Origin of the sequence: Streptomyces lusitanus (assembly GCF_042647945.1) — a bacterium.
Lineage (GTDB): Bacteria > Actinomycetota > Actinomycetes > Streptomycetales > Streptomycetaceae > Streptomyces > Streptomyces pseudogriseolus.
Window position 1 is genome coordinate 670184 of record NZ_JBHRWL010000007.1, and the last position, 55710, is coordinate 725893.

Genomic DNA, 55710 nt, shown 5'->3' on the forward strand with positions numbered 1-55710 from the left:
GGGCTGCGCGGATGGACGTGGACCGGCTCGTCCTCCTCCAGCCACTCGTCGAGCGCGTCCCAGCGGAACCGGACCGTGCCCCGCACGGCTTCCGGCGCGCCGTCCTGCCACACCCAGGCCGCGCCCTCCCGCACCCCGTCGCGGACCCGCAGCGAGTGGCGGCGCGCGGGGCCCGCGCCGAGCCGCTCCGTCCGGTCGTCGTCGATCAGCGACGCCTCGACCAGGTCGTCGCGGGGCACGCAGTACTGCGGATAGGCCGGCCACTCCCACACGTACAGGGCGCGGCGGGTGTCGAACACGACGTGCCCGTCCACGAACCCGCGCAGCCGGCGCGGCACGGGCTCGACGTGCCCCACGGGGACGATCAGGCCCGGATGCAGGACGCTCTCGACGCCCATCGGCGGCCACCTCGATTCACTGGCCCGCGCGGCTCGGGGCCCGCAGGTCACGACGCCTCGGTTCGTGCCGCACGCTACCGCGTACACGGGGCGGGACGTGACAAGCCGGGCGTCCGTGTCACGGTGACACGGACGCCCGGCCTCGGGTGGGGGGGTACCCGAGCGTGAGGGCGTTACCCGAGCGTCAGGGCGTAGATCTGCACCCGCGGGTCGTTCCGCAGCCCGAGTGAGCGCACCGTCTTCGACGCGTCGAGCGCCACGGACGCGGCGAACAGACGCACCGGCGGCCCGTCCACACCCTGTCCCCGCTTGATCCGGTGCGGCATCTCCAGCGCCACGGAGCCGCCCGCGGGCGTGGAGCCCGCCCAGTCGCCCACGGTGACCGGGAGTTCGGCGGTGGTGCCGTCGGTGTAACGGACGGTGAGGTCCGTCGTCACCGGCCCGTGGTGGGACGCGCCGACCAGCCGCAGCGTGCCGTACGAACCGGCCGGCAGCAGCATGGCCTGGCCGCGCGCCTCGACGAAGTTCGCGGCCGTGCCGGACGGGTCGGGCGCCTGGTAGGTCACGCCGTCCCACACGACCGGACCCGCCGCGGGCAGCAGGTCACCGTCGTAGCTCCAGCCGCCGCCGTCGAAGTCGCCCTCGTCGGACGCCGCGACGGTCGCGGCGCCGTCGTGGTTCAGCTCCTTGCCGAGGTCGACGGCGCACATGTCACCGCCGTCCCCGGCGCAGCGCGCGGCCTCGCGCACCTCGACGGTGGCGACCCGCTCCACCGTCTTCACCCCGCCGGCGGACGCCGCGATCCGCATGGTGTACGTGCCCGGCGCGGTCCCGGCCGGCACGCGCACGTCCACCGTCGCGGTCCGCTGCACCGGCAGCCGGTGCGAGGCCAGCGTGAACGGACCGGACGACGTCACCGTCCAGCCGCGGGGCGCCTCGGCGGCGACCTTCACCCGCAGCGCGCCGGGCGCCTGGCCGAGCACGTCCAGCCGCAGCCGCACGTCCTGCGCGCTGTCCGAGGTCGGCACCACGTCGGCGGAGGTGCGCAGCGACGCGTCGAGGTGACGGCGGGAGTCGGCCGCCGCGCGGTTCACGGACGGCGGCTCGGCGCCCCTGCCGGTGCCCCACGCCGACGGCTTGTCGCCCATCTCGAAGGCGAGCTTGCCGCCCTTGGCGACCGCGTCCCAGTCCAGCCAGGTGGCGCGCAGGTTCTTCCCGCCGAACGTGGCCCGCTGGACGTACCGCCGGGTGTCGCTCGCCCCGGGCGCCGTCACGGTCAGGGTGCCGCCCTGCCGCTTCCCGTAGGCGCCGATGCGGATCTGCGCCGAGGGGAACTGCGGGGAGGACACGGCGAGGAAGTCACCGCCGTTCGTCGTCGGGTACAGACCCAGCGAGGAGAAGACGTACCAGGCAGACATGGTGCCCAGGTCGTCGTTGCCGGTCATCCCGTCAGGACCGTCCGTGAACAGGGTCATCGCCGCACGGGTCACGGTCGCCGTCTTCGCCGGCGCGCCCGCCCACAGATACATGTACGGCGCGTGCAGATCGGGCTCGTTGTTCGGGTTGTACGTCGGCTTGCCGTAGTAGTCGTACGGCGCGGAGATCCAGTCCTCACGGGCCGTCCTCGCCGGGTCCTTCAGCAGCTTGTCGTAGGCGAAGAAGGCGTCGAGCCGCTGCTCCGTCCTCTTCCGGCCGCCCATCAGCGACACCAGGCCGGCCGGGTCCTGGGGGACCAGCCACTGGTACTGGTAGGCGCCGCCCTCGTGGAACTGGTGCCCCGCCTCGACCGGGTCGTACGGCGTCACCCAGGTGCCCTCGGTGGTGCGGGGACGGAACTGCTGGATGGAGGAGTCCCACAGGTTCCGGTACCACTGCCCGCGCTCCGCGAACATCCGCGCGTCCGCCGAGCGGCCCAGCCCCTTCGCCATCAGGGCCAGCGACGCGTCCGCCGCCGCGTACTCCAGGGTCGCCGACGCCGGGTGCACGCAGTCGTTGTCACCGCCCTTGTCCGGGCAGTCCTCGCCCAGCTTCAGCCCGCTGGGCACATACCCGCGCTCCAGGTACTGCTCGATGCCGGCCCGCCCGTTGTAGGGCGAGTCGTCCGGCGGCGTCGACAGGGCGTTCTTGCGCAGCAGCGCGTACGCCTCCTGCTCATGACCGGCGAGCAGCCCCTTGGACCACGCCTCGACCAGGAACGGGGTCACCGGGTCACCCGTCATGATGTTGGTCTCGCTGTTGGCGAGCGACCAGCGCGGCAGCCAGCCGCCGTCCCGCCCGATCGCGACGACCGACAGCGCCACGTCCCGCGCGACCTTCGGCTCCAGCATCTGCAACAGCTGGTTCTGCGGCCGGTGCGTGTCCCACAACGACAGGTTCTGGTACGGCGTGAACCCGTCCGCCGTGTGCACCTTCCCGTCGAAGCCCGAGTACCGGCCGTCGACGTCACCGGCGAGGTTCGGGTGCAACTGCGCGTGGTACAGCGCCGAGTAGAACGCCCGCCGCCGCTCGGCGGACCCGCCGTCGATCTTCACCGTGGCCAGCTGCCGCTCCCAGGTGGCCTGCAACGCCTCCCGCGTGGCGTCGAAGTCGTACGAGTCCGCCGTCTCCGCCGCCAGGTTCTTCCGGGCGCCCTCGAGGCCCGTGTACGACAGCCCCACCTTGACGACCACGTCACGGTCGTCCTCGGCGTCGAACGTCACCCAGGCGCCGTTGCCGCCCTCACCGGCCGCGTCCCGCCCGCCCGGACTCCGCGTGGAGCCCCGCCAGGTGCCGTGCGAGGCGAAGGGACGGTCGAAGGCGGCGGTGAAGTACACCGTGTGCCGGTCCTTGCCGGCGCAGAAGTTGCCCGCCTCGACCCGGCCCTCGACGGTCCGGTCACCGACGACGTGCACCTCCGAGCTGTACACGCGCTGATTGGCCTTGCCCGTGTTGAACAGCACGTTGGCGCGGTCGGTCGCGGGGAAGGTGTAGCGCTGCCACCCGGTGCGCGCGGTGGCCGTCAGCTCGGCGTCGATGTCGTACGTCTTCAGCCCGACGCGGTAGTAGCCGGGTTCGGCCTTCTCGTCGTCGTGCGAGTACGTCGACCGGTACGCGTCGGGGTCCACGGTGTCGACCGCGCCGGTGGTGGGCATCAGCGGCAGCTCGCCCATGACGGAGCAGCCGACGCCGGAGAGATGGGTCTGGCTGAACCCGTGGATCTTGTTCTGCTGGTAGTCGTAACCGCCCTGGCCGCCGGTGTCCGGGCTGACCTGCACCATCCCGAAGGGGGCGCTGGCGCCGGGGAAGGTGTTGCCGAAGTTCTGCGTGCCGATGAACGGGTTGACCAGGGAGGTCAGTTGCCCGTCGGACGCGGACGCGGACGCCGACGACGGCTGGGCGAGGGCCGGCACGGGCGCGAGACCGGCCCCGGTGACGACCAGTGCGGCGAGGACGGTCGACGCTCGGTGGCGCCATCTGTGGAAGGGTGAATTCATGGGCAGCGGCTCCTGTTGCTCACCTGTCGCACCGGGCTGGACGGAAGCGGACTAGATCACGGGCCTGACATCGTTGTCAATACCCCTGACGCAAGGGGCAGCGCGGCGGTACGACGGGCCGCGGGACGGTGACACACGGGGGCCGCGGCGCGGCGACACGAAGGGGCCGCGGCGCGGCGACCACGGCGGGACGTCAGGCCGAGGGCGGGTCGACCAGGGTGACCTGCCGGAGCACCATCAGCGAGTCCTTCACGGTGGCGGCCATCGCGAAGGGGAACCGGTCCAACTCCAGGCAGAGCGCGACGTCCTCCGGGGTGGAGCCCTCACGCACACCCGTCCTCAGCTCGGCGACGGACCGGGACGCGCCGGCCCGCCGCAGGTACGGGGCAGCGTCGACCGCGTCCCCGCGGGCCCGCCCGGCGATGTACTCCGCACACGCCAGATCCTCCTCGGCGCGACCGCCCCCGCCGGTCACGACGAACGTCACCTCGCGCGGCGCACGCTCCCGCAACAGCCGGGCCGTCGCCCCCGCCACCACGAAGCTCGCGCACAGCACCAGCGAGGCGTCCTTCACCGCGAGGGCGCCGACGGTCCCCGCCGTGGTCTTCTGCACGACGGTGCGCCCGGCGAGGTCCGTGTCCCGCAGCAGGGCGGGGGAGTTGACCAGGTCGAAGCCGGGCGCGGGCGACCCGTCCTTGAGCGTGACCCAGCCGGGTTGCCGCGCCTTGAGCGCCAGGGCGTCCTCCAACGACTCGGCGAGGACGACCCGTTCGGCGCCTCGGGCGAACGCCCAGGCGGCCACGGTGTACGCCCGCATGACGTCCACCACCACGGCCACGTCCGGTACGTCGGTCAACTCGGGGATGCCGAGGAAGCGAGCTCGCATCCGGTCATGATGCGGCACGGTGAAAGCCGGACGCACGCGACTTTTCCGCCGACGGTGGACGGGGTCGACCGGTGTGCGACACACGGGTGTTCGCAGTATGAGGGACGGTGGCGGCAAGACGGCATGTCGGCGCCCGCCCGCGTGCGAGGATGCCGTGTGTGACCGGATTGTCTGCCTCGCCCGTCGCCGAGGACACCGCCCACCGCCCCGGTCTGGGGCCCCGCCTCGCCGCCGTCCTGGTGTTCGGAGCCTCGGCGGCGGTGCTGGTCGTCGAGATCGTCGCCCTGCGTCTGCTGGCCCCGTACCTGGGCCTCACCCTGGAGACCAGCACCCTGGTGATCGGCATCGCCCTCACGGCGATCGCGCTCGGCTCCTGGCTGGGCGGGCGCGTCGCCGACCAGGTCGACCCGCTGCGGCTCCTCGCGCCCGCCCTCGGCATCCCGGGCGTGGTCGTGGCCCTCACCCCGGCCGTGCTGCGCGGCGTCGGGGAGTGGGCGCGGCCGGCGCTGATCCTGGTCGCGGCGCTGACCATCCTGGTGCCGGGCGCGCTGCTGTCCGCGGTCACGCCCCTGGTGACCAAGGTGCGGCTCACCAGCCTCGCCGAGACCGGCACGGTCGTCGGCCGGCTGTCGGGCGTCGGCACCGTGGGCTCCATCGTCGGCACGGTCCTCACCGGCTTCGTGCTCCTGTCGCGGCTGCCGGTCAGCGGCATCCTGTTCGGCCTCGGCGCGCTGCTGGTGATCGCCTCGGTGGCGGTCGGCCTGCGGATGCGCGGCCGGAGCGGCGCCGCGCCCGCCCTGGCCCTCGCCCTGGCGGCGGGCGGTCTGGCCGCCTCGGTCGCGCCGGGCGGCTGCGACGTCGAGACCCGGTACCACTGCGCCGACGTCGTCGCCGACCCCGACCGCGCCGGCGGCCGTACGCTCGTGCTGGACGGCGTCCGGCACTCCTACGTCGACGCCGGCGACCCGGCCCACCTGGAGTTCACCTACGTCAAGGCCGTCGCGTCGGTCGCCGACGCCGCGTTCCCGAAGGGCAGCCCGCTCACCGCCCACCACCTGGGCGGCGGCGGCCTCACCCTGCCCCGCTACCTCGCGGCCACCCGCCCCGGCACGCGCAGCACGGTGTCCGAGATCGACGACGGCGTCGTACGCATCGACCGCGAACGGCTCGGCCTGCGCCCGCGGGCCGGCGTCGACGTACGCACCGAGGACGGCAGGCTGGGGCTGCGACGCCTGGACACCGGCTCGCTCGACCTCGTCGTGGGCGACGCCTTCGGCGGTGTCAGCGTGCCCTGGCACCTCACCACCGTGGAGGCGCTGACCGAGGTACGGCGCGTGCTCGCCCGTGACGGCCTCTACGTCGTCAACCTCATCGACCACGGCGAACAGGCCTTCGCGAAGGCCGAACTGGCCACGCTTCGCGAGGTCTTCGGCCACGTCGCCCTTCTCGGCGAACCCGTCGACATCGGCCTCGCCCGCTCCGGCGCCCCCGCGGGCGGCAACGTCGTGGCCGTCGCCTCGGACCGCCCCGTCGACCTGACCGCGGTCCGGATGGCCCTCGACGCCCGCCGCACCGGCTGGACGACCGCCACCGGCGACACCCTCGCCGCCTGGACCGCCGGCGCCCCCGTCCTCACCGACGACTACGCCCCCGTCGACCAGCTCCTCCAGCCCTACGCCTCCCCGAGCCGCCGCTGACCGGCGCGTGTCGTTTCCGTCCAAGACGGCCGCCCGCGCGCCCTCTACGGTGAAGGCGTCAATCCGGCGGTCCTGAGGAGGAGGCGCGGCATGCGGAAACTGGTGTACACGGGGTTCATGTCCCTGGACGGCGTCGTGGACTCGCCCGGCGGAGGGCCGGGGGAGGAGCACCGCAGCGGCGGCTGGGTGTTCAAGGACCTGGAGTTCGTCGAGGAGGCCTGGTCGCTGAAGGGCGAGGAGCTGGCCGACACGACGGCGCTGATGTTCGGGCGCCGGAGCTACGAGGCGTTCGCGCCGGTCTGGCCCGGCTCCGAGGACCACGCCGCCTACCGCGACCTGCCGAAGTACGTGGTGTCGTCCACGCTCTCCGAGGACGCCCTGACCGACGGCTGGGGCCCGACGACGATCCTGCGCTCCACCGACGACGTCGCCGCGCTGAAGGAGGGCGAGGGCGGAGCGGTCTACCTCCACGGCAGTGCGGAACTGGCCCGGCGGCTGTCGGACGCCGGCCTGATCGACCAGTACAACCTGCTGATGTTCCCCGTGCTGCTCGGCGCCGGGAAGAGCCTGTTCGGGCGCGCCGACCGGGACAAGCAGATGCTCGCCCTGAGGGAGTCGGAGACCTACTCCAACGGCATCGTCAAGCTCGTCTACGACGTCAGGCGCTGATCCACGTCGAGCGCGATCGCCCCTCCGGCGCCCGCGCGCAGCTCACCCGCCGTGCGCCCGACGTACGTCCGCAGCGCCCGGGCCAGATGCGGCTCGTCGAAGTAGTCCAGCTTCGCGACGACATCGGCCGCCGGTTCGCCGGCGGCCAGCATCCGCGCCGCCGTGCGTGCCCGCTCGATCTGCCGTACGGCACCCTGCGTGAGCCCCGTCGCGGACCGGAAGCGCCGTTCGACGGTCCGCGGCGAGACGGCGGGACGATGGCCGCGGAGCACGTCGGCGACAAGGGGATCACGGCCGATCACCCCGGCCCGCACCAGCCGGTCGACCAGCGCCTCCGCGTCGTCGGGACCCGGGGTCTCCCAGCGTGCCCCGTCCAGCCGGAACGTCCGGCGCGAGGTGTCGGGGAGCGCGACCCCGCCGTCGAGCAGCTCCGCCGTCGGCGCCATCCGCAGCGAGGCGCCCACGGCGAAGTCGATCCCCGTGAACACGGCCCCCTCCGGCACGGGCGCCCGGCCGGTCCGCGTCTCCGGTCCCGTGACCGCCGCGTACGCCGTCCCGTCCTGCCGCCAGAAGACCAGCCCCAGCCGCGCCGCGGCGACGGACGTCATGGTGGTGACGCGCTCGCTGGTGCACGTCCACACGGAGTCGACCCACGGCGAGTCGGACCCGCGCGTCTCGAACTGCAGTCCCACGCCGTCAGAATACGCGCGACCAGCCACCACGACCCCGGTGGCCGCCCCTCAGGCAAGCCCCTCCGCCACCAGCCCCTTCAGTACCGCCTCCCCCAGCGTCTCCACCGCGGAGCGAGGCCGCACCATCACGGTGACCTCCGTGATCCGCCCGTCCTCGTCGAAGTGCAGCAGATCGATCCCGTGGATCTCCTTCCCGCCCACGGTCGCCCGGAAGACCAGCACCGCCGACGGCAGCGTCACCCCCTCCGCGCTGGTCTGCGCCGCCCCGCTGTACTCGCCGACGTACCGGAAGTCCTCGAACGTCCGCAGCAGCACGCCGAACAGGCCCTTGACCATCGCCTTGCCCTCGAACGGCGTGAACTTCACCGGGCTGTAGAGACGGATGTCCTCGGTGAACAGATCGTCCAGCGCCGCCAGATCACGAGCGTCGACGGCTGCACGGAAACGGTCCACGGTGTCCACGGACGCCACCACCTTCGTAGTCATGGATGTGAGTAGTCAGAATGATGACTATCATGGGTGGTGCGCAAGCCGACAGAGGCGGGACAGCCGCAGGCGGAAAGGGATCGCATGGCACTCAAGCACGCCGTACTGGCCGCTTTGCTCGACGGCGAGCTCAGCGGCTACCAGCTGGCCAAGGCGTTCGACGTCGGCGTGGCCAACTTCTGGTACGCCCAGCCGCAGCAGCTGTACGCCGAGCTGACCCGGCTGGAGCAGCAGGGCCTCGTCGCGGGCCGGGAGGTCGTGCAGGAGAGCCGTCCCAACAAGCGGCTGTTCCATGTCACCGACGCCGGCCTGGCCGAGCTGGAGGCCTTCACCGCCGCCTCCACCAAGCCCGTCTTCGTCCGCGACGACCTCATGGTCAAGGTCCAGGCGGCCGACAGCGTCCACACCGCCACCCTCGTCGACCAGCTCACCGAGCGCGCCGAGATCGCCCGCGCCCGGGTCGAGCTGTTCGAGGCGCTGCTCCGGCGCCTGCGCGGCGACCGCAGCGAGGAGGACTTCCTCCGCCACGGTGACCGCATCGGCCCCTATCTGACGTGTCTGCGCGGCGTGGCCTTCGAGCAGGAGAACCGCGACTGGTGCCTGCGGACCGTCGCCGTACTGGAAGAGAGGCGGCGCACCCGTGCCCGGAACTGAGACGGCCTACCTCCGCTACGTCGCCCTCGGCGACAGTCAGACCGAGGGCGTCGGCGACGGCGACGACGTCACCGGCCTGCGCGGCTTCGCCGACCGCCTCGCCGAGCACCTGGCCCGGCACGAACCGGCCCTCCAGTACGCCAACCTGGCCGTACGCGGCCGCCTCGCCGCCCAGATCCACACCGAGCAGCTCGCCCCCGCCCTCGCGCTGCGGCCCGACCTCGCCACCGTCGTCGCCGGTGTCAACGACCTGCTGAGACCCGGCTTCGACGCCGACGAGGTCTGCGCTCACCTGGACGCCATGTTCGGGGCGCTCACCGAACAGGGCGCCCAGGTCGCCACGATCACCGTCCCGGACCTCTCCCGCGTCTGCCCCGTCGCACGCCCCCTGGTCCCGCGCGTCACCGCCCTCAACGAGGGCATACGCCGTACCGCGCGCCGCCACGGGGTGATCGTCGCGGAGACGGCCCTTCACCCGGTCGCGGGCGACCCCCGCCTGTGGAGCCCCGACCGTCTCCACGCCGGCCCGCTGGGCCACGAACGCATCGCCGCTGCCCTCGCCCACGCCCTGCGGCTGCCGGGCAGCGACGATGCCTGGACCCACCCCCTTCCGCCGCAGGCCCTGCCCACCGGCCTGCGCGCCGTCGGCGCCGAACTCCGCTGGCTGGCGGGGTTCCTGGGCCCCTGGCTGCTCCGCCGCCTGAGGGGCAGGTCGTCCGGCGACGGCCGCACCGCCAAACGCCCGCTGCTCCGCCCGGTACTGGACGACCGCCGCCCCGTGACGGACGGCTGACGCGCGGCACACCCGACCTCATGTCCGCGCGGCGGGTTCCGCCGTGCCGACCAGTGCCCGGGTGAACGGATGCCGGGGACTGTCCAGAACCGCCGGCGCAGGCCCCTCCTCGACGACCTCGCCCCCGTCGAGGACGGCGATTCGGTGCGCGAGGCCGGCGGTGGCGAGGTCGTGGGTGATCAGGACCAGCGCCAGGTCGCCCTGCTCACGCACCAGTTGAGTCAGGGTCCCCAGGATGTCCCCGCGCGTGACCGTGTCGAGGCCCGACGTGATCTCGTCGCACAGCAGTACACGGGGGCGGGCCAGCAGGGCGCGGGCGAGCGCGGCACGCTGGAGTTCGCCCCCGGACAGCTCGCCGGGCCGGCCCCGCACCAGATCCTCCGGCAGGCCAAGGCGGGCCAGGACGCTCAGCGCCTCCCGCCGCGCCGCCTCCGCGTCGATTCCGCGCAGACGTACGGCGGTGCGGGCCACCTGCTCCACCACCTGCCGATGCGCGTCGAACGCGGGGTGCGCGTCCTGGAACACGTACTGCACGGACGCCAGTTGCGCACGGGTGCGCCGGCGCACGCTGCGGGGCAGCACCGTGTCGTCGAGGCGGACCTCGCCGTCGTGATCGCGGTGCAGTCCGGCGAGACACCGCGCGAGGGTCGTCTTGCCGCTGCCGGACCGGCCGACCACGGCCAGACACTCCCCGGCGCGCAGATCGAGCGCGGGAACACGCAGCACGACCGCCTCCGACCGGGAACCGGCCCCGTGCCGAGCCACCAGGTCGCGCACCCGCACCACCGGACGCCGTGACCGCGCGACATCGTCGAACGGCACCACCTTCCGCTCCGAGCCGAGCAGTTCCCGTGTCCACGGATGGCTTGGCGCGGCCCACAGCCGCTCCACGGGTCCCGACTCGACCACCCGCCCCGCCCGCATCACCACCACCTCGTCGGCGAGCTCCCGCACGACGTCCAGGTCATGGCTGAGCAGCACCACGGCGATCCCACGCGCCGTGAGAGCCGCGAACTGCTCGACCACCCGGCGTTTGGTCAGGCCGTCCTGCCCCGTCGTCGGCTCGTCGGCCACCACGACCCGGGAGCCGAGCAGCAACGCCTGGGCGAGCACGACACGTTGCTGCTGGCCTCCCGACAACTGGTGCGGATACCGCCGCAACAGACCTTCCGCGCCCTCCAGGCGCGCGTCCTCCAGCGCCCGCACCACCAGCGCACGCGCCGCCGCTCGCCGCTTGCCACGCGGCAGATGCCGCACCTTCGGCCGGGCGACGTCGGTCAGCAGGGCGTCGATCCGGCGAGCCGGCGCCAGCACGCCCGCCGGATGCTGAGGGACGTACCCCACCGGCCCTCCGGTGGTCACCCGCACCCGTCCGCCCACCCGCGCGCCGTACGGATACTCCCCGAGCAGCGCGAGCCCCGTCGTCGTCTTGCCGCTTCCGGACGCCCCCACCAGCGCCGTGACCCGGCCCGGCAGCACCCGGAAGGAGACCCCGTCCACGATCGCCCGCCCTTCGATCTCCACCCGCAGATCGCGCACCTCGACCACGGGCCCTCCACCCGTGCCGTTCTCACCCTCCTCGACCACGGGCCCCTCACCCAGGACGTTCTCACCTTCCACGGACACGCCCCTTCTCCCTTACAGCCCGGGCCCGGACACGGCCCCGCCCCTCCAGCACCGCGTCGAACAGCAGGTTGGTGCCCGTGGTGAGGGCGACGATCAGCAGGGCGGGCACGACCACGGCCCACGGCTGCACGAACAGGCCGGTGCGGTTCCGGTCGACCATCACCGCCCAGTCGGCGGCGTCGGGCGCCACCCCCACACCGAGGAACGCCGCCGTGGCGACCAGATACAGCACCCCGGTCAGCCGGGTGCCGGCATCGGCGGCCAGGGTGCGCAGCATCGAGCGCACGACGTGCCCGACCGCGATCCGCCACCACGTCTCGCCCTGCATCCGCAGGGCCTCCACGGCAGGGCGCGCCGCGATCTCCGTGGCCGCGGCGCGCACCAGCCGGGCCGCGTCGGGCACGTTGACCACCGCGACCAGCAGAGCCAGCCCGACGGCCCCCGGCGCGAACACGGTGGCCGCCAGCAGGATCATCAGCAGCGACGGCACGGCGAGCAGCACGTCCAGCGGCCGCATCAGCGCCTCCTCCACCAGGCGCCGGCGGGTGAGCGCGGCGGCCAGTCCCAGCGGCAGCGCCACCAGATAGGCCAGGGCGGTGGCCGCGAGCGCCGTCAGCACCACCGGCCGCCCGCCGTGCAGCACCTGGTACCAGACGTCCCGCCCCACGAAGTCCCTGCCGAACCCAAACGTCCCGCCCTCGGCGAACGAGCCGTCCCGCGACGGCGCTTCACCCGCGACAACCGGTCCGAGCAGCGCGATCACCACCGGCACGGCCACCACCGTGACCCCCAGGACGAACCGGCCCGTGCGTGCCCTCACGCCGCCACCCCCGCCCGCGGGGCGAGCCGGTGCGCCACCACGTCCGCCCCCAAATTCAGTACGACCGTGACCACGCCGAACACCACCGCGAGCCCCTGCACCACCGGCACGTCACGCTCGCCCACCGCCCCGAGCAGCACGGTGCCGAGCCCCGGGACCACGAACAGCGTCTCCACCACCACGACCCCGCACAGCAGCCAGTCGATCGTCCGCGCCAGCTGCTGCACGGCGGGCGCGAGAGCATGCGGCAGCGCGTGCAGCCGGCGCACCCGGGCGCCGGGGACCCCGCACCGCAAAGCGTGCGCCACGTACGGGGACGCCAGCGCGTCGATCATGCCCGCGCGCACCAGGCGGACCAGCGAGCACACGGGCCGGGCCAGCAGGACCAGGACGGGCAGGACGAGCACGCCCGGATGCGCGAGCAGGTCGGTGCCGTGACCGACCGCCGTCGGCGGCAGCCAGCCCAGCCGCAGCGCGAACACCGTGACCAGCAGCACCCCCAGGGCGAACTCGGGCACCGCGTACACCGCGAGCGTCACCGAGCTGATCAGCCGGTCCACGAGGCGCCCCTCGTACCGAGCGGCCAGCACGCCCAGTCCGACGCCCGCCGGCACCAGCAGCACCACCGTGAGCGCGGCCAGCAGCAGGGTGGGGCCGAAGCCGTCGGCGAGGTACCCCGCCACCGGACGCCCGGACGTCAGCGAGGTGCCCAGGTCACCGTGGAGCAGGCCCGCCGCCCAGTCCGCCAGCCGCTCCCACGCCGGCCGGTCCAGCTCCATCGCCGTGCGGATCGCCTCGACACGCGCCGGGTCCGGCTGGTCACCGGCGAGGGCGACGGCCGCGTCACCCGGCAGCGCCTCGGTGAGCGCGAAGACCAGCAGCACCACGGCCACGATCTGCACGGCCCCGAGCAGCAGCCGCCGGGCGACGAACGAGCGCAGTCCGCTCACGCGAGCCACACCTTGTCGAAGCGCGCCCAGTCCAGGGTGTTGGCGGGCGCGTCCGCCTCGACACCTCGTACCCTGCGGGCCGTTCCGATGATCCAGTCGGCGAACCCCCACACCAGGAACCCGCCCTCCGCGTACAGCCGGCGCTGCATCCGCCCGTACACGGAGGCGCGGTCGGCCTTGTCGGGAGTGGACTGCGCCTGCCGGTACAGCGCGTCGAAGTCCCGGTGCCGCCAGTGGGTGGCGTTGGTCGTGGAGTCGGTGAGCAGCCGCTGCGAGATGTGCGCCTCGATCGGCATGGCCCCGGAGCGGTAGCAGCACAGGGCGCCGCCGTCGAGGATGTCGCTCCAGTACGAGTCCTTGCTGCCCATCCGCACGTCCACCGTGACGCCCGCCTTCCGCGCCTGGTCACGGAAGACGCTCGCCGCCTCGGTGAACCCGGCGGCGACGGCCGAGGTGTCCAGCGTGACGCGCAGATCCTCGGCGCCGGCCCGCTTGAGCAGGAACCGCGCCTGCTCCACGTCCTGCGCACGCTGCGGCAGCCCGTCGGCGTAGTACTCGTACCCCTTGCCGAACAGGTCGTTGCCCGTCTCACCCGCGCCGGCCAGCGCGGCGTCGACCAGCTCCTCCCGGTCGGCGATCAGGAAGAACGCCCGCCGCACCCGCACGTCGTCGAAGGGAGGCCGGTCGGTCTTCATGCAGAACGCCTGCATGGCGCTGTTCCGCAGCCGCACGATGCCGATCTGCCCCTTGCCCTCATGGGCGCGGGCCGTCGTCGGGTTCAGCTCGTGCGCGTACTCGACCTGCCCGCCGAGCAGCGCGTTGACGCGCGCCGACTCCTCGTTGGCGACGACGAACTCGAGCTCGTCCAGGTACGGCGCGCCGTCCCAGTGGTCGTCGTAGCGGCGGAAGACCGCCGAGCGGCCCGGCGCGAACGACACGAACCGGAACGGGCCGGAGCCCACGGGGTTCGCGTCGAAGTCGTCGGCGTGCGCGGGCACGACGTACGCGCCGAACGCGGCCAGCACATTGGGGAACTCGGCGGTGGGCCGCTTGAGCACGAACTCGACCGACCGCCGGCCCGTGGCCCGGCTCGCGCCCAGGTCGACGGGCTCCAGCGAGGCCTTGGCGCGGAACGCCTCCCTCGGATCGGCGATACGGCGGTAACTGTGCAGCACGTCCTCGGCGGTGACCGGACGGCCGTCGTGGAAGGTCGCCTCCCGCAGCGTCACCTGCCAGCGGTCCAGCGTCCGGTTCGGCTCCCAGCGTTCCGCGAGGCGCGGGCGGGCGGCCAGGTCGGGGCCGTGGTCGGCGAGCTTGTCGAACAGCGCCTTCGCGCGGGCGGCGTCGGCGAACAGGTTGGCCCGGTGCGGGTCGAGCGTCTCGCTCGCACCGCCGCCCGCGAACGCGGCACGCAGCCGTCCGCCGCGCTGCGGCGTGCCGCCCGCCTTGGGATCACCGCCGTCACCGGAGTCGCCGCACCCGGCCAGCGACAACGCCCCGAGCGAGGCGGCGCCGGTGGCGGCGAGGAAGCCGCGGCGGCGCAGTCCCGCGAAGCGACCGTCGGAGGGCAGGGGAGGAACGGAGTCGTCGTGCATGAGGGAGTCCTTCTGTCGGTAGGAAAGCGAGACACGGATGTCAGGGCCGGGCGAGCCGGGCCACGACGTGCAGCCGGTCGGCATCGGCGGTGCGGCCGGGCGGAAGCCCTTCGCGCCAGGGCGGTTCGGTGCGCGGTCCGGGCCCGTCGTGCAGCTCCAGCACCTCGAACCCGTGCGTCGTCAGGAAGTGGCGCAACTCCTGCGGGAACAACAGCCGCCAGGCGGACCGCTCCTCGACCGGCGGGGCACCGTCGCCCGCGCTCCACACCCGCACCCGGCGCAGAAGCTGCGCCGTACGGTCCACCGTGAGCGTGGTGACGGACCGGTGCACGACGCCCTGCCGGACGAACTCGGCGTGGACGGGAGCGTCGAGAAGGTCCGTGCGGCCCAGGAAGTACGCGCCGTTGCGCATCTCCGCCACCAGCAGACCGCCGGGGCTCAGCGCGCGCCGGCAGCTGGACAGGAAGCGGTCGAGCTGCTCGTTGGTGTGGCAGTACAGCAGCGCGCTGTCCAGGCACACGACGGCGTCGAACGCCTCCGTACCGACGTCATATCCGTGCAGGTCGGCCCGTATGTACTCCGGCCCCGGATGGTGGGTGCGGGCGTACGCGAGCATCGGCTCGGACAGGTCGGCCGCGGTCACCCGGCGGCCCGCCGTGTGCAGATGGGCGGCGTCGCGGCCGGTGCCGCAGCCCATGTCCAGCACACGCGGTCCGGCGCCGTGCCGGCGCAGACAGTCCTCCGCCCACCGCCCGGCGAGCCGCCCGGGATCGGGGAAGCGGGCCTCGTACAGCTCGGGACGGTCCGTGAGAAGAGTGCCGGCAGGCGGACTCGCTTCACGGGCAGGCGGCCCGGCTTCGGCACTCATGCGGCTGTCCCCTCGCCCCGTACGATCGCCCGCACGGCCCGCGGCCCCGACGTCGCCGGCAGCGACCCCAGCCGCCGCAGCCACGCCACGCCGAGCGCCGACACCAGCCCGAACAGGGCGCAGCACGCCCACGGCAGCCACGCCGTCCCGCCCCGTCCACCGGCGTCCATGGCCCACCCGACGACGGTGTTGCCCACCGCCGCCGCGACACCCGACACGACGTAGAACACCCCGAAGTAGCTGCCGGTGAGCCCGGCCCGGCCGTAGGCGGGGATCAACTCCATCACGAACGGCTGCGCCACCATCACCCCCACGCTCAGCAGCAGCGCGCCGGCCAGCACGGGCAGCACACGCAGCACCCCGTCCACCACGCCGTCCGGTCCACCCGAGCCGCCCGCCGTCAGCGCCGGCGGCAGGAACGCCACCGCCGTCAGACCGAGCCCGGTGACGATCCAGCGCCCTCGCTGCCCGCGCCTCTTCAGGGCGCGGGTGACCCGTAGTTGCAGGGTCAGATGGGCGAGCGTGCCGACGAGCAGCACGAGACCCGCGGCGCCGTCCCAGCCGGTGGCCTGCCGCGCGCCGTCGGGCAGCAGCAGATACAGCTGGCTCTCCAGGGTGAACATGCCGACCATGGCGAGCGAGAACGCCAGGAACGGCCGGTTCCCCGCCACCTCCCGCCAGTCGGCCGGCACCGAACCGCCGGCGCGCCGCCGCGTCCCGCGGGCGGGCAGCACCAGCACCTGGGCGACGGTGAGAACGGCGAAGATCCCGGCGGCCGTCAGCGCCGACGTGCGGAAGTCCACCAGCAGCAGTGCGCTGCCCAGCAGCGGCCCGGCCAGCGCGCCGGCCGCCGCGAACATGCCGAACAGGGCGAACGCCTCCGCCGTGCGCCCGTCCGCCTCCTCGGCGAGGTAGGCGCGCACGGCGGGGTTGAACAACGCCCCCGCGAAGCCGCTGAGCACGGAGGCGGCCACCAGCACCACCAGGTCGTCCCCGAACGCGAACAGCGCGAACCCCAGGGTGCGCAGCGCGCATCCGGCGATGATGACGCCCCGCGCGCCGAGCCGGTCCGCGGCGGACCCCCCGACCACGAACAGGCCCTGCTGACTGAGGGTGCGCGCCCCCAGAACCGCGCCGACGACGGCGGCCGACATGCCGAGGTCCTCGGTGAGGTGGGTGGCGAGGTAGGGGATGAGCAGGTAGAAGCCGGTGTTCACACCGAACTGGTTGACCAGCAGCAGCTGGACGGCCGGCGGGAAGCGGCGTATCTCGTGCCAGGCCGTCACCGTGCCCCCACCGCCGTCCGGCGCTTCCCGCGCACGACGCGCGGCTCGACTCCCAGCCCGGGCAGCCCGCTCGTCGTCACGTACCCGTCCTCGCCGCCGATGCCGGTCCAGGGGTCGTGGGCGAGCAGCAGATGGCCGTCGAGGTCCCTCCAGCGGGCCGTCCCGGCCAGATGCACCGCGGGCGCGAGACCGAGGCTGCTGGCGGTCAGACAGCCCAGCATCAGCGCGGTGCCGCTGCCCGCGACCGTCTCCGCGATACGCAGCGCGGCCTGCACACCGCCGCACTTGGCGAGCTTGACGTTGACGCCGTGGACGCGTCCGGCGAGCCGGCGTACGTCCTCGAGACCGACCGCGTCCTCGTCGGCGATCACCGGCAGGGGCGAGCGCGCGGCCAGCGCGGCCAGCCCTTCGGGATCGCCGGGGACCACGGGCTGCTCGACGGCCTCGACACCGAGCTCGGCGAAACGGGGCAGCAACGCCTGTGCCTGGCGGGGCGTCCAGGCGCCGTTCGGGTCGAGCAGCAGGCGGGCGCCGGGCGCCGCGTCCCGCACGACCCGCAGCCGCTCGACGTCCTCCTCCGGGTCGGGCAGCCCCGCCTTCACCTTGAGGACCTCGAACCCGCACGCCGTGAACGCGCGTGCCTGAGCAGCCGCGTTGAGGGCGGAGGTGATGCCGATCGTGCGGGCGGTGGCGGCCACCGGAGCCTCCGGGAGCCCGAGGAGCCGGTGCACCGGGCGGCCCGCGCGGATGCCGACGAGGTCGAGCAGCGCCGCCTCCACGGCGGCCCGCACGGCCGGGGGAGCGGTGCCGCCCGCCAGTTCGCCCGCACGCAGCGCCTCCAGGGCGGCGGCGGGGTCCGGGAAGCGGCGCAACTCCCGGGAGGCGTCGGCGAAGCAGCGGCGCAGCGTCGCCGCGTCCAGGCCGTAGTGGACGCTGGTGACGGCCTCGCCGTGACCGGTGACACCGTCGTGCTCCACGCTCAGCCACACGGCGTCACGGGCGGCCATGACGGAACGGGATATGCGCAGCGGCTCGGTGAGTTCGAGCCGCACGGTGCGCGTGGCGGCCTTCACGTGGTCCTCCTCGCAGCGGGTGCGGTCTTCAGCGGATCGGTGACGCGGGTGCAGCGCACCCAGCCGGTGGCCTCGGCCGCGCGCGGGTGCGGGATCTCCACGGGCCGGGTGGCCGCGGCGGTGACGTCGAGGCCGTGCGCGGCGGTGAAGTCGTCGTCGTAGACGGTGCCGAGATAGCGGTGCGGGCCGTCGGGGAAGACGGCGGCGACGACCGCGCCCGGGTGGACGCGGGCCGCCCAGGCGGCGACCCGGGCCGCGGCGCCGGTGCTCCAGCCGCCGGAGACGAAGCTCTCGCGGGCGAGCCGCCGGCAGCTGTCCACCGCCTCCGCCGGCCCGACCCAGTGCACCTCGTCGAACGCGTCGTAACGGACGTTGCGCGGGTGGATGCTGCTGCCCAGCCCGCGCATCAGCCGTGTCCGGGCCGGCTGTCCGAAGATCGTGGAGCCGGTGGCGTCCACGCCGATCAGCCGCAGCCCGGGCCAGTGCCGGCGCAGCGGACCGACGATGCCGGCGCTGTGCCCTCCGGTGCCCACACTGCACACCAGGATGTCCAGATGGTCCAGCTGCACGGCGAGTTCGGCGGCGAGAGAGGCGTAACCGGCGCTGTTGCCCGGGTTGTTGTACTGGTCGGGCCAGTACGCGCCGGGCAGCTCCGCCAGCACCTCCCGCAGCCGGGCCAGCCGCGCGGCCTGCCAGCCGCCCCGCGCGGCCGGACGGTCCACGATCTCCAGCCGCACCCCGTGGGCGCGCAGCAACCGCCGCATCGACGGCTCCAGTTCGCTGTCGCACACCAGGACGACGGGATGGCCGAGGGCCTGTCCGGCGAAGGCGAGTCCGAGGCCGAGCGTGCCGGACGTCGACTCCACCACGGGGGCGCCCGGACGCAGCGCGCCCCGCTCACGGGCGTCCAGCAGCATCGACACGGCGGGCCGCGCCTTCATACCGCCGGCCGCGAGCCCTTCGAGCTTCGCCCAGAACCCCGGGTGCGGATCCGGCAGCCCGGCCGTCACCCGCACGACGGGAGTACGCCCCAGCAGGGACAGCAGCTCCGGACGCGCGACCGGCCTGGCGAGGGGAGCGACGGCGGCCGTCACCGCACACCCCCCTGGTACAGATGCAGCGTGCTCGGACCGCCGTCCAGCCAGAAGAAGGGATACGGCTCCGCGCACACCGCGCTCACCCCGTGCCCCAGCAGCCGGGGCAGGACGGCGCTGCCCGACTGGGCGAACATCACCAGCTGCTTGCCGTGCTCCAGCGCGTGCCGCCGCAACGGCTCGAACGTCCCGTTGCCCAGCGTCATCCCGGACACCAGCAGCGCGTCGCACCGGTGCGCCCCGGCGAGCGCGTCACCGGCGACCGCCTCGCCCCACTCGGTGACCCCGCCCTTGAAGTCGCACGGCACGTACGCCAGTCGGCGCGCACGCAGTGCCTCCAGCAGGGAGTTGACCACCCCGACCACCAACACCGTGGCTCCCGGCGGCAGATGCAGCAGCCCGACGACCGCCCGCGCCCGCGCACGGGACTTCTCCAGCGAGGTCCCGGCGGGCACCCGCACGGGCCGGGCCCCGTGCGCCGGGGTGTGCGGAGCGACGTGCATCAGGTAGGCGTCCAGCGCGGCCACCCGCACCGGCTCCAGCGGATGGTCCAGCAGCCGCTCCACTTCCGCGCCGGCGCACTCCTCGACCACGCCGTCGGCCGTCGCGCCGGGCTCCACCGCGCAGCTGCCGACGGCCGCGCCGACCCGCAGCCCCAGCACCTCGTTCCGGTACCCGGTGCCCCGCCCGTCGTGCCGTACGGCCTGCCGGGTCGTGAACGCCACGGCCACCCGCAGCCCCGCCGGGTGGGGGCCGAGCTCCCCGCCCCGGGCCCGCGCCAGCAGCGTCTCGTACGTCAGCGTGCCGGCGGACGCCGGGCGGACGGCGGTCATCGGATCACCAGCCCCGACCGCAGGGCCGCGAGCAGACCCTCGACCCGCTCGCGGGCCCCCGCCCCCTCGGTGTCGCCCACCATGACGTGCCCGAGGTACTCGTTGTTGCTGCCCGCCGCCCGCACCTGCCTGCCGGGTTCGGCGAGCTCCGCCTCCAGCACGTCCGGCGCGCCGCGCAGCCCGGAGCCGTCCAGGGCGGCGAGCGTCCCCGTGGCCTCCGGCACGAGGAACCCGACGGCGGCGGACCGCAGTCCGGTGTCCGTGCGCCGCAGGTCGGGCGCCCGGCCCAGCGAGACGTCGACGAACGCCGCGACGAGGTCGACGCCGGTGACACGGCGGACGAGTTCGGTGATGCGGTTGCCGGCGGGCCGCGGATTGACCTCGACCACGCGCGGCCCGGCCGACGTCAGCTTGATCTCCGTGTGCGCCACGACCCCGTCGGTGAGCCCCAGGGCCGTGAGCGCGTCCACCGCGGTCCGTACGACGTCCTCCGTCTCGGCGTCGGACAGCGCGGCCGGGAACATGTGGCCGGTCTCGATGAACGCGGGCGCGCCGCCGATGCTCTTGTCGGTCACCCCGACCACCCGCACCGCACCCGCGTGGGACACGGTCTCGACACTCACCTCCGGTCCGTCCAGCAGCTCCTCAAGCAGCACCGCCGGAGCGCGCCGCTGACCCCGCGCGTTGACCGGGAAGTCGCCCATCTCACGTACGGCGGCGGCGAGTTGCCCGTCGTCGTCCACGCGCCGTACGAACATCCCCGCGCACAGGTCGACGGGCTTGACGACCAGCGGATAGCCGATGTCCCGGGCGGCCGCGCCCAGTTCGGCCCGGTCCTCGTGGACGGCGAACCGGGGACCCGGCACGCCGGCCTTCTCCAGCACGCGGCGGGTGGTGTCCTTGCGGCAGGCGTTCCGCACGGCCTCGGGATCCGGCGCGGGGAGGCCGAGCCGCTCGGCGGCCAGCGCCGCCGTCGGCAGGTAGTAGTCGCAGGACGTGAGCACCCCGTCGAACCCGAGGACCTCGTGCAGCCGCTCCACGTACGGCAGCAGGGACACGGGGTCGTTGGTGTCCGCCGTGACCACGTCGCGCGCCCCGAGCAGCGGATGCGCCGCGCCCTCGGGCGCCGTACGCAGGTAGTGGTGCAGGTCGCGGGTGAGGAAGGTGAAGGTGTGCCCGGCCTCCTGTATCGCCCGTGGCAGCAGCCTGCTCATCGATCCGACCCAGCTCTCGACCACCAGCAGATGAGCCACAACTCCCCTTTTCACGCCATGTCTTGAGGCCGCCATTGCGGCGACGGGCAGCCCGGGAAGACCCCTCTGGTGAGGGGCCGGGCCGCGCGCAACACACGATAACGGTAATCATTTTCAATGTCAGCCGTCGAGGGGGTGCGTGCGCTCCGCGGAAACGAGAACGGCGGCGGACGGCCGGGTCGGGCGTGTGCCCCGACCCGGCCGTCCGCCGCCGGGCGGATCAGTCCGTGCGCCCGCGCAGCAGCGCGAGCTCGTGGTTCAGCTCGGTGAGGAAGCGGATCACCACGCGCAGTTCCTCGGTCGTGAAGCGCTCGCGGGCCGTGTCGGTGCTGTGGGCGAGCGGCCGGAAGTACTCCCGCGCCAGGCCCCTGGCCCGGTCCTCGTACTCCAGGTGCACCACGCGGCGGTCGTCGGCCGCCCGTACCCGCCGGATGTGCCCCGCCCGCTCCAGCCGGTCCAGGCATGCCGTCATCGCGCCGGAGGTGAGGTTGAGCTGCTTGCGCAGACGGCCGGGCGTCATGGGCGTGTCGGGTCCGCCGCCGTCGAGGATCGCGATCAGGGCGAGCATGTCGGTGTGGTGCAGACCGTGCGCCTGGGCGAACTCCTGGACGATGCGGTTGAACTCGCCGGTCATCCTGCGCAGTTGCACGGCGAATGACTGCAGCCCGGTCGGGCACTCCTCCGGCGGAGGAGGTGCGGAGGTTTGTGAGCCGCTCATGCGGCCAGTATAAGATCACTCGATGATTGAGATAATCGACCGTTGACATAAAAGCTCGCGTCACTCCGCGCCATCTCGTGTCAGTCCGCGTCATAGGGATCCACATGACAACCGCACCACGCCGGGCCCGCTGGCTCGTCCCGCTCGCTCTGTTGATCGTCTGGCTCGGCGTGGGCGGCACGCTCGGCCCCTACGCGGGGAAGCTGGGCGAGGTCGCCACCAACGACCAGGCCTCCTTCCTGCCCCGCAGCGCCGAGTCCACGCGGGTCCTCGACGAGCGCAAGGCGTTCGACCAGCAGGAGACGCTGCCCGCGATCGTCGTGTGGACCGCGGACGGCGAACGCGTCACCGACGCCCAGACCGCGGCCGCCACCCGCGCCGTCGCCGGGCTCGCCGGCAGGCCCGGCGTCGTCGGGGACCCCTCGCCGGCCTTCCCCTCCAAGGATGGCGAGGCCCTGCAATCGGTGGTCCAGGTGGAACCCGACCTCGGCGACGGACTGGCCGACGTCATCGACGAGGTGCGCGAGGCCGCGGGCACCGTCGACGGCACCACGGCCGAGGTCGCGGGCCCCGCGGCCAGCCAGGTCGACCTGTCCGACGCCTTCGCCGGCATCGACGGACTGCTGCTCGGCGTGGCCCTCGCCGCCGTGCTGCTCATCCTGCTGCTCGTCCACCGCAGCGTCCTGCTGCCCCTCGTCATCATCCTCGGCTCCGTCTTCGCCCTCGGCCTGGCCTGCGCCATCGTGTACGTCCTCGCCGACCACGACGTGGTGCGCGTCGACGGCCAGGTCCAGGGCATCCTGTCCATCCTCGTGATCGGCGCCGCCACCGACTACGCCCTGCTCCTCGCCGCCCGCTTCCGCGAGGAACTCGCCGTACGCGGCGACCGGTTCGCCGCCGCGCTCGCCGCCGTACGCCGCTCCTTCGGCGCCGTCACCGCCAGCGCCGCCACCGTCGCCCTCGGCCTGCTGACCCTGCTCGCCAGCGACCTCACCAACAACCGCGCCCTCGGCCCGGTCGGCGCCATCGGCATCGTGTGCTCGGTGCTCTCCGCGCTCACCTTCCTGCCGGCCGCCCTCGCCCTGCTCGGCCGCGTCGCCTACTGGCCCGCGAAGCCCAAGGCGGCGGACGCCACCGTCGAGGGGCACCGCGTGTGGCGCCGCGTCGCCGCGACGGTCGACCGTAAGCCGCGCCGCGTGTGGGCGGCGACCGCGCTGATCCTGGCCGTCTTCGCGGCCTTCTCCCCGTCCCTGTCCGCCAAGGGCACCCCGCTCGACGAGATCTTCGTCAACGACGCGCCGTCGGTCGCCGCCCAGAAGACGCTCGGCGAGCACTTCCCCGGCGGGTCCGGCAACCCGGCCGTCGTCCTCGCGAACGCCGACCGCCTCGACGAGGTCACGGCGGCCGCCAACAGGACCGAGGGGGTGGCCTCCGCCGCCCCGGTCTCCGCCTCCGGACGGCCCGGCGGCGGGGAGCCCCTGGTCGTCGACGGGCGGGTGCGCGTCGACGCCACACTGGAGGCCGCGGCCGACAGCGACGCCGCGAAGCGGGCCGTCGAGCGACTTCGGGAGAACCTGCACGGCGTCCCCGGCGCCGACGCGCTCGTCGGCGGCTACACCGCCCAGCAGGTCGACACCCAGCAGACCGCCTCCGACGACCGCACACTGATCGTGCCGATCGTCCTCGCCGTGATCCTGCTGATCCTCGTCCTGCTGCTGCGGTCCGTGCTCGTGCCCGTCCTGCTGGTCGCGACCGTGGCGCTCAACTTCCTCGCCACCCTCGGCGTCTCCACGCTGGTCTTCGAGCACCTCTTCGGCTTCAGCGGCACGGACGCGTCGGTCCCGCTGTACGGCTTCGTGTTCCTGGTCGCCCTGGGCGTCGACTACAACATCTTCCTGATGTCCCGGGTCCGCGAGGAGGCGCTGACGCACGGCACCCGCCAGGGCGTGCTGCGCGGCCTCACCACCACCGGCGGCGTCATCACCTCAGCCGGCGTGGTGCTCGCCGCGACCTTCGCCGCGCTGATGGTGATCCCTCTGGCCTTCCTCGTTCAGATCGCCTTCATCGTCGCCTTCGGCGTCCTCCTCGACACCCTGGTCGTCCGCTCCCTGCTGGTCCCGGCCCTGGTGATCGACATCGGCCCCAAGGCCTGGTGGCCGGGCTCCCTGTCCCGCCCCACGCCGGAGAAGAAGGACACGCCGGCTTCCGAGCGCGCCTGACGCGCAGGTCCGTGGCGGCCGGTGAGGAGGGCGGTTGTCGGAGCGGTGTGCCAGAGTCTGCGCATGCTCGAGATCACGGTGCAGACGGAGAACGGGGAGCGGCACGTCGGTGTGTCCGCCGAGGAACTGGCCGGACTGGTCCGGCGCATCGGGGGTGACGGCGACCTGTTCCTGGTGATCGAACGGATACCGGATGTGCCGGACGTCTTCGCGCAGGTGTGGCACGCGCACGGGGACGACTACACGCTCGAACACCGCGACGGCGCGGCCGACCGGCACTTCGCGACGAGGACCGAGCAGGTGGAGACCGCGATCGCCGCGCTGACCGGCTGGGCGCGCCGGGAGCAGGGGTGGGACGGCGGTCTGGACTGGTCGCCGCTGAAGCTGTGATCCGCCCGGCAAGCGCCGTCCCTCCGGCCGGCTGTCGAGAAACGGCCCGCCCCCGGCACGGTGCGCCGGGGGCGGGCCGAACGCTGCGCCTGCGGACGGTTCACATGGCCAGGACGGCGGTCAGATGGTCGGGTCCTGGGCGCAGGCCGCCGCCGGCCTGTCCTGCCCCGCCTTGTCCGTACCGGCGGCCCCCGTCGACGACAGCACCACCTTCGACGCGCGGCGCTCCCGGTCCAGGTAGCCGCCCGTCGCCGCGAGGGCGAGGCCGATCACCGCCAGGGCGGCGCCGACCAGCGTGGGCGAGGACCAGCCCCAGCCGGCCGCGATGACCAGGCCGCCGAGCCACGCGCCGCCCGCGTTCGCCAGGTTGAAGGCGGAGTGGTTGGACGCGGCCGCCATCGTCGGCGCCTCGTGCGCCTTGGCCATCAGCAGCATCTGCACCGGCGTGGTGATCAACGAGCTCAGACCGCCCGTGATCGTGATGACGATCAGCGCCGGCACCAGATGACCGATGACGAAGTGCAGCGTCAGCAGCGCCGTGGCGAGCAGCGCGAAACCGCCGTACAGGGTCGGTCGCAGCGCACGGTCGGTGAGCGGTCCGGCGACGAGCGTGCCCAGCGTCATGCCGACGCCGAACAGGGCGAGGACCAGGGTCGTGGAGGAGTCCGAGAGGCCCGTGAGGTGGGTCAGCATCGGCACGAGATAGCTGTACATCGCGAAGAAGCCGCCGAACCCGACGACCGCCGTGACCAGACCCAGCAGCACCTGCTTGTTCTTCATGGCGCGCAACTCGTGCATCACACCGGCCTGCTCGCCCCGCGGCTGGTGCGGAACGAGCCGCACCAGCGCCGCGAGCGCGAGCACGCCGATGACGGCCACCGCCGCGTACGCGAACCGCCAGCCCAGCTGCTGCCCGAGTGCCGTCCCGGCCGGGACGCCGACGATGTTGGCGACCGTGAGGCCGAGGAACATCATCGACACCGCCCGCGCCGCCCGGTCGGGCGCGACCAGCCGGGAGGCGACCACCGCGCCGACCCCGAACAGCGCCCCGTGCGGAAGCCCCGCCAGGACACGCGCCGCGAACAGCAACTCGAAGTTCGGCGCGAGCGCCGAGGCCACGTTCCCGACGACGAACACGCCCGTGAGCATCAGCAGCAGCCGCTTGTGCGGCACCCGCGCGCCCATCGCGGTCAGCAGCGGCGCGCCGATCACCACACCGAGCGCGTAGGCGGAGACGACGTTGCCCGCGGTCGGCACGGACACCGCCAGACCCTCGGCGATCTGGGGCAGGAGCCCCATGGAGACGAACTCGGTCGTGCCGATGCCGAACGCGACGACGGCCAGGGCGAACAAAGCCAAGGGCATGGCGAAGGGGAACCTTCCGCGTAGGAGCCGGGTGAGGGCGCCCACCGCGCGGCACCGCGGCGCCGGACGTCGTCCGGTGACAGCGGTGCGTGGGTCGGTGGGGGCGGTCCGGCGCCGGTCCTCGTCGTCCGGGCGTGGTTGCCGCGTGCCCCAGCCTGCCAGATCCCCCTACGGGTGAGGAAACCGGGCGGCACAACCACCCCCGCTGTGCGCCGGGACTCCCGTCGCCGTCCCGGTCCTGGACGCCTACGCTCGAACAGAGGTGGGCGCAGGCGGCACCGGGGGCACGAACCCGGAGGTGACAACCGTGCGTGTCTCGACGATTCAGCTGGCCGTGGAGGCGTCGGAGTCCGCGGACGAACGCCGCCGGAGGGCAGCCGGGGCAGTCCGCTCCCGGGCCGGCGACGACCTGGTCGTCCTCCCCGAACTGTGGACGGCCGGCGCATGGGCGTACGACCGCTGGGACCAGGACGCCGAACCACTGGACGGCCCCACCGCCGAGGCCATGTCGGCGGCCGCCCGTCACGCCGGCACATGGCTGCACGCCGGCTCGATCGTCGAGCGGGACACCGACGGCACCCTCTACAACACCGCGCTCCTCTTCGACCGGGGCGGCAACCTGCGCGGCCACTACCGCAAGATCCACCGGTACGGCTTCGACACCGGCGAGGCGACCCTGATGGGCGGCGGCCACGACATCGTGACCGTCCCCGCGGACTTCGGCGTGATCGGCCTCGCCATCTGCTACGACCTCCGCTTCCCCGAACTCTTCCGGGGACTGCTGGACGCCGGTGCCGAACTGATCGCCGTCCCCGCCGCATGGCCCGCCGCCCGCCTCGCCCACTGGCGGCTCCTCACCCGCACACGCGCGCTCGAGGAGCAGGTCTTCCTGACGGCCTGCTGCGCCACGGGCGAGCACGGCGGCATCGAGCAGGGCGGTCACAGCACGGTCGTCGACCCGTGGGGCGAGGTGCTCGCCGAGGCGGGCCGCGACGAGCAGGTGGTGACGGCGGACGTCGACATGGCGGAGGTCCTCCGGATCCGCTCCGCCCTCCCCGTACTGCGCGACCGCGTCCTCGGCGTCGCCCCAGCCGCCGGCCGCTGACCGGCACCACGGGCCGTTGCGGCACCACCGGCCGCCTCCGCCCCCCCGGAGGCTCAACCGCGCCCGCCGTGCAGCACCCCCAGCAGCTGCGTCACCGCGTCCGCCACGGCATCCCGCGCCGGACCGAGGTACCTGCGCGGATCAACCGTCGACGGATGCGCGTCCAGGTAGCTCCGTGCGGCCCGCGTGAACTGCTTGTTCAGGTGCGTGGAGACGTTGACCTTGGTCATGCCGGCCGCCACCGCCCGTACCAGCTCCGCGTCCGCCACGCCCGACGAGCCGTGCAGCACCAGAGGCACGGCGACCGCGTCGCGCAGTGTCGCGACGAGGGCGAAGTCCAGCACGGCGTCCCGGGTGGTCATGGCGTGCGAACTGCCCACCGCCACGGCCAGCGCGTCGACCCCGGTGGCGGCGACGAAGTCCCGCGCCTCCGCCGGATCGGTCCGCACCCCGGGCGCGTGCGCCCCGTCCTTCCCGCCGACCTCACCCAGCTCCGCCTCCACCCACACGTCCCGGGCGTGGCAGTACTCCGCGATCTCCCGGGTGGCGCGCAAATTCTCCTTGTAGGGGAGTGCGGAGGCGTCGAACATCACGGAGCAGCAGCCGAGCCGTACCGCCTCGTGCACGAGATCCGGGGACTGCGCGTGGTCGAGGTGTACGGCGACGGGGACGCGCGCCGCGCGCGCGACGGCGAGGGTCGCCAGCGCGATCGGTTCGAGGCCGCCGTGGTACCGCACGGTGTTCTCGCTGATCTGGAGGATCACCGGACGGCCCGCGGCCTCCGCGCCGGAGACGATCGCCTCGGCGTGCTCAAGCTGCACCACGTTGAACGCCCCGACACCGACACCGGCGCGGGCGGCGGGGCCGACGATGGCGTCAGTGGGACTGAGGGGCATGGACGTCCTCCACGGTCACGGCGGTCCGGAAGCGTGCGCAGGTGACGGCGATCGGGGCGACGGTGCGCATCACGGCCGCCCGCCCTCCGCCCGGGGACCGGAGCCCGCCCGCTCAGGCACGACCGTCCTCGAGCACGACGGACCGCGTGAGGTTGCGGGGCCGGTCCGGGTCGTAGCCGCGCGCCTCGGCGCAGGCCACGGCGAGCCGCTGCGCGCGGATCAGATCGGCGAGCGGGTCCAGGCCGGCCGGCGCGCCCGCGGAGTCCGCGACCAGAGTGCCGCCCACCCGGGCGACATCGTCGGCCAGCCCCTCCGGGAGCCGGCCGAACGCCCACGTCACGCGCCCGGGACCGGTGATGCTGATCGGGCCGTGCCGGTACTCCATCGCCGGATACGCCTCCGTCCAGGCGCCCGCCGCCTCCCGCATCTTCAGCGCCGCCTCCAGCGCCAGCCCACAGGTCCAGCCCGTGCCGAGGAACGTGAACTGCTCCGCGCCCGGCACGGCCGGGTCGAGGGTCTCGTCCACGGCCCGTTCGGCGTCCCGGACGGCCGCGTCCAGCGGCAGGACACCGGCGGGCAGAGCGCCCTCCGACTCCAAGTGAGCCCGCAGGAGCGCCAGGTTGGCCGTGGCGAAGCGGGTCTGGACGACCGACTCCTCGTCCGCGAAGTCCAGGACGGCGACGGCGTCGGCCGCGTGCATCACCGGGGTGTCCGGGTCGGCGGTGACGGCGCCGGTCGCCACGGTGCCCTTCAGCCGGTGCAGCAGGTCCAGCACCTCGGTGGTGGTGCCCGACCGCGTGATGGCGAGCACCCGGTCGTAGTGCCGGCCGGCGGGGAACTCCGAGGCGGCGAAGGCGTCGGTCTCCCCGTGGCCGCCGCTCTCGCGCAGCACGGCGTAGGACTGGGCCATGAACCACGAGGTGCCGCAGCCGACGACGGCGACACGCTCACCCCGCCGCGGCAGGGCGTGCGCCTGCTGGGGCAGGGATGCTGCGGCTTGGCGCCAGACGGCGGGCTGGGAGGCGATCTCGGCCGAGGTGCGGGACGAGTTGATGGCGGACAAGGCGATGTGCTCCTTCAAGACCGGGGGAAGGGGGCCGTTGCATGCGTGAAGATGCTCAATCAGTGACATCTGCGAGCAGTAATGAACACCGATCCTGTCGGGAAGTATCCAGGTGGACCGCAGCTCACGTCCATAGGCCGTGATCCGGCCGTTGCCGAAAACAGGGCCGAACGGACTGCGCGGAGACGCGCAGAGTGACCATGTTCCGAGCGGGATCACGCACGGTGTTCCCCTGGCTCACCGCAGCCCGGCGCGTCCCTTACCGTGTGCGGAGCGCAGTACCGAGGCCCGAGGGAGTCCGACACATGTCCAAGCACGATCGGTGGAGCAAGCTGCTGGAACTGCTGGCGGGCGAGGGCAGGATCGAGGTCGACGACGCGGCCGCCGCACTCGGCGTCTCCCCGGCCACCATCCGCCGCGACCTGGACGAGCTCGCCGAGCAGCAGATGCTGGTCCGCACCCGCGGCGGCGCCATCGCGCACGGCGTCTCCTACGAACTGCCCCTGCGCTACAAGTCCTCCCGCCACGCCCCGGAGAAGCAGCGCATCGCCACCGCCGTCGCCGGGATGATCGCCGACGGCGACGTGGTGGGCCTCAACGGCGGCACCACCACCACCGAGGTGGCCCGCGCCCTGGCCCTCAGAGCGGGCGGCAGCCGCGAGGGACGCGGGCGCCGCGACGCGCCCGAGACGTCGGGACCCGTGTTCACGGTCGTCACCAACGCCCTCAACATCGCCGGCGAACTCGCCGTGCGCCCCCAGGTGAAGCTCGTGGTCACCGGCGGTGTCGCCCGCCCCCAGACGTACGAGCTCGTCGGACCGCTCACCGTGGGCGTCCTCAACGAGGTCGTCCTCGACGTCGCGGTCCTCGGAGTCGACGGCGTGGAGCCGGAGTTGGGGCTGATGACGCACCAGGAGGACGAGGCCGGCGTCAGCCGTCTGTTCACCGAGCGGGCGCGCCGCGTCATCGTGGTCACCGACTCCTCCAAGATGGGCAAGCGCGCCTTCGCCCGGATCTGCGGCCTGGACCGCGTCGACGTGCTGGTGACCGACTCCGGCCTGCCCGCCGAGACGGCCGCCCGCCTCACGGACGCGGGCATCAAGGTCCACGCCGTCTGACCACCCCGTGGACGGTGACCCCGGGCGTCAGCCCCGACGGACGCCGCTCACGCGACGGGAGGCATGGCCGACTCACGGGAGTCCAGCCCCGTGCGCAGGTTGACCCAGGAACCACGCGTGAAGTCCGGGTATGCCACCGGACGCCCGCCCGCGGCCAGGGACTTGACGCTCAGCGGCACCGGCGCGCACCAGGCGGCGGAGTCGTACACGTCGATGTCGGGCACCAGACCCGCCCGCATCAGCTGCACGGTGCGCCACTGGAGCACGTAGTCCATGCCGCCGTGGCCTCCGTTGTTCTCATCGCCGACCGTCTTCCACAGCCAGTGGTCGAACTCCTTGCGGTAGGAGTCGAAGTCCCGCCAGGAGTGGCCGCTGTGGTCCGGCTCGACGTAGATCCGGCCCCCGGTCGCCGATGTGCCCGCGTAGTCCTCGAAGATCCCGCGGCTGCCCGCCAGACTGTTGATCCTGCTGTACGGCCGGGGCGAACTCACGTCGTGCTCCGCCCGGATGACGCGTCCCTGAGCCGTGTCGATCAGACAGGTGACGAGGTCGCCGTTGATGTAGGTCTCCTTCCACGAGGGATGGGACCGGTCGACGAAGCGCTCCCGGTAGTCGGCGAGCCCCTTCGGTTCGGTGGCGGTCGCCCGCAGCACGGTCATCCGGTCACCGCGGTTGACGTCCATCGCGGCGGCGATCGGCGCCAGTCCGTGCATCGGGTAGAACGACGCGGTGCTGCGGGTGTGCCACAGCCGCCGCCAGGAGTCGGTGTAGTACGTGTCGGAGAACAGCAGCTCCCGCAGATCGTGCAGATAGCCGCCGTGGCCGTTGGTGACGTCGCCGAACAGCCCGTCGTGCGCCATCTTCAGCACGGCCAGCTCGTTGCGGCCGTAGGAGCAGTTCTCCGACAGCATCAGATGCCGGCGGGTGCGCTCGGAGGTGTCGACGAGGTCCCACAGCTCGTCCAGCTCCGTGGCGACGGGCAGTTCGACGAGGGCGTGCTTGCCCGCCTCCAGCGCCGCCTTGCCCTGCCGGTGGTGGAACTCCCACGGCGTGGCGATGTACACGAGGTCGATGTCGTCGCGCCTCAGCATCCGCGTGTAGGCGTCGGCGGAGCCGCCGTACTCGGCGGGACGCGGCTTGCCCAGGGCGGCCAGCCGGTTCGCCACGGACGTGGCGCGGTCGGCGCGGATGTCGCAGACGGCGGTCACCCGGCAGCCGGGAACGGCGGCCCAGCCCTCGGCCATCCCGGACCCGCGGTTGCCCAGCCCGATCATGCCCACACGGACGGTCCCATGGACGTCGAACGGCACGTCGATCATCGAGCGCTGACCGCGCCGACGCGGGGGAGTGGGCGACGGCAGCGGCGCGTCGGCCCCGGCGGTGCCGGCGGCTTCGGACACCGGAGCGGCGTGCGCCGCTTTGGCGCCGGCGGCCGCGGCGCCGGTGGCCAGCGCGCCTCCCAGCAGCAACCGACGAGAAACAGGGGGGAGTTCGGGCATGAGTGAACGCTCCTTCGATCAGACGACCGGGCATCACTGGCCGCACCGACTCTGGCGGGACCGACGCAGACATGTCAATAGTTGCTCGAAGGGTCGCCACTTCGAGCAGGAACGCGCAAGCAGTCCGTCGCGGACCGCCCCCTTACGCGGCGCACGCCTGGTCCGTGCCGGGGCGCGGACCCGTCCCCCTCCCGCAACGCGCGCCCGCTTCCTCCGGCGGCGCGCGCCCGCTTCATCTCGCCGCGCGCCCGCGGCTCAGGACGACGGCTGCACCGCCCGTGCCCCCTGCCCCGCCGGACGCCTGCGGTAGTCGCCGGGAGCCACCCCCATGACGCGTTTGAAGGCGACACTCAGGGCGCTCTCCGACCCGTACCCCACCGACCGGGCGATCACGGCGAGCGTCGCGCTCCCCTCGCGCAGTTGCCGCGCCGCCAGTTCGATGCGCCATCGGGTGAGGTACTCCAGCGGCCCCTGGCCGACCGCCGTCTTGAAGCGGGCGGCCAGCGTGGAGCGGGACACCGCGGCCCTCCCCGCCAGATCCGCGACGGTCCACTGCCGCGCGGGTTCCCGGTGCAGCGAGGTCAGCGCGGCGGCGACCACCGGATCCGACAGCCCGGCCAGCCACCCCGAAGCGGTGTGCGGATCGCGCGCGAGGTGCAGCCGCAGCACATGGACGAGCATGACGACGGCGAGATGCTCGGCGACCAGGCCCGAGGCCGGCTGCCCGCGGGTCAGCTCCTCGTCGATCGCGTCGAGCGCCCACCGCACCGTCTCCGCGTGCGGGGTGCCGGCCGGGACGTGGACGACCGGGGGCAGCCGGTCGAGCAGCAGTTCCTGGGCGCGGGCGCCGAAGGAGAACCGCCCGCCGACCAGGAACACCTCGTCGCCCTCGCCCGCCCTCGCGATGCCGCCCTCGGCCCGGGCGAACACGGGCCCGGCGGCCACCGGGGCGGTTCCGGGATCACTGCGCAGCGTGAACGGCCGCGGACGGGCGAGGAGATAGCAGTCGCCCTCGGCCAGCGGGATCGGCCCGTCCACCCCGTCGACCTCCAGCAGGCAGGAGCCCCGCCGGACCGCGTTGAACTTCACGCCCTGCGGCGCTTCGAACCGCAGCGCCCAGCGCCCGCCCGCCACCAGGCCCGTGGACAGCTGACTGCGCGTGTCCAGCAGGGTGAGCACGTCCTCCAGCGGATCCATGGCGACCTCCCGATCGGACGACGGCTGAAGAAAGCGGGACGCTCGACAATAGCCCGTCCACCCGGCCCGCCGTAGCGTCGAAGCATGACGACGAACGCCCCGGCCTCCCGCCACCCGCACGACGACTCCGCTCACCCCCTCCTCACCACGCCCTTCACCGCACGCACCGACGCACGGGAGGTGATCGAGGGCGTGGACCTCACCGGCCGCCGCGCCCTGGTCACCGGCGGCGCCTCGGGTCTCGGCGCCGAGACCGTACGGGCGCTGGCCGGGGCCGGCGCCGAGGTCACCGTCGCCGTCCGCCGCCCGGGGGCCGCCGAGCCGCTCGTGCGGGAACTGGCCGCCGTCGACGGCGCCGGTCGCGTGCACACCGCACCCCTCGACCTCTCCGACCTCACCTCGGTCGACGCCTTCGCACGGAACTGGCGCGGCCCGCTCGACATCCTCGTCGCCAACGCCGGCATCATGGCCCTGCCCGAGCGCACCCTCACCCCCCAGGGCTGGGAGATGCAGCTCGCCACCAACTACCTGGGCCACTTCGCCCTGGCCACCGGCCTGCACCCGGCCCTCCGCGAGGCCGGGTCCGCCCGCATCGTGGTCGTCAGCTCGGGCGCTCACCTGAACGCGCCCTTCGACTTCGACGACCCCCACTTCGAGCGGCGCCCGTACGATCCGTGGACCGCCTACGGGCAGTCGAAGTCCGCCGACGTCCTCCTCGCGGCCGGCGCACACCGCTGGGCCGCCGACGGCATCACCGCCAACGCGCTGAACCCCGGCTACATCCTCACCGGCCTGCAACGGCACCTCGACGACGACACGATGCGCGCGTTCGGCGTGATGGACGACGAGGGCAACGTGACCCCGCTGCCGTACTACAAGACGCCCGCCCAGGGAGCCGCCACCTCCGTTCTGCTGGCCGCCTCACCGCTCCTGGAGGGGGTGACGGGCCGCTACTTCGAGGACAACCAGGAGGCACGGCTCGTCACGGACGAGGAGAACCCGACGGGCGGCGTCGCCGCCCACGCCGTCGACCCGCGAGCGGCGGACCGCCTGTGGGAGTACGCGACGGAGGCCCTCCGCACCCCCTGACCGCTCAGGCCAGGGTCCCGCCGTCGACCGAGCCGAGGAACGCGACCGCCCGTCGCGTCAGCAGCCCGGCGGCCTTGGCGTCGTGGGACGGCAGCGAGCGGTCCGCGAACAGGTGCCGGTCCCCGGGGTACAGGAACAGCTCGGCGGCGGGCGCCTCCGCGACCAGCGCGCGGGCGGCGTCGGCGTCCTCGGCGAAGAAGGGGTCGTCCTCCATCGCGTGCACCTGCACCGGCACCTGCTCGGGCCAGGACGCACCGAACTCGGACACCGGGATGCAGGCGTGCATCAGCAGAGCGCCCCGGGCCCCGGCCCGTGTCTGCGCCAGCTTCTGGGCGGGCAGCGCCCCGAGCGAGAAGCCGGCGTAGACGACGTCCCGCGGCAGTGGATCGGCCGCGCGCACACCACGCGCGGCGATCTCACCGAAGCCGACCTGTCCGGCGAACTCCGCGCCCTCGTCCAGCGAGTCGAAGGTGCGCCCGTCGAACAGGTCGGGCGTGTGAACGGTGTGCCCCGCGGCCCGGAGCTCGTCGGCGAAGGCGACCACTCCCGAGGTCAGTCCCTGCACGTGATGGAACAGTACGACCTCTGCCATGCCGAACTCCTCGTTTCTGGCCGCGGATGACGGTGAGCGCTCACGATAATCGAAAACAGTCGAACATCGTCAGGTTTCCCGGAACCCGTCCCTCAAGAGAGGGGCAGGTTTCCTGAAACACGCCTCTCAAGAGGGTGACTACGCCTCACCCCGTCACGCGGACTCGACGGGCAGCCACAGCTCGCAGGTCGCGGTGCTGAAGTCGTCGGCCCGCTCGAGGATCGCGACGATCGAGGGTCCGGGCCGCAGCCGCCACGGGTTGGACGGGAACCACTCGGTCGCGGTCGCCGCCCAGGCGGTCTGGAGCGCCTCCGGGTGCGGCCCGCTGGTCCGGAACACCGCCCACATGCCCGCCGGCACCTCGATGACGTCCAGCCCGTCCGGAACGGCAGACCCGCTGCCGACGGCGACCCCGTGCAGGTAGGTCAGCTCGGTGCCCTCCCGCCCGTCGGGGTCGACGCCGTCGCTGACCTGGAGCAGGCCGGCCGGCTCGGTGTCGCTGAGATCCTTCAGACGCTGGTGCTCCTCCGGGGGGATGGCGGCGATGTGCTGCTGGATGTGCGGGTTGACGCCGCGATGGATGAGCGGGACCCGGGTGGAGTGTCCGACCAGGCGGAACGCGGGGCGGTCGACGAGGCGGGTGTCCATGGGGGTACTCCCTTCGACGGTCAGGCGGAACCTGAGCTGCGGTTGTGTACGCAAGGGGCCCCCGTCGCGGCGCACCTCCGCGGGACCGGCGCCGTGAACCGCCCGGAACGCACGCCCGAACGCCTCCCGCGAGCCGTACCCGTGCCGGACGGCGATGTCCAGCAGGTCGTCCTCGCCCCGGACGACGTCACCGGCGGCGACGGTCATCCGCCGCCTCCGCACGTACTCCGACAGCGGCATGCCCGCCAGTGACGAGAACATCCGGCGCAGGTGGTACTCGGTGGTCCCGAGCCCCGCGGCCAGCCCGCCCAGGTCGAGCTCCTCGGTGAGGTGCTCCTCCACGAGATCGACGAGCTGGTTGAGTGCCGAGATCATGAGGCCTCCTTTCGCCGTCAACCCTGGCAGTGGACCCCCTGACCAGGCCCGACCGTTGCGAACCGATCAGATCACGCACCACCGCGCGGGCCCGGGCTCAGGGCTTCTCACCCCGCGTGTACGGACGCAGGAACGCCCGAAGGGAGGCGTCGTCCGGCGTCTCGACCACCTCGTTGTCGGGGCCCTCCTCGACGAAGCCCGTGCACCAGACCGAGGTCTGCCCGGCCATGCTGTGCGTGCCGACGAGCCGCCCGGTACGGGCTTCGTAGACCCGCATCCGGTACCGGCCCTCGTAGTGGGAGGTCGTCCGGCTCAGCACGCCGGAGGACGTGTACCGGCACGTCTCCAGCAGCACCGCCGCCCCGATCAGCGCCACCACTCCGGCCAGGAAACGCGCTTGTGCCCGCCCCGTCACCCCGTCGACCCTCCGGCCCCGGTCGGACCCTCAGTGCTCGCAGAGCGAGAACTCCCGTTCGTACAGCTGCTCGTTGTGCTCGTCGACGAAGAACTTCCGTTCCCTCATCAGCTCCTCACGGTAGGCCTTGGCCTCCTCCAGCGTCATGGTCGACGTCTCGGCCCACGGCTGCTGTGGCGGCACGTCGGACGTGGAGACGATCGTGCGCGACGGATCGACCAGGAAGAACGCGAGGATCTTGCGGTGACCCGGCCGGGTGGGATCCTGAAGACGGAACGGGCTGACCCGGTGCTGGAGGACGTTCGGGAAGGCGAGGCAGCGTCCCTCCGGCGTGGCCGCCGAGCCGAGCATCTGGTTGAGGGCGTCCTCGTTCTCGAGGCCGTACACCTCCCGCATGCCGTTGTCGTCGTTCTGCGCGTACTCGGGATCGTCGAGCGCCGCCCGGAAGCCGAGCCGGCTCTCGGTGATGTTCTCGCTGTCCCAGTAGTAGAGGCCGGTGGAGACGATCCGCTCGTTGAGCATGCCCTCGACGTGCCAGGATCCGCCCGCGTACTCGGGCTTGTCCGGGGTCAGGTGGATGGTGGCGAGCTTGACGATCACCTGAAGCCGCCGGCCCCTCAGGCTCACCCGGTCGGAGCCCTCGGGCATGTGGGGCGGGGTGAACGCCGGGGCGTCGGGGAGGACGGGCCGACGGTTGTCCCACCAGTCCTCCTCCGCCTCCTCCCACGCTTCGTACGCCTTCATGTACGACTCCTCGTCCTCGAAGCCGTCCCTTTCGGGTTCCGGGACGTCGTACTCGTCGGACTCGTACCACCCGTACGGGTCGACGGTGATACGCAGGGGCCGCGGATGACGCAGATCCGTCAGGACGTTCTCCCACAGCGGCAGCATGCGCGCGAAAAGCTCCGGCAGCACGGCGGCGAGATCACGATGCTTCTCCGGGTGCACGTTGTTCACGTACGAGCGGAAGCGCGCCAGGCCGTCGTCGTCCACGTCGACGTCCGTGGGCAGCCACTGGAACTTCTCCGAGAACTCGTACCGCGAATAGCGGTCCGTCGGGTTCTCCCAGGCCCGCTCCGGCGCCCCGCTCACCTCCCGTACGAGACAGAACAGCGAGGGATGCACGAGGTCGAGCACCTGGCCGTCGGAGCCGGGATGCCAGTCCCGCTCCTCCTCGGGCACCTCCTCCAGCACCCGCACCGCCTCCCGCAGCCGAGCCCGGAGCCCGTCGTCGACGAGCGTGTCGGACTGCCACACCCCGTCCACCGCCGACACCTCGGCACCGGTCCGCTCGTCCCGCAGCGCCGCATAGTGGGCGAGCTCGTCGAGCACGAACCGAACCTGCGCCTCGGTGAGCCCCTGCGCGACCGCCTCCTCGGTCCACCGGGCGACGATGCCGGCATCGCGCATCTTCTCGAACCACCGCGGCTTCGCCCGCAGTTGCGCGCTGCACTGCATCATCTCGATCTCCCGCAGCGTCCGAGGCCTGGCGGACGTCGAGGAACGGCTTGCCTGAAACGGCAACGGAAAAGCGGACAGCCCAGTCAACTCTCTTGACCCTCCCGGTCGGTGACAGCGACCGGAACACTACGGCAGCGGACTGACAGCCCTTACGGGCGGCCGTCCGCCGGGCGCCACTCACGGCGCAGGAGGCCGTAGACCCAGGAGTCGGAGACCTCACCGTTGACGACGCAGTCCTCGCGGAGGGTGCCTTCGCGCACGAAGCCGAGCTTCTCCAGCACCCGCGCCGACGCCCCGTTCCGCGTGTCCACGTCGGCCTGGACACGGTTGAGATCCAAGGTGTCGAACGCCCACCCCAGGACCCCCCGCACGGTCTCCGTGGCATACCCGTGACCCCAGGCCGCGGGGTCGAAGACGTAACACAGCATCGCGCTACGGAAGTCCGGGTTCCAGTCGATGAGACCGCACCAGCCGACGAAGGCTCCGTCGGAGACCCGCTCGACGGCCAGCCGCGCACCCGTGCCTTCCTCCTCCATGGTGCGGCAGACGGAGAGGAAGCGCTGCGAGCGGGCCGGGTCGGTCCACGGAGGGGAGTCCCAGTAACGCAGCACATGAGAGTCGCTGTGCAGTGCGTACAGAGGCGCCGCGTCGGCATCGGTGAACGGCCGCAGTCGCAGGCGTTCGGTGTGCAGTTCGGGAGTGGGCAAGGTCATGCGGAGCATCCTGCCGCGCCCTGCCGCACACCGACCAGCGGTTTACCCGTGACCGGGTCCGCGCCCGCCTCGGCGGACGCGTCGGGACGAACGCCGCCGGGGTCAGCCCAACGTGTCGAGAGCCGTCTCGGCAACGGCCATGAGCGAGGCGCGGTCGGGATTGATGGCCCCCATCACCTTCAGGCCCTGCATCGTCACGACGAGGTAGCGGGCCAGATCGCGCGCGTCACGCGTGCCGGGCAGCTGTCCGGACGCCTGGGCCGAGCTGATCACGTCGCGCAGCGCGTCCTCGATCGAGGACGTCGTCGCCCGCACGTGCGCGGCGACCTTGGGGTCCTGGGTGACGCGCTCCGTCGTGGCGCCCACGATGAGGCACGCCTTGCGGGCGCCGTCCTGGACGATGTCGTCGACCGTCGACACCAGCACCTCGCGCAGCAGGTCACGCGCCGGCGCCCCCGCGCGCAACATGTCGATCAACGGCACGGCGTACAGCTGGCGGTAGCGGTCCATCGCCGCCAGGTACAGGCCTTCCTTGTTCCCGAAGGCCGCGTACAGCGATCCTCGCCCCACTCCGGTGGCCTCCACCAGGTCCTGGATCGAGGTGCCCTCGTAACCCCTGCAACGGAAAGCGTCCATCGCGGCGTGCACGGCCGCCTCGGTGTCGAACTCTCTGACCCTCGCCATGACGCAAGGATAACGTTATGGGAACGAACAGTCAAAAATGCACGGCGGTCCCCGCAGGCGTCTCGACCGCGAGGAGTCCGCCTCCGTGCTCACCTATTCTTGACTGTAAGGTCGCGGCTCGAGACCGCCGTCGCCACGACACAGCCGCGCCGACAGCGACGCACGACCCGAGGAGGGACACCGCATGCACGTCACCTTCGGTGGAGAGACAGGCGACCTCGCCTACGCCTACGTGCGCGAGATCCTGCATCCCGCGATCCTCAACCACAGTGTGCGCGTATGGCTGCTGGCGGATCACCTCGGCCGCCAACAGGACCTGAAAGGGACGGAACGGGAAGCACTGGCGGTGGCGTGCCTGTTCCACGACTCGGGAACGGCGGCGCCGCACGACGGGGCCCAGCGCTTCGAGGTGGAGGGCGCGGACGCGGCACGCGCCTTCCTGGCGGACCACGGCTGGCCCGAGGACCTCGGGCGGCAGGTCTGGGAGGCCGTGGCCCTGCACACCTCCCCGGGCATCGCGGAACGCATGGGCACCCTGCCGAGGCTGGTCAGGCTGGCGGTGCTCGCGGACTTCGGCAGGACCGACCTCATCGCAGCCGAGGGCCGCGCCGAGCTCACCGAGGCGCTGGAACGCCTACCGCGCCTGGACATCGAGACCGCACTCGCCGACGCCGTCGTCGCGCAGGCCCTGCGCGATCCGGAGAAGGCGCCGCCCTCCAGCTGGCCCGGCGGGCTGTTCGCGGCCCACCTGGCGGACGCGGACAGGACCGGCGGCGCGAACCCCGCGTTCTGACGCGGCCGGCCGCACAAGCGGCCCGGTCGCGGTGCGGGTCACAGCATCGCGTACTCACCGCTGCCCGGGAAGTCGGTGCTGAGGGCCACGTCCTTCCCGGCCTCGTACTCCTCACGCAACTGGTCGAGCTTGACGCCGATCCTGCGCTGGGCGTCACTCCCCAGGATCACCCGGTGCCGAGGCGCGGGGGACCGGGCCTCCTCGAAGATCACGGCCGCCGCCCTCGCCGGATCACCCGGGAACATGTCGGGCGTCACCTTGTGCATGATGGCCCGGAAGGCTCCGGCGGTGACCGCGTAGTCGCCGATCGGCTCCCCGGAGGCGCGCGTCCGGGTCTCGATCCCGGTGCGGAACGAACCCGGCTCGATCAGCAGGGCGCGCAGCCCCAGGGGCTCGACCTCCTGCCACAGGGCCTCGGTGAAACCCTCCAGGGCGAACTTGCTCGCGGAGTGGAAGCCGTTCCCGGGCAGGCTCGCCAGCCCGTCCATCGAGGAGACGTTGACGATGGTCCCGCTGCGACGCGCGCGCATCGCGGGCAGGACCGCCCGGGTCAGTGTCACGGCCCCGAAGAAGTTGACCTCGAAGACCGCCCGGTAGTCGGACTCCTGCTGCTCCTCCAGAGCGCCGATGAAGTCGATCCCCGCGTTGTTGACCAGGACGTCGATACCGCCGGACCACTCCTCGGCCTCGCGCACGGCGTCGGCGCACCGGCGACTCTCCGTGACGTCGAGCTGGAGGACCAGGCACTGCTCAGGGTGGCGGTCCGCCAAGCCGGCCAGGGGAGCGACCACCGGCGCCGTGGCGACCACCCGATGGCCCTGCTCCAGCACATGCTCGGCCAGCGCACGGCCGAGACCGCTGGAAGCGCCGGTGACGAACCACGTCGTGGGGGACACGATGTTCACCCTCCCGTCGGGAGAGACGGCGGCGACCGACACCCACTCCACCACACCTCATCCACCCGCGCATCACGACCTCCCCACCCGGCAAGGGACCGGGTGCGCCGGGGGAGCGACGGGCAGGGAACCGGGTGTCCGGCGGGCGCGTCGCATTCACCATGGATGATCGTTCCGCAGGCCCGGTGACGGAGGCGCTACGGATCACGCGCGGCGAGCGACGTACGGTGTACGGCTCCGCAGCCGTGGCCGGCGCGGCAGCGCTGCTCATCGGCGGTGGCCTCGTGACGTGCGCGTTCGCCGCGTCCTGGGATCTGTTCCTGGAGGCCAGGAGATACGCGGAGGCGGCCATCGAGAACGAGGACTCCTACGTCGCCTACGCGGACCAGATGGACGGCTTGCTCGCCGTGGCGTGCGTCGTGTTCCCGCTGCTGTTCCTGATCGCGCTGGCGCTGCTCGCCTGGCTGCTCACCGCCCAGGCCGTGATCGCGGCGCACGCGTGGGAAAGGGCGGCGGCCGACCGAGGCGCCGGCAGCGCTGCCGCGCCCGGTCCCCTCACCCTCACCACCCTGTGGCGCCGCACGCGTCCTCACCTGGGAGCCGCGTTCCGCGTGCAGCTGCTCACCGCGGCGTGTGCCGCCGTGCCGGGGGTGACCTGGCCGACCTACCACGAACCGGCGACCGTACAGTTCCTGCTGGTGGGCCGCGTCCTGCCCGCCGTGCTCTGGCTGCTGGGCCTCGTCCTGCTCGCGCGTTTCTCCCTGGCGGCCGCGGAGCGGGTGGCGGACGGCTGTTCGGCGACGGCCGCGATGCGGCGGTCCTGGATGACGACCCGCGCGGCGCGCGTGCGTACCGCCACGCTCTTCCTGCTGTGCACGGGCGCGACCGCTGCCGCGTTCCTGCTGTTCCGCCGGCTCGGCGCCTACGTGGCCCACTGGGCGGGCCTGATCATGCTGGCCACCACCGACGACAACGTGTGGGTCACCGGCGTCCTCGTGACCATCACACCGGCCGCCGTGGCGCTCGTGCTGCTGCCGCTGGCCCTGGCCCCGGCAGGCGCCGTGCTGGCGTGTTGGCGGAAGCGGCTGGCTCACGGGTGAGGCGGGTGAGGAACCACTGCGCCAAAAGCCGGCACCTCCCCCCGCTGGGCACGCAATTAGGGGGTACCTGGGGGCGCATGGCACCGAAGAAGAGTGAACGTACTCAGCTGACGCGGGCTGTACGGCAGCTCCGCCGCATCCGCTCCTTCTACGCCGCGGCGATGGTGGTGTGGGCCGGGTCGGCCGCGCTGACCGGCCGGCAGGCCGCAGGGAGCCGCCAGTTGTGGGTCTGCGTGCTGCTCCTGGCCGTGTTCGCCGCGCTGTTCGTCACGGCGAGCGTCGCCCTGCGGCGCCTCGCGGTCCGCGGGGACGTCCAAGCACCGCTCACCGGAGGTCATCCGGCGAACACAGCCTCCGTGTGATCCCGCACGACGACCTTCCCGGTGTTCTCGCCCCGTAGCATGCCGAGGAACGCGTCGACGATGTGCTCGAACCCGTCGGCCACCGTCTCGTCGGCACGCAGCCGGCCGCTCTGCAGATGCGGCACCGCGAACTCGTACAACTCCTCCTGCACGTCGCGATGGTTGCTCACCAGGAAGCCCTCCATGCGGAGGCTCTTCTCCACGATGTCGGCGTAGTCGAAGCGGGGCACCGGGGCGTCCGGGGTGTTGTACTGGCCGATGGTCCCGACGCGGACGATGCGCCCGAAGTCGCGCAAAGCTCCCACCGCGGCTGCCAGTTGTGCGCCGCCGACGTTGTCGACGAACACGTCGATCCCGTCCGGCGCGGCCTTGCGGAGCTGGTCGGCGGGGGAACCGTCGCGGTAGTCGAAGACGGCGTCGTAGCCGACCTCGCGGGTGAGGTGGTCGAGCTTCGCCGCCGAGCCCGCGCTGCCCACCAGCCGCCCGGCGCCCATCAGCCGGGCGAACCGCCCGGTCGCCGTACCGACCCCGCCCGCCGCGGCCGACACGAACACGTCCTCACCCTCCTGGAGCCGGGCGATACGGGTGAGACCCACGTAGGCGGTCAGGCCGGTGCCACCGAGGATGCTCAGGTACGCGGTCGGAGGCACCCCGTCGAAGCGGGGCAGACGGCGGATCTCCTCGGGAGTGACGATCGCGTGGGTGCGCCAGCCCTGCCGGTGGAACACGATCTTGCCCTCGGCCAGCCGAGACGTGCGTGAGGCGACGACCCGGCCGATGGTGCGGCCCTCCAGCGGCGCGCCGAGCGTGAAACCGCCGGGCACGTCGTCCATCATCTCGCGGTGGTACGGGTCGACGGACCAGTAGAGATTCTCCACGAGCGCGGTGCCGGCCGCGGGCCGGGGGAGCGGGGACTCGACGAAGGTGAAGTGCTCGCTGGTGGGGAAGCCGTGAGGGCGGGCGGTCTGGTGCACGGTGAGCGCGGTTCCGTTCATGCCCGGACCGTAGGGCGGGAATGCCTTCGCCGGGCAGCCGGTTGGGCTCATGCGACGTACAGTTCCATGAGCCGTCTTCATACACCGAGGTGAGCGCACCGTGGCCCGCACGACAGACACCGATCTGGCCCCGCACGAACTGCGCGTGCTGGTGGCGGTCGCGGACGCCGGAGGGTTCACGGCCGCGGCGGACGCACTCGGTCTCACCCAGTCCGCGGTCTCGCACTCGGTGCGCGGGAGCGAACGCAAGGTCGGCGCCGTGCTGTTCGACCGCGGGCGCGCCGGCGCGCGTACCACCCCCGCCGGGGACAAGGCCGTGGCACACGCACGCCGCATCCTTCGTCTGCTGGACCTCCTGACCGCCGAGGCACGCGGCGCGGCGCACCGACGCGACGTCACGGAAGGGGTGCTCCGCATCGCGGCGTTCCGCAGCGCCGCCCTCCACCTGCTGCCGCCCGTCCTGCACCGACTGCGCGCCCGGCACCCCGGTATCGAGCCCGAGGTGCGCATCGTACGAGAGGTCGGGCGCGGCACCGCGGGTGAAGTGGCCGAGGGCAAGGCCGACCTGGCCATCGCCACGCTCGGCGGGTCATCGCCGCTGCCACCGGGTCTGCTCGCGAGACCCCTTCTCGAAGAGCCCTACGCCCTGGTCCACCCGACGGGCCACACCGACCCGCGTTCGCTGCCACTCGTCGACTGGGCGGAGAACTGCGGCTCGTACACTCGCGCCTGGTGGCACGCGCAGGACTGGATCCCGAAGGCCACCATCGAGGCAGACGACGACGGGGCGGTGCTCTCGTTGGTGAGCGGAGGCCACGGCATGGCGATCATGCCGGCACTGTCCTTGACCGGGGCGGAGACGGTGGTCGGCATCACCGACCTCGGCGCCGAACGCCCGACACGTCAGGTCGGTTACGTCACCACCCCTGAATTGGCCGCGTCCGCCGTCGTACGCGCGCTGGTACGGGAACTCCGGGCCACGATTCCGGGCACCGTGGGGCCGGCCCACAGCGACCGACCGCGGGATACCGTGACTTCACCGGGCGTGAGATCGTCTCAGCCATGAATGTGGCGCCGTTCAGCCCCACCGTGGTAAGAGCCGTGTTCAGGGACGTGACATGGATGCACGTGTCCGTCCGGCGGTGCGCGTCGCGGCGTCGGTCACGCGGACCTTCCTGACGGAGATCGTCGAGGGTGCGAGGGCGGCGGCGGCCGAGGAGGGCCGCACGAGGCTCACGCCTCGGCACCTGGTCATGGCGATCGACCGGAACGTGGAGGTGGACGTGGCGACCGAGTGGTACGCACACAGCCCGACGTTCCGAGCCCTGACCGGCGACGCAGAGGGTGCCGCCGTGCCGCCTCGTAGCGGCGGCGCGCGCAGGCGGAAGTCGAGCGCGGTGGTCGGTGCGCACAGGTTCGAGCCGGGGGTAAGAGCACTTCTGCGGAGCCACGAGGTCAGGGCCGTACCGGCCATGGTCCGTGAACTGAACGGAATCGCCGCCGTGTTCGTGATGCGCCTGGCCCGCGACGCGGCCATGGTCGTCAGCGAGGGCGGGGTCCGACGATTCGGGTCAGTCACCTTGATCACGCCGGGCGCGCCGGCCCTGTCCCCCTCCCTCGAGGATCCTCCCGAGGCCGCCTCCGCCCGTGAGGGCGACAGGAGGACGATCGGCCCGGGCGACGTGCTGGACGCCACCGCCATGCAGCTGTTCGGCAGCGCCATCAGGCAACGAGCCCTGACCGAGGCACGGCAGGCGGTCCAAGCCGACGCCTCGGCCTGAGAGATGGGCCGCCGGTGCCCGGACACGCCGCCGCCGGTGTCACTCAGCCCGTAGCCTCCGGCCGGACCGGAGCGATCTCGGCGATCAGCCCCTCGACGAGGGCCCTGATCTCGTCGCGGATCGGGCGAACGGCCTCGACGCCCTGTCCGGCCGGATCGTCGAGCTTCCAGTCGAGGTAGCGCTTGCCCGGGAACACCGGGCAGGCGTCGCCGCAGCCCATGGTGATGCAGACGTCCGACTCGCGGACGGCGTCGACGGTGAGAACCTTGGGCGTCTCGGCGGAGATGTCGATGCCCACCTCGGCCATGGCCGCGACGGCAGCCGGGTTGACGCGCTCGCCAGGCGCGGAGCCGGCGGAGCGGACCTCGACGCGCTCGCCGGCCAGGTGTGTCAGCCACGCGGCGGCCATCTGGGAGCGGCCTGCGTTGTGGACGCAGACGAACAGGACGGACGGCTTGTCGGCCATGCTGATCGGTCTTTCTCGTCGCAGGCCGGGCGCCGGCCGTTCGATGCTTTCACCCGCCGTGGGTCCGGGAACGCGCCGGCGCGCGGTCACGCCAGGGCCGCGGCCGACGATCCCACCAGCAGCCGGCCCATCGCGGCCAGCACGGACGGCTCCACCCGGTAGTAGACCCAGGTTCCGCGCCGCTCGGAGGTGAGCAGTCCGGCCTCCTTGAGCTTCTTCAGGTGGTGGGAGACGGTGGGCTGGGAGACGCCGACGTCGGAGATGTCGCACACGCACGCCTCGCCGCCCTCGTGCGACGCCACGGCGGAGAACAGCCGCAGCCGTACGGGGTCGCCGAGCGCCTTGAACATCCGCGCGGCCGTCTCCGCCTCCTCGGCGTTCATCGGGCGCTCGGTCACCGGAGGGCAGCACGGAGCGACCTGGCCGTCGACGGGATCGAGCAGCGGCAGCACCTTGGCATTCGACATGTGTCTATGTTGACACATGTCGAACCAGCGCAGCAGGCCCCTCCCTGCGACTTCGACGAATGTCTATGTTGACGCTCATCAATACAGATGCCATGCTGGGCCGCACAATCCATCGACGGATGTCGAAGTAACCAAGGAGTCGCCGTGAACGCGCCCGCCACCACCGAGCTGCCCGTCGTCGTGATCGGAGCCGGCCCCGTCGGTCTCGCCGCGGCTGTCCACCTGCTCGACCAGGGCATCGAACCCCTGGTCCTCGAGGCAGGGTCCACGGCCGGCGCCGCGGTGCGCGAGTGGTCGCACGTACGGCTGTTCTCCACCTGGGGCGAAGTCGTCGACCCCGCCGCCGAGAAACTCCTCGCCTCCACCGGCTGGACGAAGCCGGACCCGGCCACCTACCCCTCCGGCGGCGACTGGTCCGACCTCTACCTGGGGCCCCTCGCCGACGTCCTCGGCGAGCGCGTCCGCTACGACGCCAGGGTCACGGGCGTCTCCCGGGCGGGCCGGGACCGCATCGTGGACGCCGACCGCGAGAACCTGCCGTTCGTCGTGCACCTCACCCATACCGAGGGCGGCGAGGAGCGCCTGTACGCCCGTGCCGTCATCGACGCCTCCGGCACCTGGGCGACGCCGTCCCCGGCCGGCGCAGACGGTCTCCCCGCACTCGGCGAAAGGGCCGCCGGGGACCGCATCACCTACCGCGTCCCGGACCTGAACAGCCCCGCCGTCCGCGCCCGGTACGCGGGCAGGCGCACCGCGGTCATCGGCTCCGGCGCCTCCGCCTTCACGGCCCTCGCCTACCTCGCCGACCTCGCCAAGTCCGACGACGGCGTGGACACCAAGAGCGTGTGGATCCTGCGCCGGGGCATCTCCGGCTCCACCTTCGGCGGGGGAGAGGCCGACCAGCTCCCGGCGCGCGGCGCCCTGGGCCTGGCGGCGAAGGCCGCCGTCGACAGCGGGCACGCGGACGCGGTCACGGGTTTCCGCACGGAGGCGATCGAGCGGGCAGCCGATGGCCGCCTGATCCTCGTCGGCGAGGACGGCCGCCGCCTGGACCCGGTCGACGAAGTGATCGTCCTGACCGGCTTCCGCCCCGACCTGGCCTTCCTCGACGAACTGCGCCTCAACCTGGACGAGCGCCTCCAGTCCCCCGTCGCCCTGGCCCCGCTGATCGACCCCAACCGGCACTCGTGCGGCACCGTCTACCCGCACGGTCACCGGGAGCTCTCCCACCCCGAGAAGGGCGTGTACCTGGTCGGCATGAAGTCCTACGGCCGCGCCCCGACGTTCCTCGCGATGACCGGCTACGAACAGGTCCGCTCCGTCGCCGCCGCGATCGCCGGCGACCTCGAGTCCGCCGACCGCGTGGAACTCACCCTCCCCGAGACCGGAGTCTGCGGCGGCGCAGGCCTGTTCGACGCACCGGACGCCACCGAGGGCGACGGCGGCTGCTGCACACCCACACCCCAGCTGATCCAGCTCGGCACCACCGCCGCAGCCATCAAGGCCGGTGCCGAGGAGACACCTTCGGGCGGCTGCTGCGGCTCATGACATTGTCACGCCCGACCGTGCGCCAGCAGGGCTGCGTGAGGCAGCAGGAGTGCACCGCCCGGACCGGAGAACTCCGCGCACAGCGCCTCGAACTGACTCCTGATCTCGGCGATGACCAAGGGGCCCTGACTCGTCACGATCTGGCCGATCGTCGCCACTCCGGCAGCCGGCCCGCTCCACCACTCCTCAAGCGTCGTCTGATGGTCCCAGGTCAAGGTGTCGCAGACGACGTCAGTCAGACCCGCCTCACCGAGCAACACGGCGAGGCCCTGTTCAGTACGGGCGAAGTCGTCCTCGGGAGCGAGAGCGGGCAGGTGAGCCGGGCGCGCAACTCCTGCTGCCTGGACGGCCCTACCCAGTAGGGCCTGCCCGGCGGCTGCCGGAACCGCCCAGATGGTGACGGCCATCCGCCCGCCCGGCCGCGCCACCCGTCGCAGCTCCCTGAGGGCTTCCCGAGGCCGCCCGACATGATTGAGAACGAAGTTGCCGATCACGGCATCGAACGCATCGTCGGCGAAGGGCAGGCGCGGCAGAGCGGCAAGCCGCACATCAGCTTCCGGAGCCGCCGGCGCAGCCCGGGCGACCATACCGGGTTCGGCATCGACTGCCGTCACCAACGCCCCCCGCCCACACGCAACAGCGGCGGCGCTGCCAGTGCCCGTCCCGACATCAAGGACTCGCACACCCTCCCTGACCCCGGCGGCGTCGAGGAGCGCAGGCACCGGATACGCACAGAGTTTGGCGAAACTCGCAGCATAGGCATCGGCCTGCCCCGCCCAGGCCCGCCGCTCAGCCTCATCGAACGCCGTCCGCACCGCTCGTCCCCTTCCCCGAACAACCCCCGCCGCGATCACGACCCGGACACTGTGTCATCTACTGCTGGTCGTCGGCGGGTAGCTCGCCCCGGCCGATGGTCATGGACCAGTGAACCCCCGACGGGGCGGTCACGCTGACTGAGCCCGGCTCCTCCGCTCCGGAGAGGCCGACCTGGTTGAAAAGAGTCCTCGTCCCACCTGCCAGGCACCTCACCGGGAACGACACGCTCACGGTTCTCACCGCGACGTTCATCGTCCCGGCCCCGCGGCAGCGCACCGCCACGATCAATGCGTCACCGGCAGCACCCTTGGCAAAGGAGAAGCTGGCACTGCCCGTGGTCTCGGGCTGTTGACCCGCCATGCGCTCGCTCTGATCAAGCTCCGGCGGCTCGGCCACCGGCACCTGGCCCTCGTCCGGCTGCCCGGACGAGGCCGGTGCGGACGACGAAGACGGCGGTGCCGGCCTTCGGCTCGGCGTATCGTCGGCCACCGGGGTGTCCGTACACCCGGCCGACGCCACCAGCATCATCGTCATGCCGGCGACCGACACCATGCGGCGCCTCCCAGTCTCCCCAGCCATGGCTTTCCAGCTCCCCCCTCCGTCAGGTCTCCATCGGTGGAGACCGAGGCTGAAATCAACCACGGATTCCGCACGCCGGCGCAGGAAACGATCAGAATCTGATGAGGATCTGAGCTGAGTGAGGGACGGACACGCACCCACGCAACAGGCACAAGGCGGGCCCACGCGGGTTACGCGGCTTACGAATTGCGCGGGGTCACCAGACCCGATTCGTACGCGAGCACGACGAGTTGGGCGCGGTCGCGGGCATGGAGTTTCGTCATGGCCCGGTTGATGTGTGTCTTCGCGGTGGCCGGGCTGATGACCAGGCGGCGGGCGATCTCGTCGTTGGACAGGCCGTGCGCGGCGAGAGCGACCGTCTCACGCTCCCGGTCGGTCAGGTTCTCCAGCCCGTCGCCGGTGAGGGCGGGGGGCGGCTGGGTGATGTACCGGTCGATGAGTCTGCGAGTGATGTCAGGGGCGAGCAGCGCGTCACCGCGGGCGGCGACGCGTACCGAGTGCAGGAAGTCCTCCGGCAGGATGTCCTTGACCAGGAAGCCGGCGGCGCCGGCGCGCAACGCGTGGAAGACGTACTCGTCCATGCCGTAGTTCGTCAGCATGACGACGTGCACCCCCGCCAGAGCCGGATCCGCGGCGATGCGCCGGGTCGCTTCGATGCCGTCCATGACAGGCATCTGGATGTCGACGAGAGCGACGTCAGGCTGCTGTTCCCTGACGAGCGCCAGGCATTCCTCCCCGTCGGCGGCCTCCGCGACCACGTCGATGTCGTTCTCGAGGTCGAGCAGCGCACGGAAGCCGCTGCGGATGAGCGGCTGGTCGTCGGCGAGAAGGACGCGGATCACGAGGCTCCGTCCGTAGGAAGTTCGGCCTGGACGGTGAAGCCGCCGGTGCCGCGCGGCTCGGTGCGCAGGCGGCCGCCGAGCGCCGCGACGCGCTCGCGCATGCCGAGCAGTCCGAGTCCGGCGGCCGGTGCGGGGTGCGCGGTGCCCGCGGTGCCCTGTCCGTCGTCGTCGACGCGGACGGCGAGCGTGTCCCGCCGGTAGTCGATGAGCACGGAGGCCGTGGTGGCTGCGGCGTGCCGGGTGACGTTGGTGAGTGACTCCTGGACGATGCGGTAAGCGGTGCGGCTGACCGCGGCCGGCACGGAGTGCGGATGTCCTGTGATCGTCAGGCTGGTCCGGAGACCGGTTCCCCGGAAGCGTTCCACCAGGGCGGGGATGTGGTCGAGTCCGTGGGGCGGCGCGGTGTCGTCGTCGCGCAGCGCCTCGAGGGTCGCCCGCAGTTCCCGGGTCGCTTCCCGGCCGGCCTCCTGGATCGCGAGCAGGGCCTGCGACACCGGTTCGCCGCGGCGCCGGGCCACGTGGACGGCCACCTCGGACTGCACCTTGATGACGGAGATCTGATGGGTGAGCGAGTCGTGGAGTTCCCGTGCGATGCGCAGCCGTTCCTCGTCGGCCCGGCGGCGTGCGGTCTCCTCACGGGTACGCTCGGCTTCGTCCGCCCGCCGTTCGGCCTGTCGTACGGCTTCCCCCGCGGCGAACGCGGCGATCAGCCAGGCGAGCTCGAGGGTGTTCCGGGCCTGCGCCAGGGCCTCACCCGGCGCGCCCTCACGGAGGAGCAGCGCCGTGAGGTGCAGCACGGCCACCAGAGCCACGGAGACGCCCAGCGCGATCTTGCGGTGCCCGGCACGCACCGCGGCGTAGACCGCGACCAGGCAGGACACGGCGAGCGCCTCGAACCCGGCCGCCAGCTGGCCCACCGCGCACACGCCGGTGACGGCCAGCACGCCGAGCGGCGCCCGTCGGCACGCGGCCAGAGCCAGCCCGCCGCCCACCAGCAGCACGGAGCCGAGCAGCCCGCGCCCGGCGGACGGGTGAGGCCCGGACAGGCCGGTGCCCAGCATCAGCGCCGCCACGCCCAGGGCAGTCGCCCACGGGGTGACTGCGGCCGGGACAGCGCACCGTCCTGTGTCCACATGCGCACCATAACCGGACGTAGTCGCCGACCGAATCCCGCTCGTGGGGGAGGGGCCGGATACCGCGTGTGCGGTATCCGGCCCCCGACTGCCGCCGCCGCGGTATCCGGATACGGCCCCGGCGGCAGCCGGAAGTACCCGCATCTGCTGGACGACCGGCGGCAGGGCCCCCGCGCATCCTGGCCCGGAGAGATCGGACGTCGGGAAGCGTCGACGAAGAGGGAAGAAGGAGGGAGCGGCATGAGCGCTGCAGCAGCACTGATGGCGGCGGCCGAGGGCGGGATCATCGGTGACGGGAGGACAGGGGCCAACCTGGCGCTGGCGGCCGGCCTGCTCGGCCTGGTCCTCGGCGGGCTGGCCATGACCCGTGCCGGCCGCCGGATCAGCACCGGAGACCCGCGCACCGGCGGGATGGCGGCCATCGCGGCGGGAGTGATCGGCACGGTTCTCGCGGTGCTGCACCTGGTCACCGCCGACGGCGGTCCCGGCACGGGCAACGGACTGGTCGGCGCCGTCGTGGCCGTCCCCCTGGGGCTCGGCGCCGCACTCCTCGGCCGCCGGGCGGTGACCTGTGCCGCCGCGCGGACCGAGCAGCCGCGCGGATGACCGTCCGAAGGAGCCGCCTGGGCAACCACCCGGCCGGGCGGCTCGACGCGCTCCGTGCGGGGCCGGACGGAGCTGCGAGGCCCGTCAGGGTTCGACGGCTTCACGCCGGGCCGCGACGAGATGAGCACCGATGAGCAGGGCCGCGATGATCCCGGTGGCCATCACGGCGTACGTCGTGAACGTGGTGGCGAGCACGCCCAGAGCCGCGACGGGAGAAAGGACGTCGGCCTTGGGCGACGGCTGCGCGCCCCGCCGGTGCAGCAACCACACACAGACGATGAAGAGGGCGACGGGCACCGTGTACGTGGCCGCCGCCTGGACGTCGGTGAGGCCGGTGTGGTGGGTGGCATGGGCCGCGTTGACAGCCAGAGCCGCCCCCACGGCAGCCGCAGCCGCGAACACCACGTAATGGCCGTACCCCCACAACATCGCCGTGGTCTGCGTCCGAAGGCGGCGTGGAGCGTCTTGCGCGAAGTACAGCCACCAGAGCGCGAAGACAGTCAGGATTCCGCCCAACGCGATGGTCAGAACGGACCCGAGCGCCTCGCCGGTGTCCAGGGCACCGCGAATGGCCAAGCCGGCGGCCGTGACGGACTCGCCGAGCACGATCAAGGTGAAGAGGCCATAACGCTCGGCTATGTGATGCGGATGCCATGTGGTGCCCTCAGCACGCTCGGCCCAGACCGGCACCGCCAGTTCACACGCCGCGAGGACGGCGAAGGAGACGAGGCCGCCGTCGTGCGGCAGGGCGAGGCGGACCAACCATCCCACTTGCAGGACGAGGATGCCCGAGGCGTACCGCCACGCGGACCGTCGGCGTTCCCGGTCGGTCCACGCGGCACGCAGCCATTGCGTGACCATGGCCAACCGCATGACGACGTAACTCCACGTGATCAATGTGAAGTCACCGTGCTCAACGGCGTCCGCCGCTCCCGCCGCCATGCCCAGAGCCCCCGTGATCTGCACGAAGGTTGTGAGGCGGTAGGGAACGTCGTCCGTGTCGTAGGCGGAGGCGAACCAGGTGAAGTTCATCCAGGCCCACCAGATCGCGAAGAAGACCAGTGCGTACCCGAGCAGGCCGTCGAGCGAACGGCCCGCGGCGATCTCATGCTCCAGGGCCGAGGAGGCCTGGGACACAGCGGCGACGAAGCACAGGTCGAAGAGCAACTCGAGAGCACTGGCGGTGCGGTGCTCCTCGTCGGCAGGCCGGGCGAGCATCGGCCGGTACCAGGCACCGGACGCGTACGATGACGTCGCTCGGTGACGACGGTGGTTCGTCTGCACGACTGCTCCCCTTCCTTGCCTGCTCACTACAAGACAAGGGACATGGGCGAGATGTGACAGGAGCGGCCGTGGCGCGGTCTCCTGGCCTCGACGACACCGCCGACCACAGACAGTGTCACACGCTGGTATGGTGATCACAGTGTTTCGGGGAACCGCACGCTCGTGGGCAGCTTCCCGAAATGCCGGCACCCGCCCGTGAGGGTCAGGATGCACAGGCCTCGGACACCCTTCCGATCCCCCGCGAGCGGGTGTCCGAGGCTCATCAGGCCAAGACCCCGGCTCTACGGCGGATGCCCGGCGCCCGTCGGTCTACGTGGCGCGGTACAGACCCCGGCCGGCTCGACGAATCCGGGAGGCGCCGACGAGGCGGTCGAGCGTGCTGCGAACGGCGTTGATGCTCCCGCTGTCGGTGTCACGGCCGAGCGCTGCGGCCACGTCGCGAGCGCGTACCGCCGTGTCGGGGAGGCCGGCGAAGTACTCCAGAATCTGTTCGGTCAGTTTGCCGTACTTCTGCGCGGAGGCCTTCGGGCGGGGGGTGTTCTGCTTACGGCCGGCAGTGACTGACCCTGTCAGCGTCGCATCGTCGGTGACCGGTTCCGGCGCGAGGGAGACACCGTGCGTCTGGGCCGCACCCTCCTCATCAAGATGGCCGGTCCCTGCGGTCGGGTCCGTCAGAAGAGCCGACAGGGCTGTCAGAGCGCGCTGGACCGAGTCGAGGTGAGCGGCGACGGCGGCGAGTTCCCTCTCCAGCGCCCGCTTCTGAAGCTCCAGGCGGGCGAGATCGGCCTGCAGGCTTGCGGCGGTGGTCTGGATGCTCTGTGCCGCGCGGGTCGCCGGGACCATGGCTCGTCTCCTGACTTCGCCCGTACCGGCCCCGCCATGCATGGTGTAACCGCTCGGTCGGGACGCCGGGACGGGTGCCTCGTGTCAACAACGAGAAGCATACTCTCGGCCACGGACACAGCAAAGGACGCTCATTCCACGGTGCGGGTCAGTGGTCCCACTGTCGTGCAGCACGCGGGGGCGCGCCGTGCGGGGCGCCGATGCCGCGGTTCAGCGATCCTCGTCGTCCACCACGAGTGATGAGGCGGGCAGTTCGCTCAGCTGTCGGGCCGTCTCCTGAATGCGCGCCGAGACCTCGGCCAGCTGCCCGCGCAGAAGGCGGACGCGCTCCGTGAGCACGGCTGCCTCTGCGGCAAGGAGCACGGTGGCGGCGGTGGGATCAGGAGGAGGAACGGAGTCGTTGCTCATGCGGGAAGGTCCTTCCTCTCTCCTGGCCTCGGCCGGCCGAGGCGCCCTGGGGGCCCGTTCGGACACCCCTGCTCGTAACGACCGGACGGCCGGGGCCTTCGTGACACTGCCGTCCGTGAGAAGTGGTCACTCACGCTGCCGCTTGACTGCGGCCAGCACGGCGGAGTCATGGTGCGGGGGAAGGGCATCGAATCCGTGACGTCGCAGGTCGGTGAGGATGTCGGCGCGTGTGCCGGGCCACATCCAGAAGGTCTCGCTGTGGCATCGAGGTGCGGCCCGTCCGCCACGGACCCAGTAGTCGAAGCGGGCGCGGATCCGGTCCCCGGCCGGGGACATCACCATGTGTCCGCCGTACTCGTGCTCGCCCAACCGCCTGGTCGCGAGCGTATGTACGGACTCTCCCGCAGGCACCCGCTCAGGCGGCAGTTGCAGCAGCAGCCTTCCCCCGGGAACGAGAGCGGCGCCGATGGCCGGCCACAGCGACCGCCTGGCCGCCGGCGGCAGACAGGCGATCGTGTTGTGACAGACGGCCAGGTCGGCGACACCACGAAGGTTCGCCTCGCTGAGCGTGCTCGGATGCACCGACACGCGTGCCCGCTGCCGCGCAGGCAGAGCGGCGAGACGGCTCATCAAAGGGGCTCGCATGGCATGCGCCGGTTCCACGGCGTGCACGCCGGCCTTCGTCGCGGACAGGCTCAACAGCGTCACACGACCCGTTCCGGCACCGATGTCGAGCACGCCCACGCGTGCCTTCGCCACGGCGGGCCCGTAGAGGTGCCGCACGCGCCGGTCGTCCTCGTCCGCCTGCAGGATGTCGTAGAACTCGGCGCTGATCTCGTACGGATGCGGCTGTTCGCCGTCCGGCCAAGAGGTCTCCAGGACAGGGTGCATACCAGCAAGACAGACGATGTGAGGCTCGTGTGACGGTGCACGGAATGTCCCGAGAAGGTCACCGAGGTCATCGAGGACGCCGCCACATCGACGCGGTAAGCGCTGAAGGAGGGGCCCGGGGCACGTAGCTTTGGGCCCTCTCCGTCCTTACCCGATCACCGGCACCGGCTCCGGGACGTACCGGCGGTCATAGCCGGCACATCAGGTCAGGGACGTGTTGCCGAGGAGATCCCTCAGGACCCGCTGCACCTCGATGGGCGTGCCGGGCGAGAGCTGTCGGTCGTGGCCGTTCCCGTCACGGTCACGGTCCGCCCGCTCCAGGGCGACCCGCACCGCCTGCTCGTCGTCCTCGGCATCCGCCACGACGTAGTAGAACCGGACCGCCCGGGCGGTCGCCGATCGGAAGGGCAGACCGACCAGCCACGCCACCGGGCAGCCCGAAGTCCTGGCCATGCTGACCGTGTCGATCGTCATCCCTCTCGTCTCCTCCCTGGCTGCGGACGGCGCGGACCGGACGTTCACGGTGCCGCCCGCCCGGACTCGAACGTGCGAAGCATGCGCTTCTGCACCATCTGACTGGACAGGCTTCGCCGCTGTGACGAGCACCGCTCCGCGCCGTCGGCCCCCTGCAAGGCATGTCACACATCTGCCTTCGCACCGGTCAGAAGGAGAGACCGGTTTTCCTCACCGGCCTCGCGACGACGTGCCGAGACCGAGCGTCACCGCGGCACGGACGAACCCACGGGAACTCACGGAAGGTGCGACTCAGTGTCGGACAACGCACAGCACGCACACGCGCACGGACACGGCGCGCACGGGCACACGACCGGCGACGGCGACGGACCGAGCTGGACCCGCGCCGCCACGATGCTTCAGGACGCCGCGCCGATCACCGTCCCCGACGGTGCCTCGGCGATGACCATCCACGTCGCCTGGGAGCCCGGCGACCCCGGGACGCCGCCCCACCGTCACTCCGGCCCGGCCTTCGGCTACGTCATCGAGGGCGCCGTCCGCTTCGAACTCGAAGGCGAGCCAGAGCGGATCATCGAGGCCGGCGGCACCTTCTGGGAGCCCGGCGGCGACGCGATCCACTACCAGGACGGCAACGCCCTCGACGACGCCAGGACCGAGTTCGTGGTCACCATGCTGTGCGCGCCCGGCAAGCCGATGCTGGAGCTGGTCGACGAGGAGGAGCTGAAGCAGCGCG

At 72.5% G+C, this 55710-nt stretch carries 55 protein-coding genes and 2 pseudogenes (2 of these 57 only partly in view); 17 read left to right on the top strand and 40 right to left on the bottom strand.

The features are described from left to right. From ACFOSY_RS14915 to ACFOSY_RS14925, 3 genes are all read right to left on the bottom strand, one after another. Nucleotides 1-398 carry the 5' end (the start) of a DUF427 domain-containing protein gene (locus ACFOSY_RS14915; protein WP_394307277.1) on the bottom strand. 409 nt of this gene lie to the left of the window's left edge, so the window shows 398 of its 807 coding nt (coding positions 1-398); the start codon lies at nt 396-398; its stop codon lies off the left edge, out of view. A gap of 173 nt (nt 399-571) precedes the next feature. Next, on the bottom strand, nt 572-3871 hold the full coding sequence (locus tag ACFOSY_RS14920; protein WP_394307278.1) for a GH92 family glycosyl hydrolase: 3300 nt from the start codon (nt 3869-3871) through the stop codon (nt 572-574). Between the two features lie 193 nt (nt 3872-4064). Beyond that, a complete protein-coding gene (locus ACFOSY_RS14925) occupies nt 4065-4757 on the bottom strand; it encodes a 2-phosphosulfolactate phosphatase (protein ID WP_394307279.1) in 693 nt (230 codons plus the stop codon). A 149-nt stretch (nt 4758-4906) separates the two neighbouring features. Between ACFOSY_RS14925 and ACFOSY_RS14930 the strand changes: the two genes are divergently transcribed. Together ACFOSY_RS14930 and ACFOSY_RS14935 are read left to right on the top strand one after the other, a co-directional pair. Then, the gene (locus ACFOSY_RS14930; RefSeq protein WP_394307280.1) at nt 4907-6454 is read left to right on the top strand and encodes a fused MFS/spermidine synthase; all 1548 of its coding nucleotides are present in this window, start codon (nt 4907-4909) and stop codon (nt 6452-6454) included. A 90-nt stretch (nt 6455-6544) separates the two neighbouring features. Next, complete coding sequence (locus tag ACFOSY_RS14935) at nt 6545-7123, top strand: dihydrofolate reductase family protein (protein ID WP_394307281.1); 579 nt, start codon at nt 6545-6547, stop codon at nt 7121-7123. Here the strand turns inward: ACFOSY_RS14935 and ACFOSY_RS14940 are convergent. Continuing rightward, nucleotides 7105-7815 carry a helix-turn-helix domain-containing protein gene (locus ACFOSY_RS14940; RefSeq protein ID WP_394307282.1) on the bottom strand — a complete coding sequence of 237 codons (711 nt, stop codon included), beginning with the start codon at nt 7813-7815 and terminating at the stop codon, nt 7105-7107. The two genes, ACFOSY_RS14935 and ACFOSY_RS14940, sit on opposite strands and share 19 nt — an antisense overlap. Nucleotides 7816-7863: 48 nt before the next feature. Then, nucleotides 7864-8301, bottom strand: coding sequence for a nuclear transport factor 2 family protein (locus ACFOSY_RS14945; RefSeq protein WP_394307283.1), 438 nt, complete (start codon nt 8299-8301; stop codon nt 7864-7866). Between the two features lie 84 nt (nt 8302-8385). Here ACFOSY_RS14945 and ACFOSY_RS14950 point away from each other — a divergent pair, with 84 nt between their 5' ends. Both ACFOSY_RS14950 and ACFOSY_RS14955 read left to right on the top strand, forming a co-directional pair. Next, nucleotides 8386-8955: a PadR family transcriptional regulator gene (locus ACFOSY_RS14950; protein ID WP_394307284.1), complete on the top strand. Its 570-nt coding sequence runs from the start codon at nt 8386-8388 to the stop codon at nt 8953-8955. Next, complete coding sequence (locus ACFOSY_RS14955) at nt 8942-9748, top strand: SGNH/GDSL hydrolase family protein (protein ID WP_394307285.1); 807 nt, start codon at nt 8942-8944, stop codon at nt 9746-9748. The genes ACFOSY_RS14950 and ACFOSY_RS14955 overlap by 14 nt, the downstream gene beginning before the upstream one ends. Before the next feature lie 18 nt (nt 9749-9766). Here ACFOSY_RS14955 and ACFOSY_RS14960 read toward each other — a convergent pair whose 3' ends face one another. The 11 genes from ACFOSY_RS14960 to ACFOSY_RS15010 all read right to left on the bottom strand — a co-directional run bounded on the left by ACFOSY_RS14960 (nt 9767) and on the right by ACFOSY_RS15010 (nt 21780). Beyond that, nucleotides 9767-11335: an ABC transporter ATP-binding protein gene (locus ACFOSY_RS14960; RefSeq protein ID WP_394307365.1), complete on the bottom strand. Its 1569-nt coding sequence runs from the start codon at nt 11333-11335 to the stop codon at nt 9767-9769. Between the two features lie 22 nt (nt 11336-11357). Then, complete coding sequence (locus ACFOSY_RS14965) at nt 11358-12194, bottom strand: ABC transporter permease (RefSeq protein ID WP_394307286.1); 837 nt, start codon at nt 12192-12194, stop codon at nt 11358-11360. Then, a complete protein-coding gene (locus ACFOSY_RS14970) occupies nt 12191-13144 on the bottom strand; it encodes an ABC transporter permease (RefSeq protein WP_394307287.1) in 954 nt (317 codons plus the stop codon). Before ACFOSY_RS14970 ends, ACFOSY_RS14965 begins: the two co-directional genes overlap by 4 nt. Then, complete coding sequence (locus tag ACFOSY_RS14975; protein ID WP_394307288.1) at nt 13141-14739, bottom strand: ABC transporter substrate-binding protein; 1599 nt, start codon at nt 14737-14739, stop codon at nt 13141-13143. The genes ACFOSY_RS14970 and ACFOSY_RS14975 overlap by 4 nt, the downstream gene beginning before the upstream one ends. Nucleotides 14740-14779: 40 nt before the next feature. Beyond that, nucleotides 14780-15607, bottom strand: coding sequence for a class I SAM-dependent DNA methyltransferase (locus ACFOSY_RS14980; protein ID WP_394307289.1), 828 nt, complete (start codon nt 15605-15607; stop codon nt 14780-14782). After that, nucleotides 15604-16893: an MFS transporter gene (locus ACFOSY_RS14985; protein ID WP_394307290.1), complete on the bottom strand. Its 1290-nt coding sequence runs from the start codon at nt 16891-16893 to the stop codon at nt 15604-15606. The genes ACFOSY_RS14980 and ACFOSY_RS14985 overlap by 4 nt, the downstream gene beginning before the upstream one ends. After that, nucleotides 16890-17966, bottom strand: coding sequence for a dipeptide epimerase (locus tag ACFOSY_RS14990; RefSeq protein ID WP_394307291.1), 1077 nt, complete (start codon nt 17964-17966; stop codon nt 16890-16892). Before ACFOSY_RS14990 ends, ACFOSY_RS14985 begins: the two co-directional genes overlap by 4 nt. Further along, nucleotides 17963-19060, bottom strand: coding sequence for a PLP-dependent cysteine synthase family protein (locus ACFOSY_RS14995; RefSeq protein WP_394307292.1), 1098 nt, complete (start codon nt 19058-19060; stop codon nt 17963-17965). Before ACFOSY_RS14995 ends, ACFOSY_RS14990 begins: the two co-directional genes overlap by 4 nt. Continuing rightward, nucleotides 19057-19893: a hypothetical protein gene (locus tag ACFOSY_RS15000; protein WP_394307293.1), complete on the bottom strand. Its 837-nt coding sequence runs from the start codon at nt 19891-19893 to the stop codon at nt 19057-19059. Before ACFOSY_RS15000 ends, ACFOSY_RS14995 begins: the two co-directional genes overlap by 4 nt. Further along, nucleotides 19890-21146 carry an ATP-grasp domain-containing protein gene (locus ACFOSY_RS15005; protein ID WP_394307294.1) on the bottom strand — a complete coding sequence of 419 codons (1257 nt, stop codon included), beginning with the start codon at nt 21144-21146 and terminating at the stop codon, nt 19890-19892. Before ACFOSY_RS15005 ends, ACFOSY_RS15000 begins: the two co-directional genes overlap by 4 nt. Nucleotides 21147-21366: 220 nt before the next feature. Next, nucleotides 21367-21780: a MarR family winged helix-turn-helix transcriptional regulator gene (locus ACFOSY_RS15010; protein ID WP_394307366.1), complete on the bottom strand. Its 414-nt coding sequence runs from the start codon at nt 21778-21780 to the stop codon at nt 21367-21369. A 188-nt stretch (nt 21781-21968) separates the two neighbouring features. Between ACFOSY_RS15010 and ACFOSY_RS15015 the strand changes: the two genes are divergently transcribed. Beyond that, nucleotides 21969-24083 (top strand): MMPL family transporter, encoded by a 2115-nt coding sequence (locus ACFOSY_RS15015; protein ID WP_394307295.1) that lies wholly within the window; start codon nt 21969-21971, stop codon nt 24081-24083. Between the two features lie 63 nt (nt 24084-24146). Further along, nucleotides 24147-24470, top strand: a pseudogene (locus tag ACFOSY_RS15020) (DUF6891 domain-containing protein); the annotation flags it as partial. Nucleotides 24471-24593: 123 nt separating this feature from the next. Here the strand turns inward: ACFOSY_RS15020 and ACFOSY_RS15025 are convergent. Continuing rightward, nucleotides 24594-25838 carry an MFS transporter gene (locus tag ACFOSY_RS15025; RefSeq protein WP_394307296.1) on the bottom strand — a complete coding sequence of 415 codons (1245 nt, stop codon included), beginning with the start codon at nt 25836-25838 and terminating at the stop codon, nt 24594-24596. 307 nt (nt 25839-26145) lie between these two features. Between ACFOSY_RS15025 and ACFOSY_RS15030 the strand changes: the two genes are divergently transcribed. Continuing rightward, on the top strand, nt 26146-26943 hold the full coding sequence (locus ACFOSY_RS15030) for a carbon-nitrogen family hydrolase (protein ID WP_394307297.1): 798 nt from the start codon (nt 26146-26148) through the stop codon (nt 26941-26943). Between the two features lie 53 nt (nt 26944-26996). Here the strand turns inward: ACFOSY_RS15030 and ACFOSY_RS15035 are convergent, their stop codons facing one another. Beyond that, nucleotides 26997-27839, bottom strand: a complete 843-nt coding sequence (locus ACFOSY_RS15035) for a class II fructose-bisphosphate aldolase (RefSeq protein WP_394307298.1) — start codon at nt 27837-27839, stop codon at nt 26997-26999. A 112-nt stretch (nt 27840-27951) separates the two neighbouring features. Continuing rightward, on the bottom strand, nt 27952-28902 hold the full coding sequence (locus ACFOSY_RS15040) for an SIS domain-containing protein (protein ID WP_394307299.1): 951 nt from the start codon (nt 28900-28902) through the stop codon (nt 27952-27954). A 305-nt stretch (nt 28903-29207) separates the two neighbouring features. Here ACFOSY_RS15040 and ACFOSY_RS15045 point away from each other — a divergent pair, with 305 nt between their 5' ends. Further along, complete coding sequence (locus tag ACFOSY_RS15045; protein ID WP_394307300.1) at nt 29208-30020, top strand: DeoR/GlpR family DNA-binding transcription regulator; 813 nt, start codon at nt 29208-29210, stop codon at nt 30018-30020. A gap of 47 nt (nt 30021-30067) precedes the next feature. Here the strand turns inward: ACFOSY_RS15045 and ACFOSY_RS15050 are convergent, their stop codons facing one another. Both ACFOSY_RS15050 and ACFOSY_RS15055 read right to left on the bottom strand, forming a co-directional pair. Beyond that, complete coding sequence (locus ACFOSY_RS15050; protein ID WP_394307301.1) at nt 30068-31519, bottom strand: Gfo/Idh/MocA family protein; 1452 nt, start codon at nt 31517-31519, stop codon at nt 30068-30070. 255 nt (nt 31520-31774) lie between these two features. After that, nucleotides 31775-32716, bottom strand: coding sequence for an AraC family transcriptional regulator (locus ACFOSY_RS15055; RefSeq protein WP_394307302.1), 942 nt, complete (start codon nt 32714-32716; stop codon nt 31775-31777). An 84-nt stretch (nt 32717-32800) separates the two neighbouring features. On the opposite strand from ACFOSY_RS15055, the gene ACFOSY_RS15060 reads away from it, so the two are divergent. Beyond that, nucleotides 32801-33805: an SDR family NAD(P)-dependent oxidoreductase gene (locus ACFOSY_RS15060; protein WP_394307303.1), complete on the top strand. Its 1005-nt coding sequence runs from the start codon at nt 32801-32803 to the stop codon at nt 33803-33805. A gap of 4 nt (nt 33806-33809) precedes the next feature. On the opposite strand, the gene ACFOSY_RS15065 is transcribed toward ACFOSY_RS15060, so the two are convergent. The 6 genes from ACFOSY_RS15065 to ACFOSY_RS15090 all read right to left on the bottom strand — a co-directional run bounded on the left by ACFOSY_RS15065 (nt 33810) and on the right by ACFOSY_RS15090 (nt 38693). Then, nucleotides 33810-34397 (bottom strand): dienelactone hydrolase family protein, encoded by a 588-nt coding sequence (locus tag ACFOSY_RS15065; protein WP_394307304.1) that lies wholly within the window; start codon nt 34395-34397, stop codon nt 33810-33812. 153 nt (nt 34398-34550) lie between these two features. Beyond that, nucleotides 34551-35420 carry an AraC family transcriptional regulator gene (locus ACFOSY_RS15070; RefSeq protein ID WP_394307305.1) on the bottom strand — a complete coding sequence of 290 codons (870 nt, stop codon included), beginning with the start codon at nt 35418-35420 and terminating at the stop codon, nt 34551-34553. Between the two features lie 97 nt (nt 35421-35517). Further along, complete coding sequence (locus ACFOSY_RS15075) at nt 35518-35799, bottom strand: hypothetical protein (protein ID WP_394307306.1); 282 nt, start codon at nt 35797-35799, stop codon at nt 35518-35520. A gap of 66 nt (nt 35800-35865) precedes the next feature. Continuing rightward, nucleotides 35866-37383 carry a DUF4246 domain-containing protein gene (locus ACFOSY_RS15080; RefSeq protein WP_394307307.1) on the bottom strand — a complete coding sequence of 506 codons (1518 nt, stop codon included), beginning with the start codon at nt 37381-37383 and terminating at the stop codon, nt 35866-35868. A gap of 62 nt (nt 37384-37445) precedes the next feature. Further along, entirely contained in the window at nt 37446-38009 is a 564-nt protein-coding gene (locus ACFOSY_RS15085; RefSeq protein ID WP_394307308.1) for a GNAT family N-acetyltransferase, read from the bottom strand. A gap of 102 nt (nt 38010-38111) precedes the next feature. Further along, nucleotides 38112-38693, bottom strand: a complete 582-nt coding sequence (locus ACFOSY_RS15090; RefSeq protein WP_394307309.1) for a TetR/AcrR family transcriptional regulator — start codon at nt 38691-38693, stop codon at nt 38112-38114. A gap of 184 nt (nt 38694-38877) precedes the next feature. Here ACFOSY_RS15090 and ACFOSY_RS15095 point away from each other — a divergent pair, with 184 nt between their 5' ends. Then, nucleotides 38878-39486 (top strand): HD domain-containing protein, encoded by a 609-nt coding sequence (locus ACFOSY_RS15095; RefSeq protein WP_394307310.1) that lies wholly within the window; start codon nt 38878-38880, stop codon nt 39484-39486. 38 nt (nt 39487-39524) lie between these two features. On the opposite strand, the gene ACFOSY_RS15100 is transcribed toward ACFOSY_RS15095, so the two are convergent. Continuing rightward, entirely contained in the window at nt 39525-40382 is an 858-nt protein-coding gene (locus tag ACFOSY_RS15100; RefSeq protein ID WP_394307311.1) for an SDR family NAD(P)-dependent oxidoreductase, read from the bottom strand. A 161-nt stretch (nt 40383-40543) separates the two neighbouring features. Here ACFOSY_RS15100 and ACFOSY_RS15105 point away from each other — a divergent pair, with 161 nt between their 5' ends. Continuing rightward, nucleotides 40544-41482 (top strand): hypothetical protein, encoded by a 939-nt coding sequence (locus ACFOSY_RS15105; protein WP_394307312.1) that lies wholly within the window; start codon nt 40544-40546, stop codon nt 41480-41482. A 77-nt stretch (nt 41483-41559) separates the two neighbouring features. After that, nucleotides 41560-41844 (top strand): hypothetical protein, encoded by a 285-nt coding sequence (locus ACFOSY_RS15110; RefSeq protein WP_394307313.1) that lies wholly within the window; start codon nt 41560-41562, stop codon nt 41842-41844. Here ACFOSY_RS15110 and ACFOSY_RS15115 read toward each other — a convergent pair. Further along, nucleotides 41817-42839, bottom strand: coding sequence for an NADP-dependent oxidoreductase (locus ACFOSY_RS15115; protein ID WP_394307314.1), 1023 nt, complete (start codon nt 42837-42839; stop codon nt 41817-41819). The two genes, ACFOSY_RS15110 and ACFOSY_RS15115, sit on opposite strands and share 28 nt — an antisense overlap. Nucleotides 42840-42939: 100 nt before the next feature. Here ACFOSY_RS15115 and ACFOSY_RS15120 point away from each other — a divergent pair, with 100 nt between their 5' ends. Both ACFOSY_RS15120 and ACFOSY_RS15125 read left to right on the top strand, forming a co-directional pair. Further along, complete coding sequence (locus tag ACFOSY_RS15120; protein WP_394307315.1) at nt 42940-43905, top strand: LysR family transcriptional regulator; 966 nt, start codon at nt 42940-42942, stop codon at nt 43903-43905. Next, nucleotides 43902-44620 (top strand): annotated as a pseudogene (locus tag ACFOSY_RS15125) (hypothetical protein). Before ACFOSY_RS15120 ends, ACFOSY_RS15125 begins: the two are co-directional and overlap by 4 nt. 43 nt (nt 44621-44663) lie before the next feature. On the opposite strand, the gene ACFOSY_RS15130 reads toward ACFOSY_RS15125, so the two are convergent. Further along, nucleotides 44664-45086 carry an arsenate reductase ArsC gene (locus ACFOSY_RS15130; RefSeq protein WP_394307316.1) on the bottom strand — a complete coding sequence of 141 codons (423 nt, stop codon included), beginning with the start codon at nt 45084-45086 and terminating at the stop codon, nt 44664-44666. Nucleotides 45087-45172: 86 nt separating this feature from the next. After that, nucleotides 45173-45553 carry an ArsR/SmtB family transcription factor gene (locus tag ACFOSY_RS15135; RefSeq protein WP_394307317.1) on the bottom strand — a complete coding sequence of 127 codons (381 nt, stop codon included), beginning with the start codon at nt 45551-45553 and terminating at the stop codon, nt 45173-45175. Nucleotides 45554-45697: 144 nt separating this feature from the next. Here ACFOSY_RS15135 and ACFOSY_RS15140 point away from each other — a divergent pair, with 144 nt between their 5' ends. Beyond that, nucleotides 45698-47101, top strand: coding sequence for an NAD(P)-binding domain-containing protein (locus ACFOSY_RS15140; RefSeq protein ID WP_394307318.1), 1404 nt, complete (start codon nt 45698-45700; stop codon nt 47099-47101). A gap of 5 nt (nt 47102-47106) precedes the next feature. Here the strand turns inward: ACFOSY_RS15140 and ACFOSY_RS15145 are convergent, their stop codons facing one another. The 4 genes from ACFOSY_RS15145 to ACFOSY_RS15160 all read right to left on the bottom strand — a co-directional run bounded on the left by ACFOSY_RS15145 (nt 47107) and on the right by ACFOSY_RS15160 (nt 50471). Continuing rightward, nucleotides 47107-47916: a class I SAM-dependent methyltransferase gene (locus ACFOSY_RS15145; RefSeq protein ID WP_394307319.1), complete on the bottom strand. Its 810-nt coding sequence runs from the start codon at nt 47914-47916 to the stop codon at nt 47107-47109. A gap of 58 nt (nt 47917-47974) precedes the next feature. Next, nucleotides 47975-48469, bottom strand: a complete 495-nt coding sequence (locus tag ACFOSY_RS15150) for a hypothetical protein (protein WP_394307320.1) — start codon at nt 48467-48469, stop codon at nt 47975-47977. Between the two features lie 206 nt (nt 48470-48675). Next, on the bottom strand, nt 48676-49338 hold the full coding sequence (locus ACFOSY_RS15155; protein ID WP_394307321.1) for a response regulator: 663 nt from the start codon (nt 49336-49338) through the stop codon (nt 48676-48678). Then, the gene (locus ACFOSY_RS15160; RefSeq protein WP_394307322.1) at nt 49335-50471 is read right to left on the bottom strand and encodes a sensor histidine kinase; all 1137 of its coding nucleotides are present in this window, start codon (nt 50469-50471) and stop codon (nt 49335-49337) included. The genes ACFOSY_RS15155 and ACFOSY_RS15160 overlap by 4 nt, the downstream gene beginning before the upstream one ends. Before the next feature lie 240 nt (nt 50472-50711). Here ACFOSY_RS15160 and ACFOSY_RS15165 point away from each other — a divergent pair, with 240 nt between their 5' ends. Beyond that, complete coding sequence (locus tag ACFOSY_RS15165; protein WP_394307323.1) at nt 50712-51077, top strand: DUF6223 family protein; 366 nt, start codon at nt 50712-50714, stop codon at nt 51075-51077. A gap of 84 nt (nt 51078-51161) precedes the next feature. On the opposite strand, the gene ACFOSY_RS15170 is transcribed toward ACFOSY_RS15165, so the two are convergent. From ACFOSY_RS15170 to ACFOSY_RS15190, 5 genes are all read right to left on the bottom strand, one after another. Then, entirely contained in the window at nt 51162-52295 is a 1134-nt protein-coding gene (locus tag ACFOSY_RS15170) for a low temperature requirement protein A (protein WP_394307367.1), read from the bottom strand. A 375-nt stretch (nt 52296-52670) separates the two neighbouring features. Then, nucleotides 52671-53204: a hypothetical protein gene (locus ACFOSY_RS15175; RefSeq protein WP_394307324.1), complete on the bottom strand. Its 534-nt coding sequence runs from the start codon at nt 53202-53204 to the stop codon at nt 52671-52673. A 210-nt stretch (nt 53205-53414) separates the two neighbouring features. Next, nucleotides 53415-53612 carry a hypothetical protein gene (locus ACFOSY_RS15180; protein WP_394307325.1) on the bottom strand — a complete coding sequence of 66 codons (198 nt, stop codon included), beginning with the start codon at nt 53610-53612 and terminating at the stop codon, nt 53415-53417. A gap of 126 nt (nt 53613-53738) precedes the next feature. Further along, nucleotides 53739-54503, bottom strand: coding sequence for a class I SAM-dependent methyltransferase (locus tag ACFOSY_RS15185; protein ID WP_394307326.1), 765 nt, complete (start codon nt 54501-54503; stop codon nt 53739-53741). A 201-nt stretch (nt 54504-54704) separates the two neighbouring features. After that, a complete protein-coding gene (locus ACFOSY_RS15190; protein WP_394307327.1) occupies nt 54705-54977 on the bottom strand; it encodes a hypothetical protein in 273 nt (90 codons plus the stop codon). Nucleotides 54978-55271: 294 nt separating this feature from the next. Between ACFOSY_RS15190 and ACFOSY_RS15195 the strand changes: the two genes are divergently transcribed. Then, nucleotides 55272-55710, top strand: the 5' portion of a protein-coding gene (locus tag ACFOSY_RS15195; protein WP_394307328.1) for a cupin domain-containing protein. It continues 32 nt past the right edge of the window; 439 of the gene's 471 nt are visible here — the first part of the coding sequence; it begins with the start codon at nt 55272-55274; the stop codon falls past the right edge of the window.

Excerpts from the sequence above, each read along its gene's own strand:
- ACFOSY_RS14920 (WP_394307278.1), bottom strand. The coding sequence starts at position 3,871 with ATGAATTCACCCTTCCACAGATGGCGCCACCGAGCGTCGACCGTCCTC.
- ACFOSY_RS14925 (WP_394307279.1), bottom strand. The coding sequence starts at position 4,757 with ATGCGAGCTCGCTTCCTCGGCATCCCCGAGTTGACCGACGTACCGGAC.
- ACFOSY_RS14930 (WP_394307280.1), top strand. The coding sequence starts at position 4,907 with ATGCCGTGTGTGACCGGATTGTCTGCCTCGCCCGTCGCCGAGGACACC.
- ACFOSY_RS14935 (WP_394307281.1), top strand. The coding sequence starts at position 6,545 with ATGCGGAAACTGGTGTACACGGGGTTCATGTCCCTGGACGGCGTCGTG.
- ACFOSY_RS14945 (WP_394307283.1), bottom strand. The coding sequence starts at position 8,301 with ATGACTACGAAGGTGGTGGCGTCCGTGGACACCGTGGACCGTTTCCGT.
- ACFOSY_RS14950 (WP_394307284.1), top strand. The coding sequence starts at position 8,386 with ATGGCACTCAAGCACGCCGTACTGGCCGCTTTGCTCGACGGCGAGCTC.
- ACFOSY_RS14975 (WP_394307288.1), bottom strand. The coding sequence starts at position 14,739 with ATGCACGACGACTCCGTTCCTCCCCTGCCCTCCGACGGTCGCTTCGCG.
- ACFOSY_RS14980 (WP_394307289.1), bottom strand. The coding sequence starts at position 15,607 with ATGAGTGCCGAAGCCGGGCCGCCTGCCCGTGAAGCGAGTCCGCCTGCC.
- ACFOSY_RS15000 (WP_394307293.1), bottom strand. The coding sequence starts at position 19,893 with ATGACCGCCGTCCGCCCGGCGTCCGCCGGCACGCTGACGTACGAGACG.
- ACFOSY_RS15010 (WP_394307366.1), bottom strand. The coding sequence starts at position 21,780 with ATGACCGGCGAGTTCAACCGCATCGTCCAGGAGTTCGCCCAGGCGCAC.
- ACFOSY_RS15015 (WP_394307295.1), top strand. The coding sequence starts at position 21,969 with ATGACAACCGCACCACGCCGGGCCCGCTGGCTCGTCCCGCTCGCTCTG.
- ACFOSY_RS15025 (WP_394307296.1), bottom strand. The coding sequence starts at position 25,838 with ATGCCCTTGGCTTTGTTCGCCCTGGCCGTCGTCGCGTTCGGCATCGGC.
- ACFOSY_RS15035 (WP_394307298.1), bottom strand. The coding sequence starts at position 27,839 with ATGCCCCTCAGTCCCACTGACGCCATCGTCGGCCCCGCCGCCCGCGCC.
- ACFOSY_RS15045 (WP_394307300.1), top strand. The coding sequence starts at position 29,208 with ATGTCCAAGCACGATCGGTGGAGCAAGCTGCTGGAACTGCTGGCGGGC.
- ACFOSY_RS15050 (WP_394307301.1), bottom strand. The coding sequence starts at position 31,519 with ATGCCCGAACTCCCCCCTGTTTCTCGTCGGTTGCTGCTGGGAGGCGCG.
- ACFOSY_RS15055 (WP_394307302.1), bottom strand. The coding sequence starts at position 32,716 with ATGGATCCGCTGGAGGACGTGCTCACCCTGCTGGACACGCGCAGTCAG.
- ACFOSY_RS15060 (WP_394307303.1), top strand. The coding sequence starts at position 32,801 with ATGACGACGAACGCCCCGGCCTCCCGCCACCCGCACGACGACTCCGCT.
- ACFOSY_RS15065 (WP_394307304.1), bottom strand. The coding sequence starts at position 34,397 with ATGGCAGAGGTCGTACTGTTCCATCACGTGCAGGGACTGACCTCGGGA.
- ACFOSY_RS15070 (WP_394307305.1), bottom strand. The coding sequence starts at position 35,420 with ATGATCTCGGCACTCAACCAGCTCGTCGATCTCGTGGAGGAGCACCTC.
- ACFOSY_RS15085 (WP_394307308.1), bottom strand. The coding sequence starts at position 38,009 with ATGACCTTGCCCACTCCCGAACTGCACACCGAACGCCTGCGACTGCGG.
- ACFOSY_RS15090 (WP_394307309.1), bottom strand. The coding sequence starts at position 38,693 with ATGGCGAGGGTCAGAGAGTTCGACACCGAGGCGGCCGTGCACGCCGCG.
- ACFOSY_RS15095 (WP_394307310.1), top strand. The coding sequence starts at position 38,878 with ATGCACGTCACCTTCGGTGGAGAGACAGGCGACCTCGCCTACGCCTAC.
- ACFOSY_RS15105 (WP_394307312.1), top strand. The coding sequence starts at position 40,544 with ATGGATGATCGTTCCGCAGGCCCGGTGACGGAGGCGCTACGGATCACG.
- ACFOSY_RS15110 (WP_394307313.1), top strand. The coding sequence starts at position 41,560 with ATGGCACCGAAGAAGAGTGAACGTACTCAGCTGACGCGGGCTGTACGG.
- ACFOSY_RS15115 (WP_394307314.1), bottom strand. The coding sequence starts at position 42,839 with ATGAACGGAACCGCGCTCACCGTGCACCAGACCGCCCGCCCTCACGGC.
- ACFOSY_RS15130 (WP_394307316.1), bottom strand. The coding sequence starts at position 45,086 with ATGGCCGACAAGCCGTCCGTCCTGTTCGTCTGCGTCCACAACGCAGGC.
- ACFOSY_RS15135 (WP_394307317.1), bottom strand. The coding sequence starts at position 45,553 with ATGTCGAATGCCAAGGTGCTGCCGCTGCTCGATCCCGTCGACGGCCAG.
- ACFOSY_RS15150 (WP_394307320.1), bottom strand. The coding sequence starts at position 48,469 with ATGGTGTCGGTCGCCGGCATGACGATGATGCTGGTGGCGTCGGCCGGG.
- ACFOSY_RS15165 (WP_394307323.1), top strand. The coding sequence starts at position 50,712 with ATGAGCGCTGCAGCAGCACTGATGGCGGCGGCCGAGGGCGGGATCATC.
- ACFOSY_RS15170 (WP_394307367.1), bottom strand. The coding sequence starts at position 52,295 with ATGCTCGCCCGGCCTGCCGACGAGGAGCACCGCACCGCCAGTGCTCTC.
- ACFOSY_RS15175 (WP_394307324.1), bottom strand. The coding sequence starts at position 53,204 with ATGGTCCCGGCGACCCGCGCGGCACAGAGCATCCAGACCACCGCCGCA.
- ACFOSY_RS15180 (WP_394307325.1), bottom strand. The coding sequence starts at position 53,612 with ATGAGCAACGACTCCGTTCCTCCTCCTGATCCCACCGCCGCCACCGTG.
- ACFOSY_RS15185 (WP_394307326.1), bottom strand. The coding sequence starts at position 54,503 with ATGCACCCTGTCCTGGAGACCTCTTGGCCGGACGGCGAACAGCCGCAT.
- ACFOSY_RS15190 (WP_394307327.1), bottom strand. The coding sequence starts at position 54,977 with ATGACGATCGACACGGTCAGCATGGCCAGGACTTCGGGCTGCCCGGTG.